The organism is Anaerobacterium chartisolvens, from assembly GCF_003337415.1.
Taxonomy (GTDB): Bacteria; Bacillota; Clostridia; order Acetivibrionales; family DSM-27016; genus Anaerobacterium; species Anaerobacterium chartisolvens.
Genome location: NZ_QPJT01000018.1, coordinates 1 through 57,671, shown reverse-complemented (window position 1 = coordinate 57,671; position 57,671 = coordinate 1). Strand labels below are relative to the sequence as shown.

At 42.4% G+C, this 57,671-nt stretch carries 51 protein-coding genes and 1 other annotated feature (1 of these 52 running past the window's edge); of the genes, 11 read left to right on the top strand and 40 right to left on the bottom strand.

The genetic code is table 11. The features are described from left to right. From DFR58_RS14930 to DFR58_RS14910, 5 genes are all read right to left on the bottom strand, one after another. Positions 1 to 250 carry the 5' end (the start) of a flagellar hook-basal body protein gene (locus DFR58_RS14930; RefSeq protein WP_114298651.1) on the bottom strand. The gene continues 530 nt to the left of window position 1, outside the view, so 250 of the gene's 780 nt are visible here — the first part of the coding sequence; it begins with the start codon at positions 248 to 250; the stop codon falls past the left edge of the window. 149 nt (positions 251 to 399) lie between these two features. Beyond that, positions 400 to 1,434: a rod shape-determining protein gene (gene mreB, locus DFR58_RS14925; protein ID WP_114298650.1), complete on the bottom strand. Its 1,035-nt coding sequence runs from the start codon at positions 1,432 to 1,434 to the stop codon at positions 400 to 402. A gap of 279 nt (positions 1,435 to 1,713) precedes the next feature. Further along, positions 1,714 to 2,325: a hypothetical protein gene (locus DFR58_RS14920; RefSeq protein ID WP_114298649.1), complete on the bottom strand. Its 612-nt coding sequence runs from the start codon at positions 2,323 to 2,325 to the stop codon at positions 1,714 to 1,716. 224 nt (positions 2,326 to 2,549) lie between these two features. Next, positions 2,550 to 2,735, bottom strand: a complete 186-nt coding sequence (locus DFR58_RS14915; protein WP_114298648.1) for a hypothetical protein — start codon at positions 2,733 to 2,735, stop codon at positions 2,550 to 2,552. Between the two features lie 159 nt (positions 2,736 to 2,894). Beyond that, on the bottom strand, positions 2,895 to 9,467 hold the full coding sequence (locus tag DFR58_RS14910; protein ID WP_147273188.1) for an Ig-like domain-containing protein: 6,573 nt from the start codon (positions 9,465 to 9,467) through the stop codon (positions 2,895 to 2,897). Positions 9,468 to 9,708: 241 nt separating this feature from the next. Here DFR58_RS14910 and DFR58_RS14905 point away from each other — a divergent pair, with 241 nt between their 5' ends. Then, a complete protein-coding gene (locus DFR58_RS14905; protein ID WP_114298646.1) occupies positions 9,709 to 10,863 on the top strand; it encodes a YibE/F family protein in 1,155 nt (384 codons plus the stop codon). Here DFR58_RS14905 and DFR58_RS14900 read toward each other — a convergent pair. The 8 genes from DFR58_RS14900 to DFR58_RS14865 form a co-directional block, all read right to left on the bottom strand. Further along, complete coding sequence (locus DFR58_RS14900) at positions 10,840 to 11,166, bottom strand: hypothetical protein (RefSeq protein ID WP_114298645.1); 327 nt, start codon at positions 11,164 to 11,166, stop codon at positions 10,840 to 10,842. The two genes, DFR58_RS14905 and DFR58_RS14900, sit on opposite strands and share 24 nt — an antisense overlap. Positions 11,167 to 11,293: 127 nt before the next feature. Continuing rightward, positions 11,294 to 13,702: a stage II sporulation protein E gene (gene spoIIE / locus DFR58_RS14895; protein WP_242987659.1), complete on the bottom strand. Its 2,409-nt coding sequence runs from the start codon at positions 13,700 to 13,702 to the stop codon at positions 11,294 to 11,296. Positions 13,703 to 14,015: 313 nt separating this feature from the next. Continuing rightward, complete coding sequence (locus DFR58_RS14890; RefSeq protein WP_114298643.1) at positions 14,016 to 15,053, bottom strand: SIS domain-containing protein; 1,038 nt, start codon at positions 15,051 to 15,053, stop codon at positions 14,016 to 14,018. Between the two features lie 90 nt (positions 15,054 to 15,143). Continuing rightward, positions 15,144 to 15,875 (bottom strand): GntR family transcriptional regulator, encoded by a 732-nt coding sequence (locus tag DFR58_RS14885; RefSeq protein ID WP_114298642.1) that lies wholly within the window; start codon positions 15,873 to 15,875, stop codon positions 15,144 to 15,146. Positions 15,876 to 15,879: 4 nt separating this feature from the next. Further along, positions 15,880 to 17,109 (bottom strand): mechanosensitive ion channel family protein, encoded by a 1,230-nt coding sequence (locus tag DFR58_RS14880; RefSeq protein WP_114298641.1) that lies wholly within the window; start codon positions 17,107 to 17,109, stop codon positions 15,880 to 15,882. A 131-nt stretch (positions 17,110 to 17,240) separates the two neighbouring features. Beyond that, a complete protein-coding gene (locus DFR58_RS14875; protein ID WP_114298640.1) occupies positions 17,241 to 18,299 on the bottom strand; it encodes a class II aldolase/adducin family protein in 1,059 nt (352 codons plus the stop codon). A gap of 20 nt (positions 18,300 to 18,319) precedes the next feature. Further along, positions 18,320 to 19,600, bottom strand: a complete 1,281-nt coding sequence (locus tag DFR58_RS14870; protein ID WP_114298639.1) for an L-rhamnose isomerase — start codon at positions 19,598 to 19,600, stop codon at positions 18,320 to 18,322. Between the two features lie 18 nt (positions 19,601 to 19,618). Further along, on the bottom strand, positions 19,619 to 21,097 hold the full coding sequence (locus tag DFR58_RS14865; RefSeq protein WP_207659245.1) for a rhamnulokinase: 1,479 nt from the start codon (positions 21,095 to 21,097) through the stop codon (positions 19,619 to 19,621). 335 nt (positions 21,098 to 21,432) lie between these two features. Here DFR58_RS14865 and DFR58_RS14855 point away from each other — a divergent pair, with 335 nt between their 5' ends. Next, complete coding sequence (locus tag DFR58_RS14855) at positions 21,433 to 22,323, top strand: AraC family transcriptional regulator (protein WP_242987658.1); 891 nt, start codon at positions 21,433 to 21,435, stop codon at positions 22,321 to 22,323. Positions 22,324 to 22,420: 97 nt separating this feature from the next. Continuing rightward, a complete protein-coding gene (locus tag DFR58_RS14850) occupies positions 22,421 to 22,726 on the top strand; it encodes a hypothetical protein (protein ID WP_114298637.1) in 306 nt (101 codons plus the stop codon). Positions 22,727 to 22,814: 88 nt separating this feature from the next. Here DFR58_RS14850 and araD read toward each other — a convergent pair whose 3' ends face one another. From araD to DFR58_RS14830, 4 genes are read right to left on the bottom strand one after another with little or no spacing between them, the layout of a single operon-like run. Then, positions 22,815 to 23,510 (bottom strand): L-ribulose-5-phosphate 4-epimerase, encoded by a 696-nt coding sequence (gene araD, locus DFR58_RS14845; protein ID WP_114298636.1) that lies wholly within the window; start codon positions 23,508 to 23,510, stop codon positions 22,815 to 22,817. 25 nt (positions 23,511 to 23,535) lie between these two features. Continuing rightward, a complete protein-coding gene (gene araB / locus DFR58_RS14840; protein ID WP_114298635.1) occupies positions 23,536 to 25,215 on the bottom strand; it encodes a ribulokinase in 1,680 nt (559 codons plus the stop codon). Positions 25,216 to 25,218: 3 nt separating this feature from the next. Continuing rightward, entirely contained in the window at positions 25,219 to 26,322 is a 1,104-nt protein-coding gene (locus DFR58_RS14835; protein WP_114298634.1) for a GntR family transcriptional regulator, read from the bottom strand. 37 nt (positions 26,323 to 26,359) lie between these two features. After that, positions 26,360 to 27,841, bottom strand: coding sequence for an L-fucose/L-arabinose isomerase family protein (locus tag DFR58_RS14830; RefSeq protein WP_114298633.1), 1,482 nt, complete (start codon positions 27,839 to 27,841; stop codon positions 26,360 to 26,362). Positions 27,842 to 28,145: 304 nt separating this feature from the next. On the opposite strand from DFR58_RS14830, the gene DFR58_RS14825 reads away from it, so the two are divergent. After that, positions 28,146 to 28,910 carry a hypothetical protein gene (locus DFR58_RS14825; protein WP_114298632.1) on the top strand — a complete coding sequence of 255 codons (765 nt, stop codon included), beginning with the start codon at positions 28,146 to 28,148 and terminating at the stop codon, positions 28,908 to 28,910. Positions 28,911 to 29,081: 171 nt separating this feature from the next. On the opposite strand, the gene DFR58_RS14820 is transcribed toward DFR58_RS14825, so the two are convergent. The 4 genes from DFR58_RS14820 to DFR58_RS22410 form a co-directional block, all read right to left on the bottom strand. Next, positions 29,082 to 30,263, bottom strand: coding sequence for a hypothetical protein (locus DFR58_RS14820; RefSeq protein WP_114298631.1), 1,182 nt, complete (start codon positions 30,261 to 30,263; stop codon positions 29,082 to 29,084). 132 nt (positions 30,264 to 30,395) lie between these two features. Then, positions 30,396 to 30,668 carry a hypothetical protein gene (locus tag DFR58_RS14815; protein ID WP_114298630.1) on the bottom strand — a complete coding sequence of 91 codons (273 nt, stop codon included), beginning with the start codon at positions 30,666 to 30,668 and terminating at the stop codon, positions 30,396 to 30,398. 412 nt (positions 30,669 to 31,080) lie between these two features. Then, positions 31,081 to 31,227 (bottom strand): peptidoglycan-binding domain-containing protein, encoded by a 147-nt coding sequence (locus DFR58_RS14810; protein WP_242987656.1) that lies wholly within the window; start codon positions 31,225 to 31,227, stop codon positions 31,081 to 31,083. Beyond that, positions 31,227 to 31,337 carry a L,D-transpeptidase gene (locus DFR58_RS22410; protein WP_242987661.1) on the bottom strand — a complete coding sequence of 37 codons (111 nt, stop codon included), beginning with the start codon at positions 31,335 to 31,337 and terminating at the stop codon, positions 31,227 to 31,229. Before DFR58_RS22410 ends, DFR58_RS14810 begins: the two co-directional genes overlap by 1 nt. A 117-nt stretch (positions 31,338 to 31,454) precedes the next feature. On the opposite strand from DFR58_RS22410, the gene DFR58_RS14805 reads away from it, so the two are divergent. Then, positions 31,455 to 31,700: a hypothetical protein gene (locus DFR58_RS14805; RefSeq protein WP_114298629.1), complete on the top strand. Its 246-nt coding sequence runs from the start codon at positions 31,455 to 31,457 to the stop codon at positions 31,698 to 31,700. Between the two features lie 92 nt (positions 31,701 to 31,792). Here the strand turns inward: DFR58_RS14805 and DFR58_RS14800 are convergent, their stop codons facing one another. Both DFR58_RS14800 and DFR58_RS14795 read right to left on the bottom strand, forming a co-directional pair. Then, positions 31,793 to 32,488 (bottom strand): L,D-transpeptidase family protein, encoded by a 696-nt coding sequence (locus DFR58_RS14800; protein ID WP_242987655.1) that lies wholly within the window; start codon positions 32,486 to 32,488, stop codon positions 31,793 to 31,795. Between the two features lie 108 nt (positions 32,489 to 32,596). Beyond that, on the bottom strand, positions 32,597 to 34,060 hold the full coding sequence (locus tag DFR58_RS14795; RefSeq protein WP_114298628.1) for an ATP-binding protein: 1,464 nt from the start codon (positions 34,058 to 34,060) through the stop codon (positions 32,597 to 32,599). A gap of 649 nt (positions 34,061 to 34,709) precedes the next feature. Here DFR58_RS14795 and DFR58_RS14790 point away from each other — a divergent pair. Next, positions 34,710 to 35,090: a hypothetical protein gene (locus tag DFR58_RS14790; protein ID WP_207659244.1), complete on the top strand. Its 381-nt coding sequence runs from the start codon at positions 34,710 to 34,712 to the stop codon at positions 35,088 to 35,090. A 13-nt stretch (positions 35,091 to 35,103) separates the two neighbouring features. Here DFR58_RS14790 and DFR58_RS14785 read toward each other — a convergent pair whose 3' ends face one another. From DFR58_RS14785 to glnA, 14 genes are all read right to left on the bottom strand, one after another. Continuing rightward, positions 35,104 to 35,358, bottom strand: a complete 255-nt coding sequence (locus tag DFR58_RS14785; protein ID WP_114298626.1) for a hypothetical protein — start codon at positions 35,356 to 35,358, stop codon at positions 35,104 to 35,106. A 338-nt stretch (positions 35,359 to 35,696) separates the two neighbouring features. Continuing rightward, complete coding sequence (gene cimA / locus DFR58_RS14780; RefSeq protein WP_114298625.1) at positions 35,697 to 37,271, bottom strand: citramalate synthase; 1,575 nt, start codon at positions 37,269 to 37,271, stop codon at positions 35,697 to 35,699. A 27-nt stretch (positions 37,272 to 37,298) separates the two neighbouring features. Then, on the bottom strand, positions 37,299 to 38,858 hold the full coding sequence (locus DFR58_RS14775; protein ID WP_114298624.1) for a 2-isopropylmalate synthase: 1,560 nt from the start codon (positions 38,856 to 38,858) through the stop codon (positions 37,299 to 37,301). Positions 38,859 to 39,008: 150 nt separating this feature from the next. Then, positions 39,009 to 40,004 carry a ketol-acid reductoisomerase gene (gene ilvC, locus DFR58_RS14770; protein ID WP_114298623.1) on the bottom strand — a complete coding sequence of 332 codons (996 nt, stop codon included), beginning with the start codon at positions 40,002 to 40,004 and terminating at the stop codon, positions 39,009 to 39,011. Positions 40,005 to 40,020: 16 nt separating this feature from the next. Further along, complete coding sequence (gene ilvN, locus DFR58_RS14765) at positions 40,021 to 40,524, bottom strand: acetolactate synthase small subunit (protein ID WP_114298622.1); 504 nt, start codon at positions 40,522 to 40,524, stop codon at positions 40,021 to 40,023. A 64-nt stretch (positions 40,525 to 40,588) separates the two neighbouring features. Next, positions 40,589 to 42,217 carry a biosynthetic-type acetolactate synthase large subunit gene (gene ilvB / locus DFR58_RS14760; protein WP_114298621.1) on the bottom strand — a complete coding sequence of 543 codons (1,629 nt, stop codon included), beginning with the start codon at positions 42,215 to 42,217 and terminating at the stop codon, positions 40,589 to 40,591. Between the two features lie 48 nt (positions 42,218 to 42,265). Next, positions 42,266 to 42,569: a binding site (T-box leader), on the bottom strand. 150 nt (positions 42,570 to 42,719) lie between these two features. Continuing rightward, the gene (locus DFR58_RS14755) at positions 42,720 to 43,013 is read right to left on the bottom strand and encodes a hypothetical protein (protein WP_114298695.1); all 294 of its coding nucleotides are present in this window, start codon (positions 43,011 to 43,013) and stop codon (positions 42,720 to 42,722) included. Positions 43,014 to 43,348: 335 nt separating this feature from the next. Continuing rightward, a complete protein-coding gene (locus DFR58_RS14750; RefSeq protein ID WP_114298620.1) occupies positions 43,349 to 44,521 on the bottom strand; it encodes a S1C family serine protease in 1,173 nt (390 codons plus the stop codon). A gap of 243 nt (positions 44,522 to 44,764) precedes the next feature. Continuing rightward, entirely contained in the window at positions 44,765 to 46,453 is a 1,689-nt protein-coding gene (locus DFR58_RS14745; RefSeq protein ID WP_114298619.1) for a methyl-accepting chemotaxis protein, read from the bottom strand. A gap of 217 nt (positions 46,454 to 46,670) precedes the next feature. Beyond that, complete coding sequence (locus DFR58_RS14740; RefSeq protein WP_114298618.1) at positions 46,671 to 46,871, bottom strand: DUF951 domain-containing protein; 201 nt, start codon at positions 46,869 to 46,871, stop codon at positions 46,671 to 46,673. 62 nt (positions 46,872 to 46,933) lie between these two features. Continuing rightward, complete coding sequence (locus DFR58_RS14735) at positions 46,934 to 47,749, bottom strand: mechanosensitive ion channel family protein (protein WP_114298617.1); 816 nt, start codon at positions 47,747 to 47,749, stop codon at positions 46,934 to 46,936. Between the two features lie 43 nt (positions 47,750 to 47,792). Continuing rightward, on the bottom strand, positions 47,793 to 48,524 hold the full coding sequence (locus DFR58_RS14730; protein ID WP_114298616.1) for a gamma-glutamyl-gamma-aminobutyrate hydrolase family protein: 732 nt from the start codon (positions 48,522 to 48,524) through the stop codon (positions 47,793 to 47,795). Positions 48,525 to 48,666: 142 nt separating this feature from the next. After that, positions 48,667 to 49,242: an ANTAR domain-containing response regulator gene (locus DFR58_RS14725; protein WP_114298615.1), complete on the bottom strand. Its 576-nt coding sequence runs from the start codon at positions 49,240 to 49,242 to the stop codon at positions 48,667 to 48,669. A gap of 229 nt (positions 49,243 to 49,471) precedes the next feature. After that, on the bottom strand, positions 49,472 to 50,806 hold the full coding sequence (gene glnA / locus DFR58_RS14720; RefSeq protein ID WP_114298614.1) for a type I glutamate--ammonia ligase: 1,335 nt from the start codon (positions 50,804 to 50,806) through the stop codon (positions 49,472 to 49,474). A gap of 341 nt (positions 50,807 to 51,147) precedes the next feature. Between glnA and DFR58_RS21905 the strand changes: the two genes are divergently transcribed. Beyond that, a complete protein-coding gene (locus DFR58_RS21905) occupies positions 51,148 to 51,306 on the top strand; it encodes a hypothetical protein (protein WP_170138171.1) in 159 nt (52 codons plus the stop codon). A gap of 49 nt (positions 51,307 to 51,355) precedes the next feature. On the opposite strand, the gene rd is transcribed toward DFR58_RS21905, so the two are convergent. From rd to yyaC, 3 genes are all read right to left on the bottom strand, one after another. Further along, positions 51,356 to 51,514 (bottom strand): rubredoxin, encoded by a 159-nt coding sequence (gene rd / locus DFR58_RS14715; RefSeq protein WP_114298613.1) that lies wholly within the window; start codon positions 51,512 to 51,514, stop codon positions 51,356 to 51,358. 111 nt (positions 51,515 to 51,625) lie between these two features. Continuing rightward, the gene (locus tag DFR58_RS14710) at positions 51,626 to 52,156 is read right to left on the bottom strand and encodes a hypothetical protein (RefSeq protein ID WP_114298612.1); all 531 of its coding nucleotides are present in this window, start codon (positions 52,154 to 52,156) and stop codon (positions 51,626 to 51,628) included. 104 nt (positions 52,157 to 52,260) lie between these two features. Then, positions 52,261 to 52,866: a spore protease YyaC gene (gene yyaC, locus DFR58_RS14705; RefSeq protein ID WP_114298611.1), complete on the bottom strand. Its 606-nt coding sequence runs from the start codon at positions 52,864 to 52,866 to the stop codon at positions 52,261 to 52,263. A gap of 180 nt (positions 52,867 to 53,046) precedes the next feature. On the opposite strand from yyaC, the gene DFR58_RS14700 reads away from it, so the two are divergent. The 4 genes from DFR58_RS14700 to DFR58_RS14685 all read left to right on the top strand — a co-directional run bounded on the left by DFR58_RS14700 (position 53,047) and on the right by DFR58_RS14685 (position 57,553). Then, positions 53,047 to 54,150: a PP2C family protein-serine/threonine phosphatase gene (locus DFR58_RS14700; RefSeq protein WP_170138170.1), complete on the top strand. Its 1,104-nt coding sequence runs from the start codon at positions 53,047 to 53,049 to the stop codon at positions 54,148 to 54,150. A gap of 101 nt (positions 54,151 to 54,251) precedes the next feature. Next, positions 54,252 to 54,701, top strand: coding sequence for a CBO0543 family protein (locus tag DFR58_RS14695; RefSeq protein WP_114298609.1), 450 nt, complete (start codon positions 54,252 to 54,254; stop codon positions 54,699 to 54,701). A 267-nt stretch (positions 54,702 to 54,968) separates the two neighbouring features. Then, complete coding sequence (locus tag DFR58_RS14690; protein WP_242987653.1) at positions 54,969 to 56,372, top strand: MATE family efflux transporter; 1,404 nt, start codon at positions 54,969 to 54,971, stop codon at positions 56,370 to 56,372. A 122-nt stretch (positions 56,373 to 56,494) separates the two neighbouring features. Beyond that, on the top strand, positions 56,495 to 57,553 hold the full coding sequence (locus DFR58_RS14685; protein ID WP_170138169.1) for a BsuPI-related putative proteinase inhibitor: 1,059 nt from the start codon (positions 56,495 to 56,497) through the stop codon (positions 57,551 to 57,553). Positions 57,554 to 57,671 lie beyond the last annotated feature (118 nt).

Sequence of the window (57,671 nt, the reverse complement as noted above, 5' to 3'; positions counted from 1 at the left end):
CCTGCGTGTAATAGGTGAATATTTCTCCCACATCACTGCCAGGCTGCATTTTGCCAAGCCTTCCCGAAGGATTGGTCTTGCTCGCCACATCGTTTATTCTCGTCATGAGGATATCAGGAAAGCTTTCTAAAACCGCCGAGTCCTTTTTAAAGGCAGTTGTGTTTACATTGGCAAGGTTGTTGGATATTACATCCATGCGCCTGCTTTCCTCAAGCATTCCATAGGCTGAAGTGTATAATCCTCTTATCATATGCAATCTCCTATAATTTCAGGCCGCCCTAAAGCATAAACCCTTTGATAATCTTATTAAATATGATCAAAGTATATATCGGAAAGGCTAAGAAATTACTTAATATAAAAAAAAGCGTGTAAGCTTTACATTACACGCATTTTTATAATTTAAAATTCCCTTTTAATTCTGCTATCCATTGAGGCACTCTGCTCTATAGCCTCTATTGTATCCAGAGCCTTTCCGGTACCTAACGCAACACATGAAATAGCATCATCCGCAATTATAACGTTTATCCCCGTCTTTTCCTGCAGCAGCTTATCCAGTCCATATAAAAGGCTGCCTCCGCCTGTCATTACAATCCCTCTGTCGCTTATATCGGCAGCAAGCTCGGGAGGCGTCCTCTCCAGCACTGAATGGACAGCCTCCACAATGCTTGAAATAGGCTCCTCAAGTGCTTCCATTATTTCAGTTGACGTAACGGTTATTGTCTTGGGCAGGCCTGATATGAGGTTCCTGCCGCGTATGTCCATTGATACCTCCTGAACCCTTGGATAAACCGTTCCCACATTAATTTTAAGATCCTCCGCCGTTCTTTCTCCTATCATTATATTATGCTTTTTACGCATATACCTTACAATGCTCTCATCAAATTTGTCACCGGCGATCTTAATGGAGGTGCTTACCACCGTCCCGCCAAGAGATATAACAGCTATATCGGTAGTTCCTCCTCCGATATCCACAACCATGCTTCCGCAGGCCTTTGCTATATCTATTCCCGCACCTATGGCAGCCGCTATAGGTTCCTCAATCAAATATGTCTTTCTTGCCCCCGCCTGAACGGCTGCGTCAATAACCGCCCTTTTTTCAACCTCTGTAACTCCGCTTGGTACACAAACCATAATTCTGGGCTTAAAAATCTTAAAGAACCTTGTTCCGCATACCTTATTTATAAAATACTTAAGCATTCTCTCTGTAATGTCATAGTCCGATATAACACCCTCTCTCAAGGGCCTTATGGCAACAATGTTGCCGGGAGTCCTGCCAAGCATACGTCTCGCCTCTTCTCCCACTGCAAGAAGCTTGTTTGTGTTTTTATCTATGGCTACAACTGAAGGTTCCCTCAGTACTATGCCCTTGCCCTTTATATAGACAAGAACCGTTGCCGTACCGAGATCAATCCCGATATCTTGTCCAAAGCCCACAGAATACATCCCCTTTTTTAAAAATTTTTACCAAAAGACCTTTTTGAAAAGTCTTTGAAGCATATAGCCCATTGAGAGTAAAACAATCCTTATAAAATCAGAGCTATCCGTACAATATACCGCCTAACCTGTGAACGTTAAAATATGATTTTAATTTTAAGGGAGTGCGGTGTCAAAATTTACTGCTTACTTATTCATAACTATATTATCATATTATTTTAATAATGCAAGAATAAAAAGGTTAAAAAGCGGGGTAAAATTATCAGCGGTTCCCGGACTCTACTTGAAAAGCAACATAAACCACCGCTCTATCATATAGTTTAAAATAAGCCCAAGTATCATGCTCCATAAAAATACTATTAAAAATACTACTTTTTTAAGCGGCTGTATAAAGCTGTATATCTCATTTACTCCCCTCGCTATCGCGGCACTGGCCCATATGGCCGGAAGAAATACAACAAAGTATGCCAGTGCCGCCAGGGTAAAGCTGCTTCCGAATTCATAGCTTCTGAATGTAATATAAAGCAGTATATTTAAAGGCAGCACCAGAAAATTTGCACATATATATACCTTCATAAGCTTTACCAGCTGCTGGCTGTAATCCCCTATCCCCTTCTCCATCTTGAAATGCTTGAAAAGGTCAAACATCGGGACTGAAAAAAACACTACGTCAATAAAGCCCATCAGTATTACAAGCACAAGCGCAAGCGTAATATTAAAGTATGTTACCATAGAGGATTTGCCCACAAATAAGCTATTATAGCCTATAAATATGTTAAAGCCCATATCAATAAGTCCAACAAGAATTATTCCTATAAAAAGAGAAACCCTTTTCGCCGTAAGTTTTTTGTATAAAGCCCGAGGAAGCAAAATTATATCTCTTAAATCCATTCATCTTCTCCTTTAATTTTATAATGCAAAATTCTTTTACAATATATAATATAATTTTGCTGGGATAAAATCAAGGATATGGTTCTTAAAAAAAGGGTGCATAAATTATATCTGACATAGCATTTCGGAAAATCGCCATAGGGATTACAATTGAAGCACCTTTTTCACATAACAGCATATTATGGCGTTTTATTCCAAATCCAGATTTTTAATAAGCTCCCTATCTATCTTCCCCTCACTTCGAGGGGAAGGAAAAGAAGGTCCATGTAGGACTTGTAGGATGTCTTCTCATTTCTTTCGCTAGCTGCTTTACATGCGCCTGCGTTGTTCTTCTCATTTTCTTCTCCAGTGCCCTTCTTTTTCTTCCCCTCAATGTGAGGGGAAGATAGAAGGGGAGTTAAAATTTGCATTTTCGTCACTTAAATTAAATACACCCGTTCTTAAAATCATTACGGATAATTTAATTACAAGTAATTTAATTACAAGTAATTAAGCTTCAATATAAAAAAGGGGATGGACCTTGAAAGCGCATTTGCGCTCCATGCCATCCCCTGCTTGTGATTTTTAATCTATTTTTTTAATATTCTGTACATAACCATAGCCGCCTCTGCTTTTGTAGCATTTGCCAAAGGATTTATTTTTTGCCCGCTGCCCCCGATTATCCCCTCTTTTACCATAGCCGAAGCAGCCTCTATAGCATAGCTTGCGATCCTTGACCTGTCACTGAACCTGTCAAGCTGTGCTTCAGAAAGCCCGGGGTTAAGCTTTTTGGAAAGCACCAGTGCCCTGTAGCAGAAAACCATCATGTCCTGCCTTGTAACCCTTTTATCAGGGCTGAAGCGGTTTTCTCCACCGCCCTTAGCCAGCCCTATTTTTTTGGCTATTCCCAGTTCCTTATAATACCGGTGTGACGGGTCTACATCGCTAAAGCTTTCGGTAAAGCTTGTAGTAAGACCTAATGCTTTCACCAGCATTTGTATCAGCTCCGCTCTTGTAATTTCCTTATCCGGGTCAAATTCCAGCTCGGATTTTCCGTCAATTATGCCTTTGGATGCTATAACCTCAATAGAAGCTTTAGCGTGCGGATATTTTTGTATATCGTCAAAGGTCTTATATATATATGCCACAGCATATCTGCTGAAATGCGTTGTAGTGAAGCTTATGGTCTTTGTTTTGGAATCATATCTGCCGTTTGGTACGGAATGTGGCATACCCTCCCCGTCGATGTATATGATTACAATATGGTCGGGGTTTTTCAATTCCTCCTCTGTGGGCGTATACGGAATTGTTATTAAAACCGGGGCATCTTCATTCTGCCACTTCACCGTCTTCCCGTTTACTGATATACCCAGCTCAATTACAGGCGCATTCCCTACTTTTTCCCTCAATTCGCTGCTAAGCTCATCCTTATTAACCAATCCGACCTTTAAAGCCACCTTGTCAGTCTCTCCGGTACCCGCTGCAGAAAGCATATTGCCCGGAATTGATACCTCAGCCACATCCGTTGAAATGGAAAGCCTTTGGGTTGACTTCGACTCAATCAAGGCTTTTGTAGGCAGCTCCTGTATATATGATGTGCTCCCCTCTGCACCGCTCACTTGAAGCTTTACTGTTTTTATCCCCTCTTCATCTTCTCTTGCAATCTCCAGTGCCTTGGCAAGAGTGTCTGAATCAAGTTGTGCTCTAGCCTCGCCTGTAGATTTATCAAGCTTAGACTTAAGCTCTATGCTTACTTCCCCGCCTTCTCCAAGCTTAGGCTCAATGGAAGCCTTAGTGGTGGTGGTTGTGCCTGTCTTGCCTGAATTACCTGTGGGCGAAGGCGTAGCATCGGATACTTTCTCCCATTTGGCATATAATATGATATCCGATGTAATAATAAGCTTTCCTGCACCCGCCGTATAATCTATTCCAGTTCCATCTGATTTGGTATTCCAGCCCTTAAAGCTGTAGCCTGTTTTTGCAAGGCTTCCGCTGTTGGATAACACATTGACTGTATCACGGGGCAAATATCCCGTATTATCCTGCGGAACGCTTCCGCTCGTGCCTCCGTTGGAATCATAAAGCACTTTGTATGTTTTCTTTACCTTTATGATTTCAGAGGTGTCTCTCACCCTCAGCCTGCTTCCTTCGGTATCCACCGATGCAAGGCCTATTGCCGAAACAGTGTCTCCCACCTTTATTGAAGGCTCCCACTTACCGGGCTGGTTAATTCTCCCTGTACTGTCCCCTATATATCCGTCTATAAAAATTCTGGCTTCTCCCGTTCCGTCGTCTATAAAAATAGTGTTTTCAGTTATCCCTGTCACCGTTCCGCAAACCTTGGCCAGCCAGCCGCCATTTTTGGGAAGCATACTGTCGCCGGTAGGAAATTCCTTAGCAGCAACGGGCTTTTGCGCGGCATCCGTCACCTCTATTTGCTGCATGACAAGCTCTATGTCTCCCTGATATTGCCCCACATATCCCAGTACCTTTACCTTTTGCCCTACTCTTATGTTCATATCGGACACAGGGAAGATGTTTATACCTCCTGTGGCATCCTGAATATATATCGTGTCAAAGAAGGCATTGCCCTGCTGAGTTCCTGCCGTTACAATACCCTCCGCACAGAAGGTTTCGCCTGCTTGAGCAGCGCGTATTTGCTTTATGGGAGTCACCGGGACTGCCTTTTTTATAGAATCTATAATGTTCATTGTAATATTGTAGTTGCTGTTCTGGAGCTGTCCGTAGTTGTCAAGAGAGGCTTTAATTTCAAAGTTGGAGAAGAACACTGTCCCTCCGATAAAGAGCTTTCCTCCTCCCGGAAGGGTTTCCTCTGCAAGCGCTACTACATTCCCCTTTCCTATTCCCCCATCCGGGCTTGGAATGGCAGCATTTGCCGCCGCCACATAGCTTCCTCCCAATCCGTCATTGTCGGAATCAAACCCGTATGTGGTTGAGTGTCCCTTTACAAGCCACTTTGCGTTATTGCCCATAGTAAATGAGCATCCGCTGTAAAAGCTGTAATCCTGCTCCGGCACCACACCGTTCAGGTATGGAGAGCTCATGTTATAAGTATTCATAGGAACGCGGAAAGGAGTGCCTCCCGCAACCCCGGGAGGATTTACGTTAGGATTGTTTTGATAATCCACCACCTCGTCATCATTAATCCTTGATCCGGCACCAATTGCCTGAAGAACAAGGTTTTGCTGGTATGCCGTATGATTTTGAGCGGCGGCGCCATTATCCTGATAATCTGCCAGACCCGCTACTACTATATTCCCTCCCCTGTCGGCAAACCTTTTTATAACATTAATTTCGTCCTGAGTATATGGCTTGGCAGTATAGCTTACTCCATTTGAGGTGCCTGATTTCTTTGCCGGAGGAGTAAGCAGAAGCAATTGCACATCCGAAAGCACCTCGTCTGTAAGAGGCTGCTTTTGTACTATTACCTGTACACCCCTGCCAGTTGAAAGCTCTGTTATATTCCCCATATTGTTGGCATAGTTTCCCGCGACATAGTCATTATAATGAGAGCCGTCGATAATAATTTTGGTTATTACCGAAGGATCTGAAACATTCAGCTTCAGCACATCGGTATATACTCTTTGCGTTCCGTTAATTGAAGCGGTAAGCTTTACATTAATGCTTACATCTCCTACCTGTACCGGATTATACCCAAAGGAATATAATGCCGTGGACGACGGTGCCACCGGGTTGATGGCAGGCGCGGTGTTTATAGCATTGCCGTCTATGGAATATTCAAGTGAAGCTACCTGCATGGGAGAAGCTTCATTATTATATATGGTTGATGTTATTGTAACCTCTTCTCCCTTTACGGACAGCCCGGTTCCCGCTGATGTCGATATGCCGGCCTTGTCCGTTTCGCCAACCCATACGGGAGCGGTTACGGCAATATCCTTATCGGTCTGATCAACCCTTACATAGTAGTATGAATATTTGGGCTCAAGCTCAAAGCTCCACTCGGCATTGTTCCCGCTAAAGGTTTTTGACGCCGCCACAGTCCCCCCGTTGGAAATTATAGATATCTTTCCTATGGAATCGCCCGCGTCAGGGTCTGTCACCTTAATTTCAAAGCTTAAGGAATCATCGGTATCCCCAAGTATGGAGCCCATTACATTTCCGTTAAGCTCATATTCTATCTGAAGGTTCCTGTCCTCTGTCGCATAAACTCTTCTCTCCCTTATTGCGTCATATATTCCGTCCCTTGTAAGCTCCGTTGCAAGTGCAACCGTTCTGGCCTCATTTGCTGTAACCCATTTTTGTTTATGGTTGTCCTGATTGTTGGACGGAGCGACATGCCACCCCTTGTCAAGCGCTCTGGTATAGTATTCATAGCTGGGGAAATACCCGCTTCCCCTTATGGGGCCTTCGCCGTTTCCAACCTCAATAAGCTGCACCACGGCATCAGCCTCTTTACTGTAGTACCCAAAATCAAAAAAGTCTCCAAAGGTCTTTCCGGGATGATTCAACTGGTTTATAGAGTCCGGGGACTCTTTAATCTTGTTATAGTATGCGTTAAGGTCCATCGCCGAATTGCTTCTGGAAACAAACCATGGAGTGTTGAAGGTATTTATATGTCCGGTGCCATTGCTCCATGTCATCTCAAAGCCTGCAATTGCGGTAAAGCTTCCGTCATTATTATACGAGTCGGCAATAGAGTTTAAATCCTTCCATTCCTGACTGGTAGACTCACTTATGCTTGTAATGCTCTCATTGGCTGTATTTTTTTCGTTGTCAAACCAGTTTGAGTGATCGGTGACTGCAAAGAAGTCAGCGTGGCCCTCATCCCTTGCCCATGAGTAAGCATCATCGGGGCTGCCCTGACCGTCGGAGAAATTGGTATGGCTGTGAAGCTGCCCATAATATAAGCTGTATACCTCCTCTTGGCCTGTGGTAAAGCTCCATACAATTTCAGAGCCGGTTCCGTTTCCGGAAAAGTCCTCCACCGCTCCGGCAGGAATGCTTACCGTATATTCCGTGCTATAGCCGAATACGGCATGTGTCAGCGTCAGAACAGAGTCCTCAATTTTGCAGTCCACCCCTGAAACGGGATTGCCAAGCGAATCCTTTATGCTTATGCCGCTTGAGGCACTGCCCTGCCGTATATCCTCACCAAACATCACTGAAACGGAAGCGTTTTTGGAAACTCCCGTCGCGTCTTCCGCAGGTGTCTTGCTTAACGCGACAGGCCCGTCAAGGTCCGCTGAAGCCCGTGTACTGAAGCTCCATACTGTGGGAGCAGAAGTTGCATTCCCTTGTGAATCCTCTACCGCTCCTGCCGGAATGGTTACTGTATATGTTCTCCCATAAGCAAAATCGGCGTGGTCTATATAGAGCATATTTCCGCTGGTTGAGCTGCTTATTCCCCCAACGCTGTAGCTTTGGTCGTCAATAACGGTTATGGAAGCTATTGCTGCCCCGGCAACAATTTCCTCGTCAAATTCAACGCTTAAGGGAGCATTGATTAATACATTTGTTTTTCCGTTGGAAGGCTCCGTTTGCTGTGCAACGGGTGCCTTGTCATCAGGGGCATCCGATATGTCGGAGGGGTATCTCGGGGTAAGCTGGTATCCCGATGTGTATGGGCTGCTTGAGTCATATTGAGCTACAATTCCCGTAATTACAAGCTCCTGCCCCGGTATGAGGCTTGAGGCAGCTATGCCCGTTGCAGTCTCTATTCTGAGGGTTATCGAATTACTGCCGTCAACATCCGTTATCGCTCCATTGCCGTTGGATGCAACCGCCGAAGACACCTTTACCCTTACTCTTACAAGCTTGCCCTCATATGGCTCTGCTGTGACAAAGCTTCTCAGCTCAGACAGGGAGGAAAGCTCAACCGGAGCAGGCAGGGCATTGCCGCTTGAAATCACCTGTACAGCACCCCCTGCCACACTGGGATCAAGCTCCGTTAATCCGTTATATTGTATTACCTTGCCCGTTACCCTTACAATATCTCCCTCAGCCACGCCTGAAATGCTTTGCGTGCTGTGGTAAACGCATATCCCTCCGCTTTCATCCTGAACGAACATTTTTTTCCCGCTTCCAAGTCCTCCGGGAGCAGAGGTAACAACCCCCTCTATGGTATACAGCTCCTGCGTCTTTGTCGGAAGTCCGTTTGAGTCCACCGTGTCAATCTCATTAATGGGAGTGATTACCTCATCCAAAGCTGTTGTAAAGCTCCAGATTATATCGTAATCGGTAGCATTTTCCGAGGAGTCCTGAACCGCCCCCGCCGGTATTGTAACAGTATAGGTTTTATCTTTTTCGAGCTGTTCGTGAGCTATGGTCAGAGCTGCGCCCGATATAACGTTTGAAACGCCCGCCACAGGAGTACTGTCTTCGTCCTTTATTGAAATTGAGGATATTTCACTCCCTGCCACAATATTTTCATCAAACAAAACAGATATTACCGCATTCCATGCCACACCGGCGGCCCCGTCGGCAGGGGATTTGGACAGCACCGCAGGCGGGGCGGTATCTTCAGGCCCCCCCGGCGAATCCCCGCTTGAGGATATAACGATATCGTCTATTCTGCATGTCCCATTGCTTCCGCTCATGTCTCCTGTTCCCGCAGCGGAAACATTTGAATCCAAAAGCCACCTTATATATACTATGCTCTGATCCTCCACAGCCTCCGGCAGTACAATGCTGTTGCTCTCAAAGGAGCCGTTTCCAGATACCACGGCACCTCCGCTTATATCATTCCATTCTGTGCCGTCAGCACTATATTGAAGCTTAAAGTCTCTCGGCCCCGTGCCCGACGATCTCAGCTTTGATTCAAGTGTCAGATCGAAATATCCGCTTGTTGAAAAGCTTATTTTAAGATATTTTGTACCGGCTCCCTCACTCCATGCATTTGAGGACAGAGCTGTATCAGGCGTACCCGCTGCCCCCGCCGTATAAGAGTAAGTGCCTGAGTATGAGTCTTCTCTTGAAATAACCTGTGATGCATTGGAGGATACGCCTGCGTCCGCTATCTGATTCCCATCATTAAAATCCCACCCAACCACTATTGTATCCGCCGCACTTACTTGCCACGGGCCCTGCATCTGTCCCGGAACCAGGCCGAATGCCATCACAACCGCCAGCAGTATTGACAGATATTTTATTAAGACTTTGCTTCCAGTAAACTTATTTCCCAACACCTTCAACCTCCGTTTCTGTTATTTTATTTAATTTTTATCAGGTTCAAGTAAATTTTTGCTGAGTATATTTTACCAAAAGCAGGGATAAGCTTTCTTAACCGCAAGTAAACCCCTTGAAAAAATTTGGTTAATAACGTAATGAAAGGTTTAATTTTATGTTAATTTTTCAATGCAAATATTTGATTTATTCCCTTAAGGTTTATAATATAGTTATCATTTCAGAACGGAGTACATCCATATGCTTAAAAAACACAGCTCAACCATACTGATTGCTGCGGTAATAATTTTAATTCCGATAATCATATTTATTTCGAGAGGGCTTTTGGAAAAACCTAAGGATAATGTTCTCTTTGAAAGGGCAAGGGTCATTAAGGTTAAAAATGAAGAGCTTACACAGGACACTCTTGTTCCGGGCGTTGTGGTTGGAACTCAGGAGCTTGAAATAGAGGTGCTGACAGGCAGATTTAAGGATGAAACCTTTATTTTAAAGAACCCTATGAGCAGGCTTTACAATGTATATGCAAAAAAAGGCTCGCAAATTGTAGTTCAAATATTTATAAAGGATAATAAGGCAGAGCATGTCAACGTTTATAATTATTTTCGAGAGCCTGTTCTATACGGGCTGGTAGGTCTGTTTTTCGCAGTGCTTATCATTTTTGGAGGCCTTAAGGGATTCAAATCGGTAATATCTCTTATATTTACAGGAGTAATGGTTATATTTTTCATGATCCCACTCATCTTCCGCGGAGCCGATCCCATACCGGTATCAATTGTTACTGTATCGGCAGTAATTATCGCCACCCTTTTTTTAGTTGGGGGGTTTAACAAAAAAACACTGTCCGCCTCCATAGGAACGGTGTTAGGTGTTATATGCTCGGGAATTATCTCAATAATTGCCGGAAGCCTCGCACATATTTCAGGGCTTACAATGGAGGAGGCCGAATCGTTAATTTCCATAGCTGAAAAGAGTAACCTGCAAATTAACGGCCTTATGTTTTCGTCAATCCTCATTGCCTCACTTGGGGCAATAATGGATGTGGGAATGTCAATCGCATCGGCGGTATTTGAAATTCATGACTCCAACCCGCGTATGGATAGAAGCCGGCTTTTTAAATCAGGCATGAACATAGGAAGGGATGTTATGGGAACGATGTCCAACACTCTTATTCTGGCATTTGCAGGAGGGGCCTTTAGCACTATTCTTCTTATCATGGCCTATGCAATGCCCTACAGGCAAATAATGAACCTGGATGTGATAAGCACCGAGCTTATACAGGGCATGTCGGGAAGCATAGGCATAATACTTACAGTTCCTATTACTTCCTTCATATCATCTGCATTAGTAAAAAGCAGAGGGACAAAGCTTCCCTTAAAAAGCCCAAATAGCCTTTGAGAGCAAAAACAGCAGCAGCACTGCACTGGCAGCCAGAGCCACATTAATCATAAGACTTACGGGAGCCTTCTTTTGCTGCAAAGGCTTTTTTCTTATCTTTAAATTCTTATTCGATGCCGCCTCCCCCCCCTTATTCTCCTCCACATACCTGCTGATAATCATATTGGCCTCACTTAGAATAAAGTCCTTATTCCTGTTCCTTCTGGCTGCGGGCCTGTCCTTCAATATCAATATAGCCTCTTCGATGATATTTGAGTGAATATCCTTTATTACCACAATCCTTTTTGAATCATCACTTAGCATAAGCTCCTCCGAACCTATAATTAGCACACCCTGCGCCCTGCACCGGGCATATATGGTTTCAGAGCAAATATACCCGGTGCAGGCAGGATAATGCTTTCATAGGTAGTTTGTGATAAAATATGAGAATTTATACATTGCCCGCCTTCCACAGCTTTGCAACCACCACCATCATATCATCCACAGGCTTTTCCTCACAATTTATATAGGCTCTGTCAAGTATTGCGTCTGCAATTTCCTGCGGGTTTATACTTTTTATTCCGAAGATCACATCCTCCAGCTCTTTATCACCTCCCTCATTTATATTGAATGAATCAAAGATTCCGTCACTGAGCATTATTATAAAGTCACCGTTATCTATACGCTTATGTACAAGCTCGATCTCTACATCCCCCAATATTCCCGCAGGGAGTGACACCGATTTAACAGTGTCCACCCTCTCATGCTTTTTTATATACGTGGGTGCCGCGCCGATCTTTATAAACTCCACCTCTCCCTCATATAAGTCTATCACCGACATATCAATGGTAGTAAAGGAATCCTCTCCTGATTTAAGAACAAGTATTGAATTAATGAGCTTTACAGTAGTCTCCTTATCAAAGCCCGATTCCATGAACTGCTCAAGAAGGCTTATAGTGGCCCGGCTCTGGGTGGCGGCCCTTTGCCCCGAGCCCATGCCGTCGCTTATGGCGGCAATATATTTCCCCTTTCCCGTGTTCATAAAGGTATAGCTGTCTCCCGAAATCATCCCCCCATATTTTGCAAGCTTTGCAACACCTGTTGTAACCTTAAAAACCTCCTCCTCCGCCAGCTTCAAGGTACAGAGGTTGTTCTTCAGCTTCTGGCAGCAGTCCTTATCCTCCTTTACCATTTTTCTTCCCACAGAATGTGAAACAATTCTTTCAATGGTTTTTATACACTGTCTTTTGCCTCCGCAGCCCTTATGAAAAACACTTATTTCATATTTCCCCCATTTATTCTCAAAAACGATTACGTCACTCGCTTTAACCCCTTCCTTTTTTAATTCATTCAAAAGCATATCCTCCAGCTCAGCCTTAAAATGCACCTCCATATCTATTTCAGACGCAAGATTGGATATCACATTTGACAGTCCCTCAAATTGCTGGGATACAAGCGCCCGACTTTCCCCCACCCTCCCCTTCCACACCATATTAACCTTAAACACCTCATATGCATTATTTATAGCCTTCACAAAGTCCACAACCCTCTCACACCTGTCAAGAAAATGGTCCGGAATATCACTTTCATCAATCCGACCTTTCATATCCAGCTTCTCAACTATTTTAAACATAACCTGATACGTATCATAAAAATTCCTGTCCCAGCAGTGCAGACACAAACTGCAATCCTTGCATATTTTATCCGCCACTCTGTCAAGCATGGACGATATATCCTGTTTTTCAGCCGTGACCTTTGTATCGGCTATTTCTCCAAAGGTTTTTGAAAGCTCCTTAAAGGTTCTGGAAAACTTATTCAGCTTTTCCACAGTTAGCTCCTTTATTCGGCTCCCGTAGCTTTGCTTGTCTGCCTCTTTTTCGGCATCGGCGCCTACTATTTTGGATGCCAGATCCATTACTTTTTTAGGCAGTACCATAAACAGCACAAGCGCAATCACAATCTCCTTAAGATATATAAGCACATCTATAGACCCATTCAGATAGAGCGTCAATACGCTGTTTCCCAGTACAAAGCCAAGCCCGGAGCCCATTTTGCCTATGGATCTGAATATCCCTGCCAGCAATCCGCAGAAGGCATACGAGCCTATTACAAGGGGAGGGGCATTGGCAGACATGCTTGCAATAAGCCCTATTACAACTCCCACAGCCGCCCCTAGGCCGGGGCCGCATCTGTAGCTGAACACAAGTATAAGAAATATTGAAATAATATTTTTAATTTCAAAGCCTGCGATACTGATATTGGAAAGCCCTGAAACAGCCATTGCGGTTATTATTGCCATGCTTATCAGCTCTTCATTTGAATAGGCGGTCTTTACCTTTCCTTCTGCGATTGCAGGGACGGCATTTCTGAATATAAACATTAAGGAAAATACAATAAAGCCATGCATAAGAGCCTTTAATAAGTCAAACAGGAGAAAGCCCTGTAAATATACCAGAACCATTTCGGGAATCATAACGCTGATAAAGGCTATAACAGAATACTTAAAATTCATGTTGGCCTTGCTTCCCTTTACTACCATATTGATTGCATTAAATATAAGCATGGCTGATAAGCACACATATATCTGTCCCCTTGCGCCGCCCGAAAGCATTCCCAATACAATAAAAACGGCAGTCATAAGGCGATTGATATTAAGCCCTATGGTGGATGCATATGCGGCAATTCCAAACGGCATCAATCCGTTCAGCATAGAAGCCCTGCCCAGCAAAAAGGCGGCAGAAATTAATATGATATTGTTTTTGGTGAGGTTTAGCTGCAAGAATTTCTTTACTTTTGTTTTTCCAAAATTAAATCCTAAGCTGGCAAGTTTTTGGTATGGCAATATCTCCGTCCTCATCATTCGTACCCTCCTATAATTAAGTGTTACTGCACGACTGATTATAAATAATATGGACGGAATTATTTGTCATTTTAAGGTAATTATGTTAATTTTTATTATGACACTTATCTCCAAAACCTTCCTGTGGTTTACATTTGAGTGCTTAGAACAGAACATGGTATTGTCTGCCTTAAGCTTTAAAAGCCTTATTTTTATAAACAAATATGTAAATTTTAGTCAATGAAAAAATTTATGGAGTGTAAGGAAGCACAAGGGACAGTTCTGCTGCCTCATCGTAATGAGGCAGCAGAACTGTCCCTGTACTTCATCCCCCTTATCTTGTGATTGTGACCTTGTTGAGCCCTCTTGGGCTGTCGGGGTTTAAGCCCTTGGTTAAAGCAAGCCGGCATGCAAACATCTGCGCCACCGCTACATTGTAAAAGGGTGTTATAAGATCATTGTCCGACTTCGGTATGCGGAAAAAGCTGCTCCCCATCCGTCCCAGCTCAGGCTTGTTTGATATAACGATAAGCTCCGCTTCCCTCTCCACAAGCCTTTTCATCATTTCCTCAACATCCTTTAAGGAAGGCCCGTCGGGTGCAAATACAAGCACAGGCATGTCCTTTTCTATCATGGCAAAGGGCCCATGGTAAAAGTCCGAGGTGGCATATGCCTTTGCCCTTACATACGTGGTTTCCTGAATTTTTAATGCCGATTCCATGGCAATGGAATAATTGACGCCTCGCGCAAGCACAAAGCACTCCTTCATAAAGCGGTATCTTTCTACCCTCTCCATGACGCTTTTTTCCTCTTTAAAGGTCTCCGTCATATTTTCGGGAACGCGGGACAGCTCATCTAAAAGCTCCTCATTTCCCGACCATTTTGCCACAAGCTGTGCAATAAGATACATCTGGGCGGTAAAGGTCTTAGTTGCCGCTACACTCTTCTCAATACCGCAATCACAGAACAGATGGTACTTTGCTTCAACAGCCATCGGCGAGTCGGGAAAATTGGTTACGCTCACCGTCAAAGCTCCCTGCCTGTTTGCCGATGTGATAACCTCAATAGCATCCGCAGCCTTGCCGGATTGGGAGATTCCTATAACAAGGCTGTTTTTTAAGCAAACCTCCTTGCCATACATTGTAAAAACAGAGGGTGCGGCTAAAGAGACAGGCACTCCTGTAAGAATTTCAATGATATATTTTGCGTATACCGCCGCATGATCCGATGTTCCTCTTGCCGCAATAACAACAGAGCTTATTCCGTTCCTTTTTATCTCTTCTGTTATACCGTCAATGGCATTTTTATTTTTACCCATGCATTTCCCAAGAACTTGGGGCTGCTCCATTATTTCATTCCACATTTTAGTCATACTCTCACCTCATTTAAAATTTGGTATATAGGTATAGTTGTATATACCACTTAATTTAATAATAGTTTATTTTGTACTCAAAATCAAGTGCTAAATTTCCTTAGACATATATATTCTTACATTGTAATTATACTGGTCTCCGCAGTAGACCGCCCTTTCATAAAAGAGCCTGCTGCCCTCCTCCGTGTAGTTTATTCCTGTAACTCTCAGCACAGGTGAGGTTAAAGCTATGGAAAGAAGCTCCTTTTCCTCCGCGGAGGGCTTCGACGCTTCTATATTATTGTCTATAAAACTTATCGCATAAGAGTACTCTTCCTTTATAAGCTTATACAGGGAGGTGTTCAAGTCGAATTTATCCAGACGCGGGAAATATATCTCCGGCATAAACACCTCCTCTATTGCCACAGGACGCTCATTTGCAAGCCTGAGCCTCTTTATTGCGTATATCCCGTCGTCTCTCCTAAGGCCGAGTATGTCCTTTATATCATATAGCTCTGTATGCTTTTGAAAGCTCAATATTCTGGCGGAAGGCACAAGCCCCTTTTTTCTCACTGTCTCCGAAAAGCTCATGATATTTCTCTGTTGAATCTTGCCCTTAGAAACAAACGTCCCCTTGCCCTTTTCCCTGTACAGCACGCCCTCGGCCACAAGCTGGCTTAATGCCTGTCTCACTGTCATTCTGCTTATTCCGAGGCTTTCCCCCAGATCTCTTTCGGAGGGTATCAGCTCTCCCGCTCTATACTCCTCATCCTGTATTTTTTTAAGCAATATGTTTTTAAGCTGGTAGTAAACGGGAATCGGGCTTTTTTTGTTTATATGCATACCTTCACCTCACCTGTCTTAAGTCATGTCCGGACGGGGCCTGAAAAATCCGCAGATCAAATTCGGGTATAACAGCAAGTATATGATCGAAGATATCGGCCTGTATTGCCTCATAGCTCACCCACGCAGTATCCCGCGCAAAAACATATATTTCAATGGGCAGTCCGTTTTCGGTGGGGCTGAGCTGCCTTACCAGCCGGATCATACCGCGGTGGATCTTAGGATGATTGTTCAGATAGTTCTCTATATACGCTCTGAAGGTCCCTATATTAGTCAAATGCCTTCCGTTTACAACATTTGAGAAATCTATATTATGCTTTTTGTTGTATTGCTCTATTTCACCTGTTTTATTTTGAATATATTCCCTTATATACGTTATTTTCTCGTACCTCTCCAGCATTTCTTCGGTACAGAACTTGATGCTTGCCATATCAATATATATTGCCCGTTTTATTCTCCTGCCACCCGACTCCTCCATGCCTCTCCAATTTTTAAACGACTCCGATATAAGCGCATGGGTGGGTATGGTTGTAATGGTCTTATCCCAGTTCTGTACCTTTACCGTGTGCAGAGAAATTTCTATCACGTCCCCGTCCGCACCATACTTGGGCATTTCAATCCAGTCTCCTAAGCGCACCATATCATTTGCAGAAAGCTGGATGCCTGCCACAAGCCCCAAAATTGAACTCTGGAAAATCAGCAGAAGTACCGCCGTCGCAGCCCCGATACCGCTTATAAGAATTAATGGAGATCTATCTATCAGCACCCCTATAATAACAATAATTCCAATTACATATGAAATGATTTTAACTACCTGAAGATATCCCTTTATAGGCCTTACTCTGGACACCTCAAAGCTGCTGTAAATGTCGTCTATAATATCAAGCAGCTTGTCAAGTGAAAAAACAATTATAAAAACAATATAGCAAAACGCTATGCGCTGAATCCACACCTGATAGGAGGGAAATACCGGGGCAAAGGCATGAATAACAAACGCAGGAACGGCACGAATAATCCGTTCAAACAGCTTACTCTTAATTAAGATATCATCCCATTTTGCTTTGCTTCTGATAATAAAAGCTTCGAGAACCTTAAGCAAAACCTTCTTTGCAATGAAATAGGCCAGCATACTGACAAGAATGATTGCTGCTGCCGCTATCGCATTGGACAGGTATAAGGACATTTCTTCATTCAGCCCATAATAAATCAAATACTTTTCTATAGCTCCGATCATATTCATACTCCCTTAATTACCATTGATTTTTCCCAATAAAAAAGCTCCTCCCCTGCTTTATTAATTCTATAGCATGGCAGAAGCATATGCAACTAACTTTATCTACATTTATCTACTCAATCCTGATCTCGTCATTTTGACAGGCTTTTTACAAGGCTTTTCCTGTAAGCCTCGCTCTCCCAGTTTTTTATAAAGTCAATCTCCTTGGGCGACATTGTCTTAAGAGGAAGCCCACTGTTCTTTATCCCCTCTAAAACATACAGATACGCCAGAAGTGTCTCCTCTATAGTCTCGGCCTCCTCGGAGGAATCTGTGGTGTATACTGCCTCTCCCGTGGATGTGCTTATATTCAGCTTCTTGCCGGCGCCATCCACCGAAATGCTTCCGTTAAGGTAAACAAGCTGGTCGGGATAAAGCACTGTTTTATCAAAGAAATCCGCATCTATCTTGCTGCTCTTAAAGTATTGCGACAGGTAATCCGTCCTGCTTGTAAAGCCACCTTCCCTTGCCTCAAGCCTTACCTTCGGATAGTCCGTCTTTATCTCCAGATATTTCTTTACAGAGTCGTTGACCTCCCGGTGAAGCTCCACAGTCTCTTTCGCATCGTCGCCGCTTACCACAAGCCCGTGATTCTCCATGAATATTACCTGCGGAAATCTGCCGCTTTCCGAAACAGCCCTTTTTATTTCCTCGTTAATCCTCAAGGTAAGGCAGAAGCCGGGATTTATATACGGAATCCATATAACGCCGTACTCTTTTCCCTTAAATATCTTGTCAACGGTCTCTTTTCCCGTCTCGGTACAGCATAATATATTTGCATATACCGAATGGGTGTGTATAACGAATTTTTTAAGTATTGAATGAAAGCCCGCTTCAACCGAAGGTCGCAGTGTCTTTATTCCTTCGGTCTCCACAATGTTGCTTTTTACAAATTCCACGCTCTCCTTTTCAAAATCCGTATCGGAGCTAAGATCAACATTTTCATAATAATTCTTTATATTCTTGTAGTTGACAACAACATATCCCTCTTTTGGCGTTATCTGCTTTAACTTAAATCCCGAGGCCTTAACAGCCATAAGCTTCCCGTCAAGCTTGGCCGAGGTGTTCCCCCCTCCGCCCTGCGTATAATCCACAGGTATTCCTGCGGCCTTTGATATATACTCTAATTCTCCCAGATCTTTTTCAAACATATATTTATACCCTCCACAAATTACTTTCTGTTTGACAATACTGATTTCTCATACTGGCTTACACTGTTAAGCCATCCTGCCCCTGCCGGAACTCCTTCGTTGTGACAATACTTATCCCAAACAGCACCGAACGGAAGGGATTTGAGTTCCTCCAGCAAAGCAAGCCTGCCTCCTAAGTCTCCCTTTTCCTCAGCCTCAACAAGCATTTCCGTAGGCTCTAAAAGTGACAGTATTATAGCCTTGAGTGCAGCTCTTGTCCCTGTAACCCACGCAGTTATCCTGTTTATGCTTGCATCAAAGAAGTCCAGTCCGAAATGTATTCGCCCATAGGCATCGCATCTTTTAACCTCTTGCGCGATAGCCATAAGCTCATCATTCAAAATAACTACATGGTCGCTGTCCCAGCGCACACCCCTGCTTACATGAAGCAAAACCTCTTCGGAAAACGTCAGCACGGAGGATATCTTGTCCGAAATAACCTCTGTGGGATGGAAATGTCCGGCATCCAGACAAAGCATTACGTTATTTTTCATGGCATAGCCCATATAAAACTCATGTGAGCCCACAACATAGCTCTCTGAGCCAATTCCAAACAGCTTGCATTCTACCGTATCAATAAGATGCTTTTTGTCATACTTCTCTTTAAGCACCTCATCCAGAGAATCCTTTAAAATTCTCCTGTAGCCCGCCCGATCTGCGGTAATATCCTTAGAGCCATCGGGTATCCATATATTGTTGACACACGGCGTCCCCAGCTCCTTTCCTATTGCGGCGGCGATCTCACGGCTTTTCTTCCCGTGGCTTATCCAGAATTCACGTATTTCCTTGCTTTTGCTTGATAAGGTGTAACCCGACTCAGCCAGCTTGTGAGAGAAAAAGGATGGATTAAAGTCCAGCCCCAGCCCGTTTTTCTTTGCCCAAGCAATCCACCTTTTAAAGTGCTCAACCGAAAGCTGATCCCTCTCAACCACCTTTCCGTCTGTCTCAGCATAAATGGAATGGAGATTTACACGGTGCTTCCCCGGTATAAGGCTGAGGGCCTTATCTAAATCCTGTCTCAGCTCTTCCCCGTTTCTGGCCCTTCCGGGGTAATTTCCCGTGGCCATAATGCCTCCCCCGCTAATCCCGTCGGCTCCGGCTTCAAAGCCGCTTACATCATCGCCCTGCCAGCAGTGCAGTGAAATGGGAATACCCTTCATTTTTTTAAAAACCTCCTCAGTATCAACCCCAAACGCGGAATATACTTCCTTTGCACGCTCATAGCCTGCGTTTATTCTTTTTTCATTGTAAATATCCTTCATATTAAGCCTCCCGTATTTCTAGTATTGTTTATCTATTATTGAAATAAATCTTCCGTATGCCTCATCCCATTGCCGGACATCAGCAGGAGCATATGCCCTGCACGGGAAGGAATTCCTCACAACCTCCCTTCCTTCGGCAAGGCTTCCAACCTCTCCAAGAGCTACAAGCTGCGCAACAAGGTTTCCCACGGCTGTCGCTTCAGTAGGTCCCGTAATAACAGGCCTGTCTATCGCATTGGCTGTAAACTGAGAAAGCATTACATTCTTGCAGCCCCCTCCCACTATGTGCAAAACAGGCAAAGTATACCCCAGTATATTTTCAAGCCCATAAAGAGCCATTTTATATTTAAGTGCAAGGCTTTCCATTATACACCTTACAATCTCCGCCCTTGTTTCGGGAACCCTCTGCCCGGTTTTGCTGCAATATTCCCTTATCTTGCCGGGCATCCCTCCGGGGTTGTAAAACATATCGTCGTCAGGGTCAATAAACGAAAGAAAAGCGGTCGATTTTGATGCCTCCTGCTCAAGCTGGTCAAAGCTTGTGCTTTCTCCCTCCTTATCCCATGCACGCTTGCATTCCTGATAAATCCACAGCCCCATAATATTCTTCAGAAGCCTTATGCTGTTATTAAAGCCTCCCTCATTGGTATAATTAAGCCTGTAGGTGTCATCATTTATTACAGGTGCGGCTGCCTCCACTCCCAAAAGGGACCATGTTCCGCTGCTTATATATGCGTACCTGTCCTGCGAAGCAGGAACTGAGACCACGGCACTTCCGGTATCATGCTCGGCTACTGCCATTACAGGCACCCGTCCCATGCCCAGCTCCGTAGAAACCATTGTGCTGAGCTTTCCGAGCTGCGCTCCGGGCTTTATAATATTTGCAAGAATTCCCTGAGGTATTCCAAGCTTTTTAAGCATATCCCCCGCCCATTGACCTTTCCTTGAATCAAGCATCTGTGCCGTACTGGCTATGGTATATTCACTTGCCTTTTCGCCTGTAAGGAAATAATTCAGCAAATCGGGTATAAAAAGCATGGTTGAAGCCTTTTCAAGCAGCGGTGAACCTCTGAGGCTCATGGAAAGGAGCTGGTACAGCGTATTGAATTTTTGAAACGCTATCCCCGTCTCTTCGTAAATGCTCCTTTTAGAAACCAGCTTTGCCGCTTCCCCGATCATTCCCTCCGTTCTTATATCCCTGTAGTGAAAAGGGTTTCCAAGAAGGTTACCTTCAGAATCCAGCAGCCCGAAATCCACGCCCCAGGTGTCTATGCCTATCGAGCCAATGTCCTTGTGCCCGTTAACTGTGCATTTATGAATTCCCTGCTTAAGCTCATGATAGAGCCTCAGTATATCCCAGTATAAATGTCCGTTTACCGTTACAGGCTCATTAGCAAACCTGTGAACCTCTTCAATCTCAAGCCTTGAACCGTCAAACTTCCCCAGAATCCCTCTCCCGCTGCTTGCACCGTAGTCAAAGGCCAACAATTTCAGCATTAACGTCCCTCCCTGTTTTTCTATATATGTAGTGATAAAGATTTTACATGGAGGATATAACTTGATGGAAGAAATTTTTTTGACCCGTAAGGAATACATCTAAGAAAAGTGCCTGATGACAGACCCGTGAGACATTTCCCCGCAAGGCGTCTTTTCGTTGCTATTAAAAATTTCTGTAAGCAATTATATCCTCTATGTTTGTAAAATCTTTATCGCGTCCTATATAAATATACTTAAAATAATAGTATACCAATACCTTTATAAAATCATTGGAGTATGTTATTCTGTCTTTAGGGTTTGTTATCATCTTTATAGAATTAGGAGCGTCATAAAAATTGAGCAAAAACAATTATCCTGTGCTTAAAGGCAGCAGACTTTTCAGGCCTAATGAAAAAGTATACATAAACAAGTCCGAGGAGCTTCAGGAATATTGCAACGTCATGCACCGGCATGATTTTATAGAAATCACATACGTTATTTCAGGTCAAGGCATACACATAGTGGGCCAGTCGGAATATGAAATATCCAGAGGCGATCTTTTTATAATAAATTACGACGTTCCTCACAGCTTCTTTCCAAAGCCCGGCTCCAGCCAGACGCCTATGTCCTTTAATTGCGTTTTTATGCCGGAGTTTCTGGATGCATCGCTTTTCAGCAGCATACATTTTCAGGATATAACCTCCTCCTTCCTGTTTAAATCCCTGTTCCCCGAGGAGCAGATGCCCACACCCGACTTAAGGCTTTCCGGAACTGAATTTAAGGAAATAGGAGATCTGTTCGGGAAAATGCATACCGAGTATAAGCTTATGAAGAAGGGCTATACAGACATTATAAGGGCATACCTTATAGAGCTGATTGTAAAAATATTCAGGTATATGGAGCCGACCTCAAAAAAAAATTCATCTTCTCAAAGCACAGCTCTTGTTCAAAGGGCTATAGAGCATCTCCGGCTGAACTACAGCTCCGACATTAAGCTTGAGGATCTGGCAATGAAATCGTTCATAAGTAAAAACTATTTGAGCAGGCTGTTTAAGGAGGTTACGGGCACCAATTTCAGCGACTATATACAGAAGCTCAGGGTTGACGAGGCGTGCCGTATGCTCAGGCAAACGGATATGAAGGTAACAGACATTGCACGTGAGGCAGGCTTTAATGATATGAAGTTTTTTTATGAGGTGTTCAAAAAAATCACCGGAGAGACCCCCGGCGACTACAGAAAAATGTAAAATCTTTATTGCTAAAGATATAGATTAGCTTGCAAAAATTTATAGTATTTTATATTAAAATTTGGTAAAATAAAATAAGCGAAGGAGGATGATTATTGTGGAAGATAAAATGTTTGAGCTGCTGACAAAAATGTACAGTGATATGACCTCAAAATTTGAGGCGGTAGATAAGCGGCTGGACAGCATGGATAAAAAGCTGGACAGCAAGGCAGACAAGAATGACATAATCATGTTGGAGAACAAGGTGCATGACGACTCCAAGGCTTTATTCGATGGCTACACACAGACCTTTGAAAAGCTTGTGCAGCTTGAGAAGAAGGTAGACGATCTCTCCTCCAAGGTGGAAAAGCAGGATGTTGAAATCACTGTAATAAAAGGCGGCAGAAGGGCTATAGCAGAATAGGGCGTTATATATAAACGCGTTATATATAAAAGTATGAAAGCAAGGGCAGGGTGCAAATTATGCGCCCTGCCCTTTTAAGCTCTTTTCTCTATGTTGCACTCTGCCCGTAGTATGCATTCTTCCCGTGCTTTCGGAGGAAATGCCTGTCCAGCAGCGTGCTGTCAACAGCATTTATCCCCGGTGTAAGCGAGCATGTATAGTAGGCCATCATAGCCACCTCTTCCAGTACAACTGCATTATGAACCGACTCGCCCGCATCCTTTCCCCAGCAGAAGGGACCATGGTTGTTTACAAGCACTCCGGGAATGAAAGCAGGGTCTATACCCTTAAAGGTTTCAACTATTACATCTCCCGTTTGCTTTTCATATTCGGAATTTATTTCCTTCTCGGTAAGTCTTCTGGTGCAGGGTATCTCCCCATAGAAATAATCGGCATGGGTAGTCCCGAGCGCAGGAATCCCCTTCCCTGCCTGCGACCATATTGTCGCCCATCTTGAATGGGTATGAACCACTCCCCCTGCGTTCTCAAAATTCCTGTATATAACCAAATGGGTAGGGGTATCGGAGGACGGATTAAGCTTGCCCTCCACCTTGCGGCCCTCTAAGTCAAGCACTACCATATGCTCCGGCTTAAGCTCGTCATATGGAACGCCGCTTGGCTTTATTACAATAAAGCCCTTCTTGCGGTCAATACCGCTTACATTTCCCCAAGTATACGTTACAAGGCCCTTGCGGGGTAATTCCAGATTAGCCTCCAGTACGGCCTCCTTTAAATCCTTCAACATATCAAATTGCTCCTAAATATAAATATTATTCTTCCCTCTTAGCCTCTGCTTTTATCTTTTTGAGCCTCTTCATTGCGTCATTGCCGCCGCGTCCGAAATAATCATGGAGCAGCTTGTATTCAGCATACAGCTTGTCATATGCAGCAACATTTTTGGGTATAGGCCGGAAGAAATTTTCCTTTACCTTTCCCATTTCCTTTGCCGCAGCCTCTATACTGTCATATCCTCCTCTTTCCTTGCCCGCCGCAACTGCCGCAAACATGGCTGCGCCAAGCGCGGGGGTCTGTGCGGAAGCACCTATCCTCAGTTCCATGTTTGTAACATCCGCATATATCTGCATCATAAATTCATCCTTTGAAGCTATTCCTCCGCATGCATACAGCTCGGTGACAGGCACGCCGCTCTCTATAAAGGTCTCGATTATAATTCTCTTTCCGTATGCCGTGGCCTCAATAAGCGCCCTGTATATCTCCTCCGGCTTTGTCTGCAGTGTACACCCTAAAAGCATTCCCGTCAAGTCAACATCTACCAGCACCGACCTGTTTCCGTTCCACCAGTCCAGAGCAACAAGTCCGCTCTCTCCTGCCTTAAGGGCTGAAGCCTTTTCCCTTAAAAGCTTGTGTATGCCTATTCCTCTTTCCTCTGCCTCTTTTGTATAAGATGCAGGAACACAGTTCTTGACGAACCAGTCAAAGTGATCGCCAACACAGGACTGTCCCGCCTCATACGCAAAATATCCCGGCATGGCTCCATCCTCAACAACTCCGCACATTCCCGGAACTATCTTCTCCTCTGTTCCAAGCAATATGTCACAGCTAGACGTACCTATAATCATAAGCATTTTTCCCGGCTCAGTTATACCCACCGCTGGCAGGGAGACATGGGCATCCACATTTCCCACGCATACCGCGGTTCCCGGCTTTAATCCCGTAAGAGCCGCTGCCTTTTCGGTGATCTCCCCCGCCTTTGCCCCTAAAGGATACAGCTCCTTTGAAAGCTTCTCCTCTACATAGTTTTCAAGCCTTGGATCAAGGGCCTTGAAAAAATCCTTTGACGGATAGCCGTCCTGCTTGTGCCATATCCCCTTGTATCCCGCAGTGCAGACTTGTCTTTTTTCCACGCCTGTAAGCTGCCATGTGATCCAGTCGGCGCCCTCTATCCACCTATCCATTGCATCATATATTTCAGGAGCCTCATTAACCACCTGCCATACCTTGGCTACCTGCCATTCCGATGATTGCTTGCCTCCATACCTGTCAACAAACCTTTCCCCTCTTTGCACCGCAATTTCATTGAGTTTGTTGGCCTCGTCCTGAGCGGCATGGTGCTTCCAAAGCTTGGGATAGCTGTGAGGATTGGATTTGTACTGTTCCTTAAAGCACAGCGGGACACCGTCGCTGTCGGCAGGCAGCACAGTGCAGGCAGTAAAATCTACTCCCACTCCTATAACATCATCCGGACTCACTCCGCTCTTGTTAAGCACATCAGGAATAGTGACGCTTAAAACCTCAAGCCAATCATTGGGATGCTGCAACGCCCAGTCAGGCTCAAGCTTTTTAGAGCTGCCGGGAATATATTCATCCATAACGGCATGAGTATACTCTTTCACTGAAGACGCAACCTCATTTCCCGTTCCTACTTCAACAAGCACCGCACGCCCTGACAGGGACCCGAAATCTATCCCTAGCGTATACTTTTGATCCATTAATCAATCACCCTTTCGACAATTAATTCTTTTTGTACTTCCTCTTATGATAAGCTCAGGCTGTATTTTTACATCATAATAATTCTGGGTTCTGTTAATCATGCTTATAATAGCTTCGGCAGCTTGCTCTCCAAGCCTTTCCTTAGGGTGCGCAACGGTAGTCAGCTTCACCTCCGACGCAACCGCAAGCTGCGAATCATCGAAGCTGACAATAGAAATATCATCCGGAACATTCATTCCAAGCTCTCTTATTATGTCAAGCACCTCTGCGGCAATTTGCTCATTATAACAGACAATGGCAGTGATCTCGGATAAAATAGCCTCCAGCTGCTCTTCTCTTCCCGCCCTTAATTTTAAATCCGCCTCTAACGTATCAAACCACAAAACCCTTGAATCCTGAAGCTTGAGTCCTGCCTCTGCATGGGCCTTCTGAAAGCCCGAGAACCTGTGATGCCCCTGTATGTCATCAATTTTAAACACACCGCCAATCCTGCTGTGCCCTAAGCCTGTAAGATGCTTTGTGGCCAGATATCCCGCCTGAACGTCGTCCTCCACTATATATGAATAGTCAAGTCCATTATAGGCTCCATGTATGAAAAGCACGGGAATTCCACTGTCACTTAGCTCCTTGTACAAATCAAGGTTTGGGTTGGGCAGCACACTCTTTGTCGGCTCAACAATCAGTCCTGATATATTCTGGCTTCTCAGGTTCTCAAGACAGGTACGCTCCTTCTCATGCCGGTTGTACGTGCAACCCAGCATTATATTATAGCCGTTTTGTGACAGAATACCGTCAATGCCCCTTATAATGGCCGGAAAAATATAGTCATTCAAATAAGTTGTAATTACACCAACAGTATTTGTCCTCACAGTGCTCTCATCAGGCCTGCGGTCTACAAAGGTTCCTTTTCCCTGTACCCTGTAAAGCCAGCCTTCGCTCACCAGCTCGCCTATTGCCTGCCTTACGGTATGCCTGCTTATTTCAAACTTCTCAGCCAGCTGGTTCTCGGAATACATTTTTTCGCCGGTCTTTAATTCTCTGGTCTTGATTATTTCGGTAATATACTCCTTGAGCTTCTGATACTTGGGCTTTTCAATATCCTTCATCTAATATTTCCACCTGTTTCCCGACAAAATTGTAATGCTATTTAAACGGATTTTCATCCTCATAAAGCATGGAAGCAGGCCGGTTAAACGCTACATCGCCAATTCCCAGCATTTTGAGTGCGGCGAACAGCACTCTGCCTGAATGCATAAATGCCACCCCGCCATGATGGGGATACCTTTTCCCTATCAAAACATGCCTGTAGAACCTTCCCATTTCCTTAATTGCGAAAATTCCTATTCCTCCAAAGGAATTCGGGTCTACGTCAATTATCTCACCCTCAGCCACATAGCTTCTTAGAACGCTGTCAGCAGTGCTTTGAAGTCTGAAGAAGGTAATATCTCCCGGCCTTATGGCTCCTTCCAAGGTACCCCTTGTGATATCGGGTTCCTTGCCGGGCTCAAGAAGGCTGTGCATTATCCTCTGATAGCTCATAGCAGAATTTTTCATGCAGCACGAAGGGGTATTTCCGCAGTGAAAGCCCATAAACAGATCATTTTGCTTATAGCCCTCAAATTTATCCCTGTTTTCATCATACATGTCTTTAGGAACGGTATTGTTTATATCAAGAAGTGTAGCGGGCATTTCTGTTGCACAGGTAATTATATATTCGCTCAAGGCTCCGTATATATCAGTCTCACAGGCCACAGGTATTCCTCTTGATGCAAGCCTTGAATTGACATAGCAGGGAACAAAGCCAAACTGCGTCTGAAACGCTGGCCAGCATTTATTTGCAAAAACAGCGTATTTATACGCCCCTAAGTTATTCTCCATCCAGTCCAAAAGAGTAATCTCATACTGTGCCAGCTTAGGCAGGATGCCGGGATATACATTGCCCCCCCCAAGCTCCTGCTTCATTTCCTCAATAATTGCCGGAATGCGGGGATCATTTGCATGAGCATTATATGACTCAAACAAATCCAGCTCGGAATTCTCCATAATACCCACTCCCAGATCGTACAAAGGCTTTATAGGGGCATTACATGCCAGAAAGTCATACGGTCTTGGCCCGAAGCTGAAAATTTTGAGCCCCGAAAGCCCTATTAATATCCTTGCTATATTTTTAAAGTCACCTATCATATCGGCAATCTCATCAGCGGTTCCCACAGGGTACTCCGGTATATACGGACTCAGCTTTCTCAATGCCAGATTATAGGAAGCATTCAACATACCGCAGTAAGCGTCTCCACGCCCTCCGATTAAGTTGCTGCCTGTTTCCTCCGCTGCGGCGGCAAACATTACAGGTCCTCCAAACTCTTTAGCCAACAGAGTTTCAGGGCCTTCAGGCCCGAAATTGCCGAGATATACCACCAGGGCATTTATCTCTTCATTTTTAAGAGCCTCAAGTGCTTTTAATACGTCCCTTTCATTTTCTACTGTAACTTTAATCTCACTAATCTCAAGGTTCTTGTCCGTACAGACTTTGACAACCGCCGCCCTTCTTTTTTCGCTTAGTTCGATGGGAAAGCAATCCCTGCTGACCGCCACAATACCTAACTTTACCTTCGGAATATTGAACATACAAAAGGCCTCCTTAAAAATATTAATAATATTTATACATGCATTTTTATTATACTATTCTTAACTTGTACGCACAAGTGCCATTTATCTCTATAATGCTATTTATGTCTATAGTTGTTATAATTATTTCCTCATTATTTCCCATTTCATGTCATAACTTCAATGCTTCTGACTATTTTTTTATATATTATTCCATTTTTTAGCTACATGTGTTATTATATATTATAGGCAGTCTGATTTACTTACTTTTTTTACTGCATCCCTCTAAATATATAAAAATCAAATCTACAGGAGGTATTTGTTAATGAAAAAGTTTTTAAGTGTCCTTTTAGTTTTTGTAGTTCTTCTTTCGGGATCAACCTGTTTTGCGTCAGACACAGTGAATTTTTTACCGTATGATGAGGGGATACCTGCGGAAAAAGACTTAGGTATCGTAGCCCCTGAGCCCTATTATAAGGAGCCGCCTACCACCCTGTTCAGCTTTGCGTCGGACAGCTTCAACAACGGCCCCACATTTAAGGGGATGAGCGGCACAAGTACTTTTGTAAGCAATGCCGAGGTTGAGCTTATGGTTGATTTGAACAATGACAGCTATGGAGGAACTGTAAAATTTTTATCACAATTGAATTTGAAGGCAGAGGCATACGACCACCAGGTATTCCAAATTGGGCCCCAATATCTTCATGTATGGAAGGTATACTGTGAAATGACATTTACACATGTTAACCCCTCTTTAAACACACCGCTTCTTTCAATAGGCTTTAAGGAAGGTGTGCTTACGAGCTGGTCTCCCAATTTTTACAGCGTAGGAGAGACTATGACGCTTCAGAACTCACAAAGCGCGGATCCCAGCATATATATGACTCCGGTGGAGCTTAAGGCAATAGGCTTAACCCCTTCAAACGTTAACACCTCAAAGGATGTTGCATTTACCTTCACTAACGTCCGTACGCTTGCGGATAACGGAAATCCGGGAGGGCTTGTTAATATTGATAACAGGGGCTGCTTTAAGGATGACTGGAAATCCGAGGGAAGCTTCTCTGCTTCAGGCTGCAATGAAAAATTCTAAAGCGTAAAATAGGCTGCCATTTAAAAGGGGATGCAACAATAGAATAAAACCGGCCGGCAAACAGCCCGTAAAAGGCTATTTGTCCGGCCTTTAATTTTGCATTTAATTGTATTTTTACTCCAAGTCTCAGGACCCCTCCTGCTTCACAAGTGAGTTCACCATAAAGAAAAGCTATTCCATATGCAACACCTTTTCTTTATCAATTTCTTCTTTATCCGCACCATTAATAAAATCCAGTAAGTTTAAATAATATTTTTCCTCTTCTTTTCCATCCTTAGACATATATGAAACAAGTATATTATACTTATCATCTGAGAGAATGAAGCGGAGCTTATTATACGTATTGTCCAAACCCAAATCAAGATATATGATACTGTTATTTTTCACATCAAGCAAAATTGGCTTATTGTTGCTCTCCCTTTGGTAAAACAGATAATAGTCCTGATCCTTGTTAGTGCTGTCAGTGGCAATATCAAGCTTATATTCGCTGTCAATTATTCTGTTTACCTTGTCCCCGTTTATTTCACAAATTGCAGCCCGGTTAGAAAAATTTTTAATAAAAAAATAATTTCCCATGATCCTGAAATCATCTATCTGCTCCTGCCCTATAATGTCCTTGACACTGTTTATGTCCACGGCTTTATTTATTTTTCCATCCTTGCCATATTCACATATTTTGTAGTTACGCGTACCCCCGTTATGCTCAGATACTACGGCGTATATTTTGCCGCCATAGCATGAAATATGCCTGATTCCGTTTCCGCTTTCCGATGAACGGCGGTATTGCTGTTCTGCGAGTCTCTTAAAGGTATTATCCAGAGTGTCGAATTCTTCAATATAAGTAATGCCTATGTCTCCTTTTACATCTCCCTTAAGAAAATAAATACTGTCCGACATGGCTTCGGCATATACAAACGCCTGATAGAGCTTATCAGAACGTATTTCCTTAAGTGTGTTTTTTTTCAATCCAACCCGGTAGAGCTTGCTTAAGGCTTGCCCTTCGATACTTTTAACAATACTAAAAAATAGATTATCGCCGATCACCGTGCTGTTATAATTGCTTAGCTCTGCATCAAGCTTACCTAGATCTGCAAGAGAATCATTTAAAATGTTGTATTTATAATAATTCCTGATTGTATTAGTTTCGTATGAAAAAAATATTATGTTATCAGCGGAAAGTGCTACAATGTCATCATAGCTGTTTTTAGACAAAGGAACTTTATAATATACTATATCTCCTTTTGTGACTTTTTTTGAGATGCCGTTTCCCAGACTCCTTTCATTTGATGAGCAAGCACATAAAAGAATTATAGATATGGAAATTACAAATAAGACTTTGGTAACTTCTTTCATTGTTTCACCCCTATTAGTTAAGAATTTATCCGTAGGTAATTATATTTATTTATCAATATTTAATCCGAGTACCTACGGATAAACTCTAAATCTAAAACACAACAAAACTAAAAACATAATGAAAATAACACATTAGTAAATATAACCGATGCCTCTTGTACTCATTGCGTTATATATAGCATTTGCCGTTCTAGTATAAAACATATTTGCATCTTCAATAACCCATGTGATATATGAATCAGCTATTCTAAAGTATTCTAAATCTGCTCTTTTTCCCGAGATACACACTGCATGTGATGCAATATTATATCCCCAACCTTCAGTCGTTAAAAACTTGACAGCAACAATTGGAGGTGCATCAAATGTACCAATTCCTTTTTCAAAATTATATTGCATTGTGTCCAATGATTATTGTTTCTTTTCTGGCAATAATAGAAGTCCATATACTGAAAGAGCAATACTTATTCCTCATATTCTATAATCCCCATTTCTACATATATTTGTTATTTTTATGCATGATATTAGCATATATAATTCGTTTTGTCAAAATATTTTACAAAAAAACCATATTATCCAATAAGGTCAGGGTAATCAAGACACTCTTCAATAATAAAGCAAAGTCTATGGATTATTGTATAAGGAGTATTGCCTATGGTTGTTGCTGTATTTTCCGGATCTCTTTATCTTTAGCAGTACAAAATAATAATACTTATATCAGTTGTTAAACCTATTGTGTTTAAATTCAAGAGAATCTCTGTATATTGCTTTGCAAAAAAATAGATTTTTTCTACTCAAACTCCCTAAACCCCATCTTAAGTCAATCCTCCCTTGTTATTGTATTCTTGACTTCAAGATGCTTATCTCTTTGAAATCTATGCACGGCATGTTTTAAGTCGTCGTTATAAATCCCTGACACCTTCGCCTTAAAATATCCAAGATCCTTCAGTCTAAGTTGCACCGCCATTACATCTGCGCCCCTATATCATACAACTCCCTTATATCACTTTTATACATGCGGATACAGCCATGGCTTGCAGCCGAACCTACAGATCCCTCCTGCTTTGTCCCATGTATTACGTATTTTCCTCACCGTGCGTAGGGGTTTGGAATATGGGATAACTACCTGCCGAAAAATTCTCGTTGTTTGAGAAGTTTTAAAAGGGTATAATGTTCTTAAGGAAGGTGATTTTGATGAGATGGGAAGAAGTAAGAAAGATATACCCTGATAAGTATGTATTGCTGCAAGTCCTTGAGAGTCATGTTGAGGGTGATAAAAAATATATTGATGATGTTGCAATTATTCGGGCGATAGATGATTCCAAGGAAGCAACCATGGAGCTTGTTAATGCCAAATCTGGTACTATTGTGTATCATACAGCAAAAGATAAGATTGAGGTTTTAATTCGCAAAAGAGTTGGATTTAGAGGGGTCATGTAGAACTATGGATATAAACGTTTATTTTGACGGTCAACTGATTTATGCGTCACTCGAATTAACATATAAGGGAAAATCAAAGAAATAGATTTTTTCTACTCAAACTCCCTAAACCCCATCTTAAGCCAATCCTCCCTTGTTATTGTATTTTTAACCTCAAGACGCTTATCTTTTTGAAATCTATGCACGGCATGTTTTAGGTCGTCGTTATAAATCCCTGACACCTTCGCCTTAAAATATCCAAGATCCTTCAGCCTGAGCTGCACCGCCATTACATCTGCACCCCTATCTCCGGGATTAATGTCGTCAAATCCCCTGCCGAAGGGCCCAAAGGTTCCATTTACTATAATCACAGGTGTTCCAAGAGCCACCGTATCATACAGCTCCCTTATATCACTTTTATACATACGGATACAGCCATGGCTTGCAGCCGAACCTACAGATCCCTCCTGCTTTGTACCATGTATTCCATATTTCCCCCAGGGTACGTCAAGCCCCATCCATCTTCCTCCGAAGCCCTCGCCCCAATCCCCCTTTTCTACAATACTCCAGCAGCCGAGAGGAGAAGGAAGCCCCGACATTCCCGAGGATATGGGATAGCTCTTTATGCATTTTCCATCCTGCAGCAGGTACAACGTCTTATCCTCAATTTCTATAAAAATCAGATAATCAAGCCCGTCTGATGCTCCGCTTACATTGTCCGCAGTTCCTTTAAACCCAAGCCACCCATGTACAATAGCCAATATTATTACAGCCGCTCCCGAAATACAGACAATTGTCCGTCTCGTCAAATCAAACAGCACCCCCACATATAAATATATGCAGGGGTGCTCTGCTATAGACGAACAGGATTTTACTCAACCCTTATTAACCGCACTCCCTTGTTTATCATACCCATATTACCCCCTATACCCCTTCTCTTCAGCATGTCCCAAGAGATATAGAAAAGCATAAGCAGGAATTCTATAGATAGGTACCTTAGTTTTATATGGCAATATGCCATATGAGTCAGAGGTCTTTGTTACCACAATAGCCGCAAGAACCTTATCCTTTTCGCTATTTGCCAATTCAACAATGGCATCGTCCTGCTTTATTACCGGGTTCTCCCGGTATTTAACCTCAGAAAGAATCCTTCCTGTCGGATAATCCACTACAACATCAATTTCCTTGGGTACCTGCCCGGACTTACGATAATAGCCTACACTTGCATGAGAGGGATAGTAAAACGAAGCCAGATGCTTATATACAGCCGTCTCAGCAACGAGCCCCATCTCATCAGGATTGGATACCAAATCATTAATATCCAGCATAAGGACAGCATTTCTAATTGCTGCATCAGATATATAAATCTTAGGAGCTGCTTTCAGTATCATCTTACCAGCCAATCCGACCGGCATACTCCTGTAAATAAGGTTAGCCCTTTCAAGGAATTCAATGTAACTATCGATAGTGGCCCTTGGAGTCCCATCGAGCTCCTTGCTTATAGTGGAAGTATTGATAATGTTTGAAGAATTAAAACATAAATACAAAAATACTTTTTCCAATATCGAGGAATTCCTTATGTTGAAAAGGCTTGGTATATCCCTTTTGAGCACCTTATCAACGACATCTTCACGCAATATTCTCTGGGAACCAAAGTCATCATCAGAAAGAACAAGCTCTGGAAAGCCACCAACCGCAAGGTATCTTGTAAAATGCTTTTGCAAAGGCTCCAGCAGGTGCATGATTTCTCTCTGTATACTTTCGCCCATTGAAGCAAGGGATGTAGGCTTCACATCAATGTTAAGCTTCGGCACATCCTTAATACATGCTAATTTACAGTATTCATAGAAGGATAAAGTAGGTACACGGATAATGTTCCACCGCCCAACCCCACTATCTCCGGCACCTTTCTCAATAACCGGACTGGCAGACCCAGTAGCCGTAATGTATATGTGCGGCTTACTATCATAAAATACCTTAAGATATAACTCCCAATCATCTGCATACTGGATCTCGTCAAAAAACAGCCAGCATTTCTCTTCCGGATAAACGTTGGTGGTATAAATTTCCACAAGCTCCTCAACAGAGTAAAACTTCAATATTGGGTGGTCAAAGGATACATATAAAATACTTTTCGGCGGCACACCCTTATCAAGCAAGCTTTGTATCATCTGATACATAATGGTTGTCTTTCCTACACGTCTGGCTCCGGAAAGAAGAACAAACCTGCGTACAGAAGTATGCTCCAGCCAGCGCATGGATTCAAAGTATGCAAAACGCTTAGTGGGCTTTACCATGTCTAGGGGCATTGTTCCAACACGCCACCAGGGATTATATGAATATAGCAGCTTAATAACATTTTCTACAGATGTAATTGCCATTCGCACACCTCATTTCTCTAATATTATATTCCTATTTATCATTTTTATCAATATTTATGCTAAATATACTTTGCATATTATAAAAATAAAATGTAAAACAAGATTATAAACAGATGAATTCTTTTATTCTTGAGTTTGAATATTGGGATATGAAGAATATACTTTTCTGATGCGATTGAAAGCCGGATATATGAAATGTGTAAAGGTATTTTGCTTATCGACATTGACCACGGCCAATATTATTACAGCCGCTCCCGAAATACAGACAATTGTCCGTCTCGTCAAATCAAACAGCACCCCCACATATAAATATATGCAGGAGTGCTATGCTATAGACGAACAGGATTGTTTATACTAAATTTAAAGCTTGACCAAGCTCAATTATTAAATAATTTAATCTATGTTGACTTATCCCATAAAATTATATATTGTTTAAGAAAGGCCATCACCTTAAACAATATATTAACTTCATAATTTTTGTTTAGTGGGACTTTTAAAGCAATTATAAAAAAAGGTATGTGTTATGCTAAAAAGCATTAATTGTTTTTTGGGAATTATTTATATGATCTTATCAGTGACATGTTTTATTATTGACATGTACTTTTTCAAAGGCATAATTGATAACGTTGTATCCGTTGTCTTCTTTACCATGTCTATTGTACTTATAGCCTCTAATAAAAATAAAATTACAAACAAATTCTTCGCAATAGTCAATTTCCTGATTATTACTGCTTTAATTGTGTTTTTTATAAGTTTAATGCCTCAATATACTTATAGTGAGGCTAGGATTAAAATTTATGATGACTATAAAGCTCAGGGAAAGCAGATTGAATTTTTGGATAATGTGCAATACTTCACAATGAGATCAAATAAGCCACTGTCATTTATGATACACTCAGGATATATTATTCCAATAAATATTTACAATGAAGTGAATTATATGTTTTTCAATCCCATAAGCGGTGAATATTTTAACGGTAATGATTTTTTTGAAAAGCTGGACAAATCAAATGCCAAAAATAAGGGTTGAGTGAAATTTTATTTTACTCAGCCCTTATTTCCAGCTTATCAAATTTTATGGCCTCAACAAAATGCTCCTCCCTAAAGAAGGTTCTCTTATAGTTTACAAACTCAGAGGTATTGTTTTTAAGCCACATCGGCACCTGAACATCCAGCTCCTTGCATACACCTATAAGACAGCGCTCAAGAGCATCGTTATACGGAATTGCCTCATTGTTTTCTGCAACGGCTTCCTTAAGTATCTTTTTCCCTTTTATAATCCTTCCATATAATCTCAAAGGCCCTTTCTCCTTTCCTAAGGTGCGGAACACCACGGGGGGTGTTCCCTACGAATGGTGAACGCCAATCCGTAGGGAACGCCAGACTGTGTGAAAACTATTTTGAGTGAAATTTCAAGCTATAATTCTTTCAAAAATGTAGCGGAGGAATCTTGGGGACGGATTCGTCCGCTTCCGCAGCGTAGCGAAGGACCGAAGGGAAAGCGGAGGAACCGTACCCCATGATGCCGCAGCGGTGGCGGGCTGCAATTTCTTTGGCAATTTTGAAGTTTTCACACGCTCTGACGCCCCCTGTGGCGTTCCGCTCCCCAAACGCTCTGATCTTATACTGGCTTACACTACATGTTTCCACCCTTAATTAGCTTGTGCTCTATGGAGTCGACAAGCGCCTTCCAGCTCGCGTCTATAATGTCGGTGGAAACACCTATTGTTGTCCATACTTCCTTTCCGTCGGTAGACTCCACCAATACCCTTACCTTTGCGGCAGTTGCGGAATTGGAATCTAAAACCCTTACCTTGTAATCTGTCAGCTTCATTTCCCCAATCTGAGGGTAAAACCTCTCCAAAGCCTTTCGCACCGCTCTATCAAGAGCATTTACCGGGCCGTCTCCCTCGGCGGCGGTTATTTCATCCTGTCCGTCAACATTTACTTTTATCATTGCAGAGGAATTAACGCCTTCAATTGAAGGCTCGTTTACTATAACCTTAAACTCCCTCAGCTCAAAAAATGGAGTATATTTCCCGAGAACCTTCCTTATCACAAGCTCAAATGAGCTCTCCGCGCCTTCATACTGGTAACCCTCATGCTCCAGCTCCTTAAGCCTTTCAAGTATCAGCCTGGTTTCGGGAGAATCCTTTGTAATATTAGGATCCACCTGCTGTATGGTGCTTAATACAGCACTTCTTCCAGCTACCTCCGACATGAGGAAGATTCTTTTATTTCCCACAAGCTCAGGGTCAATATGCTCATATGTTCTGGGGTTTTTGCTTATGGCGTCGGAATGCATCCCCGCCTTGTGGGCAAATGCATTCTTCCCTATATAGGGAGCCCTCTCGTCAACCATAACATTGGCAATCTCACTTATATATCTTGCAATAGATGTGATCATGTCAACATTTCCCTCAGGTACGCAGTCATATCCCATTTTTATCTGAAGGTTGGGTATCAGGGTGCAAAGATTTGCATTTCCGCACCTCTCTCCCCATCCGTTTATTGTGCCCTGAACCTGACAGGCTCCCGCCTGAACAGCCATAATTGAATTGGCCACAGCCATTCCGCTGTCATTGTGGGAATGTATTCCTATAGGTATATCGAATTTCTCCACAACCCTTGACGTTATTTCAAAAATCTCATTCGGAAGCGTTCCTCCTGTGGTTTCGCAAAGGCATATGCTGTCTGCCCCGGCATTATACGCCGCCTCGACGGTTTTCATGGCATACACTGGGTCAGATTTGTAGCCCTCAAAAAAAAGCTCTGCGTCATAAACCACCTCTTTATTTTTCCCCTTAAAAAAGCAGATGGTATCATATATCATCTTAAGGTTTTCATCAAGGGTCGTCTTGAGCACGTCCTTAACATGGAAGTCCCAGCTCTTACCAAATATGGCTATAGCCTCAGTACCAGCCTTGAGAAGAGAATTTACATTTGCGTCCTCTTCTACAGCTATACCAACTCTCCTTGTGCTTCCAAAAGCAATCACCTTGGAATTTTTAAACTCTATTTTTTTTATTCTTTCAAAAAACTCCAGATCCTTAGGATTAGACCCCGGATTCCCCGCCTCTATATAATTTACACCAAGAGCGTCAAGTTTCTCCACAATTTTCAGCTTATCCTCCACCGTAAAGGAGATGCCCTGAGCCTGCGCCCCGTCTCTGAGAGTGGAATCATACACATATATCTTTTTCAATAGCATCACCCCTTTTTTTTGCAGACCTTTCGGCTAAAGGACTTCAGATACGCCTGATGCCGGCCTTTTCAATTCCTCTTCTCCAAGCTCGCTTACAGCCCTGTTTATTGCATTTATATACGCCTTTACACTGGCCTCTATAACATCAGTGCTTACACCCTTGCCGACAAAAATTTGTCCCTCTCTGGATACTCTTACCGTTACCTCTCCAAGAGCATCCTTTCCTTCCGTAACGGCTTTGAGTCCGTAATCCTCCAGCTCAAGGCTTATGCCTGCGCAACGCTCAATAGCATTAAACGCAGCGTCAACAGGCCCGTCGCCTGTCGCCGCCTCACTTACTTTATTTCCCTCTTTTATGAGACTTACCATTGCAGTGGAAACAACCTTATTTCCGCTGTTTATCTGAAAGCTGTCAAGCTCAAAAACCTCGGGTATTTTAGAAGCCTTTTCCTCAATCAGAGCCTCAATGTCTCTGTCCAATACCACCTTTTTCTTATCGGCAAGGCTCTTAAACTTTTCAAAGGCCTTTTGTATTTCCTCGGTGGACAGGCTGCAATATCCCATTTCCTTAAGCCTTTCCTCAAAGGCATGTCTGCCTGAAAGCTTGCCTAAAACCATTCTGTTCTGTGCAAGTCCTATGGACTCGGGAGTCATAATTTCATAGGTGGTTTTTTCAGCCAATACCCCATGCTGATGTATTCCCGACTCATGAGCAAACGCATTTACTCCCACAATGGCCTTATTGGGCTGCACCGCAACGCCCGTAAGGCTGCTTACCAGCTTGCTGGTTCTGTAAATCTGGGTTGTATCTATTTTATGTGTTATATTATAAAAGTCTTTTCTGGTATTCACTCCCATTATAATTTCCTCCATGGAAGCATTCCCAGCTCTTTCTCCCAGACCGTTAACCGTACACTCCAACTGTACCGCTCCGTTCTCCATTGCGGCAAGGGTATTCGCCACCGCCAGACCCAAGTCATTATGGCAGTGAACACTTATATCAACCTTATCAATATTGCTTACGTTATTCCTTATGCCTCTGATTAATGCCCCAAATTCGGCAGGAGTAGAATATCCGACAGTATCGGGTATGTTAACAACAGTAGCGCCGGCTTTTATTACCTCTTCAATAATTTTATATAAAAAATCAGGTCTGGTCCTGCTGGCGTCCTCCGCCGAAAATTCGACATCCTCACAGTATTTTTTGGAGTATGCCACCATTGCCGCCGCCCTTTCCAGCACCTCCTGCTCCGACATTTTAAGCTTATATTTTAAATGTATATCCGAGGTAGCAATAAAGGTGTGAATTCTGGGTCTTTCAGCCTTGCACACAGCCTCCCATGCCCTGTCTATATCCTTTTCGACCGCTCTGCAAAGGCTGGCTATTGCAGCACCCTTGATATTTTCCGAAACAGCCTTAACAGCTTCAAAGTCACCGGGTGAAGCAATGGCAAAGCCCGCCTCAATAACGTCAACACCCATCCTGACCAACTGTCCCGCAATCTCAAGCTTTTCCTGAATATTCAGATTCACACCGGGGGTCTGCTCCCCGTCTCTTAAAGTAGTATCAAAAATTTTTAATCTTCTCGACATTCTTAAGTCCTCCCAGGCACAAGGGTCCGTCATCTATATCTGCATCCCTTTATACGTTCAATCTCATATTTATAAATATCTCAAAATTATTATTGGAACAAGGATTAGGCAGGAAAAGTCAAGCCTAACCCCGCGCCAAATTTCTCTATGTTATTTTTTCAGCCAGCTCATCATTTTTCTGAGCTCAGCCCCGACCTTTTCAACCTGATGCTCGGCTTCAACCCTTCTCATTGCAAGGAAGTTCGCCCTTCCTCCAGATCTGTTCTCAGTAATCCAGTTGGTTGCAAATTTACCTCTCTGGATTTCCTCAAGCACCTTCTTCATCTCTTTTCTTGTCTCATCAGTTATGATCCTTTTGCCGGTTACATAGTCGCCGTATTCGGCTGTATCACTGATTGAATACCTCATATATGCATATCCGCCCTGATTTATGAGGTCAACTATAAGCTTCATCTCATGCACACACTCAAAGTATGCTATTTCAGGCTGATATCCTGCGTTTACAAGTGTCTCAAAGCCTGCCTTCATCAGCTCGGTAACTCCTCCGCAAAGCACAGCCTGCTCACCAAACAAATCTGTTTCAGTTTCCTCCCTGAAGGTGGTCTCAAGTATTCCCGCCCTTCCGGCTCCAACTCCGGCGGCATATGCAAGAGCATAGTCCTTTGCCTTGCCTGAAGCATCCTGATGTACCGCAATCAGTGCAGGAACTCCCTTTCCTTCGTTGTACTGCGTTCTTACCGTATGGCCAGGCCCTTTTGGTGCCACCATTATAACGTCAACAAAGCTTGGAGGTACTATCTGATTGAAGTTTATGTTAAAGCCATGTGCAAACATAAGTACATTGCCCTCTTTTAAGCTGGGCTCTATGCTTTGCTTGTATATATCCGCCTGCACCTCATCCGGAACAAGAATCATAATTATGTCCGCCGCTTCAGCCGCCTCAGCCGTGCTGAGAACCTTGAGCCCGTCTGCCTCAGCCTGCTGTCTTCTCTTAGAGGTTTCCTTCAGGCCGACAACCACATTTATACCGCTATCGTTCAGGTTCTGTGCATGAGCATGTCCCTGACTTCCATATCCTATAACCGCCACGGTTTTTCCCCTTAACAGTCCCAAGCTACAATCACTGTCATAATACATTTTTGCCACTGCATATCACTCCTCATCATTTTTCATTTACATTTATATACTTATTGCCTCTTTCGATGGCAATTGTACCCGTCCTGACAATCTCCTTAATGCCGAACTGCTTGAGCATATCCTCCAAGGCGGCTACCTTGTCGCTCCCTCCTGAAATTTCAATAGTCAAGGTATTTTTTGACACATCAACTATATTTGCTCTGAATATCCCTACTATCTGTATAATTTCCGCTCTTGTAGCCGCATTGGCGCTTACCTTAATCAGTGCCAGCTCTCTGCTGACAGAGTCAAGCTTGTCAAGCTGCTTTATCTTGATTACGTCTATAAGCTTATTAAGCTGCTTGCTGACCTGCTCAACCACATATTCGTCCCCGTCAACAACAATGGTTATTCTGGATATATCGGGATTTTCAGTTACACCCACCGCAAGGCTGTCAATGTTAAATCCCCTTCTGCTGAACAAGCCTGCCACTCGAGATAGCACTCCCGCATGATTTTCAACCAAAACCGATAAAGTATGCTTGGGCATTAGTCCCCCTCCAATTCCGTAATTATAATTAGCATTAAATATTTTTGATAACCTTTAAGTTACGTTATAAAGTAGACTCCTCCGGATCAACGATACATTCAAGCAAATACGCTCCGTCGTCCTTAAGGAGCCTTTTTAAAGCCTCTTCCACCTCATAATTCGATGTAATGCGCTCACCCTTAAACCCATATGCCTCAACCAGCTTAACAAAATCCGGGTTTTCTTCAAGAAGCACCTGTGAATACCGCCCGCAATACTTAAGCTTCTGAAGCTCTCTAACCATCCCAAGCCTTGAGTTGTTAAATATGATTATTTTGACCCCAAGCTTGTTTTGCTTTATTGTTCCAAGCTCCTGAATAGACATTTGGAAGCTTCCGTCTCCTCCTATTACTATAACCTTAGCATCAGGCCTTCCTATTTTTGCTCCTACTCCCGCCGGAAGTCCATAGCCCATAGTGCCAAGACCCCCTGAGGTTATAAGACCCCTGGGCTTCTTCACCTGAAAATAATTTGCGGTCCAAATCTGATTCTGACCAACCTCTGTGGTAACAACATCATCCTCCCCGACCAGCTCCGACAGAAGCGACAGCACATACTGAGGTTTTACATGGCTGTAATCGCCGCAGCTCCTGTTCCTCAAAGGATGTGCATTTTTTATCTCTTTTATGTCCTGCACCCATTTGCTTGTGTCTCCGGGCTCTGCAATTTGCAGCAGCTCCTCCAGTATAAGTTTTACATCACCCACAACAGGAATTGTAACATCTATATTTTTGCCTATCTCCGCAGGATCTATATCAATATGCACAATTTGAGCCTTTTCCGCCACCTTATCCGCTGTCGCCATAGCCCTGTCCCCTACCCTTGCACCCATAATTATAACAAGGTCGGCGTTATGTATGGCATAGTTTGCGGCAAAAACCCCATGAGATCCAAGCATACCCATATTCAGCTCATGCCCTGAGGGAATTACTCCTATTCCCATCAAGGTGGTGGTAACAGGTATCCGGCAGCTTTCAACAAGCTTCTTAAGCTCCTCGGAGGCATCCGCGTATATAACCCCTCCGCCTGCACATATTACAGGAGCTTTTGCTTTTTTTACGGCATCTGCTATTTTTTTAATCTGCATCATATGCCCTTTATACGTTGGCTTATATCCCTTTATGTCCACTGTTTCGGGATACTTAAAATCAATTTCTCTTAACTGCACATCAATAGGAACGTCAATCAGCACAGGCCCCGGCCTTCCAGTTGAAGCTATATGGAAAGCCTCCTTTATAACCCTCGGCAATTCTCCTGTGTCCTTAACAAGATAGCTGTGCTTGCAAAAAGGGGCAGCCGCTCCCGTAATATCTACCTCCTGAAACACATCTCTTCCTATCAGCTCCGAAGACACCTGCCCCGTTATCGCAACCATAGGTATGGAATCCATATATGCAGTTGCTATTCCCGTTATAAGGTTTGTAGCTCCCGGCCCAGATGTGGCTATACAAACACCCATCTTTCCCGTGACTCTGGCGTACCCGCTTGCGGCATGGGCCGCTCCCTGCTCATGCCTCGTAAGAATATGCCTTATGCCTGAATCAAGAAGAGCATCATAAAAGGGGCATATGGCAGCGCCGGGATATCCGAATACCACCTCAACACCTTCCATTTCGAGTGACTTTACCATAACTTTTGAACCAGTTAATATCATACCTACCATCCTTTATAATAAAAAAACCTCATTCCTGCAGCAAACTGACGCAGGGACGAGGAGCTTCACATTCCACGTGGTACCACCCTATTTAAGCATACCGTCACCGATATACCCTCAATAAGTATAATAAAGAGCCTATATGCCCTAGGACAAGCATCTTTATTAATTACTTGAAACTGTAACGTAGTTCAACGTCATTGTCTACTTAGAATAAAGGCACTAAGCCCTTTTTAGCGCTTCGACAATGAAGCTCAGGATCGAGTTATTCATACACTTATTGTACCGGTTTGCACCACCCACCGGCTCTCTTATACAATTATGTGCATCTTTGTTCCTTCATAGCCTTTAACTATAGTTATCAAACCTACAGCCCATTATCCATGATACATTAGCCAAAGTATAATTGTATAATATTTTACCAGTGCCGCGAACTCATGTCAACACGTTTTTTATTCTTAAGCATACGTTTTTTACGCTTTCTGATGATTCCGATATGTAATTACAAAAAAACCTTGTTATTGGTCTTACCCTCTATTTTGCCTATTCCGTACCCGTAGCAGAAGGACTGGTGCATACTGGCAACTATCAGAGCCATGAGATACTCCCTTTCTGCTCTGTCCAAACCGTGATCCATAGTTCTCATAAAATTTTTAGTCTTTTCGTCCGCTATCAGCTTAATGGCCTCCCTTGTTCCCGCAAGATCACTCTCCAGCTTTTGCTGCCCCTGCTTTAAGTACTCTCTTATAGCTTTTTCAAAGGCACTTTGTTTTTCATTTTTTTGTATCTCTTCCATACACCCCTCCATAAGCACAATTATTACTTTTATATATTTAGCAATAAAGATTTTACATGGAGGATATAATTTGATGAAAGAAATTTTTTTGACCCGTAAGGAATACATCTAAGAAAAGCGCCTGATGACATACCCGTGAGACATTTCCCCGCAAGGCGTCTTTTCGTTGCTATTAAAAATTTCTGTGAGCAATTATATCCTCTATGTTTGTAAAATCTTTATTGCATCCTATATAAAAGCTTTTCCATAATTTCCGAAATATATAACATTACCCGCAATAACTCCCGCTTAAAATCAGCGGGTGAATCTCATTGCGGGTAATGAAGTCCGGGAGCCTATCTGGTCACTCTCTGCTCTCCGTCCTTTTGGGCCAGCTTTATAGGGGTGGTTACAAATTCTTGAGTTCCCTCCATCATATGGGTTACATTTATAGAATCCCCCGGCCTTTTGGAATACAAATATGTCCTCAGCTGTATCATGGTATTTATTTCATTTCCGTCTACCTCGGATATTATGCACCCTACTCTTATTCCGCCTGCGTATGCCGGCCCCGACTTATCCACATTAGCTACATAAATGCCGTTGTCTAAGCTGATTGCATTATTTAAGTACGGTATTACCTCCTTATCGTATGCAAATATGCCCAGATAAGGTTCATCGAATTTCCCTTCCTCGGTAAGCCGCTTTATTATTGGCACCGCCACATTTATTGGCACTGCAAAGCCTATTCCTTCGGCACTTGTCACTTTAACGGTGTTAATGCCTATAACATTTCCCCTTGCGTTTAAAAGAGGCCCACCGCTGTTTCCGGGATTAATGCTGGCATCTGTCTGTATAAGATCCTCCATATAATTGCTGCCCTGCTCGGTATCAATCCTTATTGTTCTGTTTAAGGCACTTATTATTCCCGATGTAACTGTTCTTTGAAACTGAAGTCCCAAGGGGTTTCCTATTGCTATGGCCGGTTCCCCCACTTGAAGAGAATTGGCATCCCCCGTCGGAATAGTATCAAGGTTGCTTGCATTCACCTTTACGACAGCGAGATCCAGAACAGAATCGGACCATACAGTCATTCCCTCTAAATTGCTTCCGTCAAAAAGAGAAACCACTATTCTCTTGTTTTTGCCTCCCGCAACATGATGATTTGTAAGAATATAGCCGTCCGGGCTTACAATCACTCCTGAGCCTACACCCCAGCTTTCAGATGTCTCACTGTCAAAAAGAGACCGGCTATCCACCTTGAGCACCGAAATTCCTACTACACCCGGGGTGGCGGTTCTTGCCACATCTGCTGCCGAGTGTATGGGAGATATATTTGTTTCCGCCGCTATCTGCTGAGGCTGAGGCTCATCCGTACGTCTCTCTGCAGACGGCACCTGTGTATTAGGCTGTTCGCCCGAAATATAGCCCGAAACCATAAAAAGCAGAAGAGCTCCTACTCCCAGAGAAGTGGCAAGAGCCGTAAGAAATGTTTTAAAAAAGCTGTGCTTCCCTTTTTCTTCGAACATTTTATCATCCTTTTCAATTTAGTTTAGCCTGCAATATATGTTGTATATTATTTCAATTAATAATAAAAACAATACAGCCGCAAAAACAAAAAAGGGACTGTCCATGCTTAATTAAACACTTAACAGGGATATAAAATGCCACTTTCGGTAATTAATCTTTATACGGCAGGCTTATTTTATCCCTGTCAAATATAATTGATTTAAAACCCCGAGAGTGGCACTATATTTTATTGGCAATTCCGACTATACCAAAAATTTCTCGGCACTGCTCTGCAAAGAGGATGCCAATCTTGCCAGGTCTTCTGCCGAAAGTGCTATCTGGTTGGATATGGAGGCTTGCTCCTCAGTGGATGCCGCCACTTCCTCCGTGCCCGCCGCAGTCTCCTCCGCCACGCTTGCAATACCGGTAATGTTATCCCCGGCCTCTTTTGCATTTTGGCTTAAGCTTTCCGAGGCACCGGCAACAAATTTAACCTTCTCTGCTATTAAATTAACTGCCTTTAATATATCCTTAAAGGATTTCACCGTATCCAGCAAGGCTCTGCCCTGTTCTTCAGACATTTCCTCCGACTTCCGTATTTGGGAAACTGCCATCTCTACACCTGACTGCACCTGCTTTATAATATCATCTATCTTTTTTACGGATAAGGCGGATTGCTCGGCAAGCTGTCTTATCTCATCGGCAACCACGGCAAAGCCCTTTCCTGCCTCACCCGCTCTTGCAGCCTCTATCGCAGCATTCAAAGCCAGCAAATTAGTCTGCCCTGCAATACCCCTTATTACCTCTAATATTTCGCCTATTTCATGTGATCTGCGGGAAAGCTCATCCATAGCGGAGGCAACATTTGCGGATACCTCCGCATTCTCATGCATTTTTGTTTCCTGCAGGCTTACTGATTTTTCACCCTCGTTAACGGCATACAGCGCTTTATCGGTCACCTGCTCCGCGTCCTCCATGTCCTGTACAATTTTATCCAATCCGTAAACAATTTCCTGTATACCGGAGCTCCCCCTTTCAATTGACAATGCCTGCTCAGTAGCACCCTTTGCAATTTCCCCCACAGCCGTAGCCACCTGCTCCGACACCTTGCTGACTTCCTCCGATGAGGCCAGCATTTGCTGGGAGGATGACGCAACCGCCAGACTCATTTCCTTAATTTTGCTTATCAGCCCACTGATGTCGTCCGCCATCAAATTAAGGTTGTCCCCTATAACTCCTATCTCATCCCGAACCTTTAAGCTGACTCTCCGCTTGAGATTCCCCTTGGCGATATCTTTAAGAGCGAAAAGTATGTAATTTACATTTTTAACTATCCTGTTTGAAAAAATTATAAGAATTATTGCTCCTATTATCTCTGCTATCAAAGTAAACATCCCGATAGTAAAATTTATATCGCTTATTCTTTCATTTATATCGCTCTTTTTTACGGCTACGCTCCAAACCCCTATTACTTCACCGCTACTATTCTTTAAAGGGACATATTTGCACTGGTGAAGCTCTCCTATAACGTCGGCCTCTCCCACAAAATCCTGCCCCTCTCGCAAAACAGTCTGGACTACCTCCGGTGACAGCTTTGAGCCTAATGCCCGGCTTCCGTCCTCTGCAATCACATTAGTCGAAACCCTTATATCTCCCATGAATATTGAAGAAGCGGCATAAGCCTTATCCTTCATTTCATCCACAATAAAGGTATCCCCGCTTACAAGATTTTCACCCTTATAAAGCTTGCCGTCCTTAATTTCCCAATCCCCCTTATACGTCTGATCTATAAGGGACATCCCCAGCAATAAGTTCCCATCAAGCCTTTCCATAATATCGATATTCGCCATCTTAGAAACCTGCATATTTACCTCAAAAAAAAGTATGCCTCCGAATGCAAGCATCACCGAAAGAAAAAGCAGAAGCAGCTTTGCACGTAGTTTTAATTTCATAACAATATTCCTCCATAAGCTTTATTTTAGAATAAAAAGGCTGGATTAAGATTTTTGTCTAATTTGCTCGAATTTTGTCATATGCTTTTAAATAAATTATACATTTTAGATAAATTTTCAGCAATAGGAAAACATTAAATATCTCATATGTAATATTTTACATGCAAATAATACAAATTTAACAGCCCTTCTATTTTGTTTCAGACCCGCCAATTGCTTATCTCAAGGGATCGTTTGACTTTATTATCTTTTTAACACTCTTTTCAAGCTTTGGTCTGGGGAGCATCAATTGATGCTGGCAGCCCATGCATTTTATCCTGAAATCTGCACCCGTCCTCATTATTTCCCATTGCTTGCTTCCACATGGATGCTCTTTTTTTAATTCTACCACATCTCCTATGAAAAACCTTTCAGCCATTAGAACTACCCCCACCCGTAAATTTTTTCATTTTATTTTTACTTAATACTATTCTGTTCCTGTCAAAAAAATTTAATATCCGCCCTGTCAAACTCCTCCTTTACCAGTACCCGGATCCTTCTCTCAACCCCCCATTGTTCATTAGCCAATGTTTTAGCCATTACCCTTAACGTCATTCCTCCTCTGTCGAGAGTTGTTATTCCTATAACCTTGGCTAAATCTGTAATTACCTCATAAAACTCTTCATTCACAGCCTTGCACACTTTATTGGCCGCCTCTACGGTTTTTTCCATATCGGCATTATATGAAACGGGAATATCGACAATAACCGCTTTATTCCCCCGTGTGTGATTTGTAACCCTGCTTATTTCCCCGTTGGGAATTATATACAAATCTCCATTGAAATTTCTCAGCCGTGTTACTCTAAGCCCCAAATCCTCCACAGTACCCGTCATTTCCCCAATGGTTACAAGGTCATCCACAGAATACTGATCCTCCAGAACAATAAAAAACCCCGAAATAACATCCTTTATAAGGCTCTGAGCCCCCAGTCCCACCGCTATACCGCCCACGCCTGCCGCTGCCAGAATAGACTTAAGTCCCAGAACATCTGATAAAATAATGATGCCTGCTATTAAATATATAGTATACTTAAATACACTGATAGACAAAGATAAAATGGTGTTTATTTTTTTGCTGTGTATTCCGTATTTAAAAAGGCTCTGCTTGTGTAATAGCTTTGTGATAATAATACTCCCCAATTTAATAATTATAAAAGAAACTACAACTATTCCCGCTATTTTCATAACAGCCTGTATAGGGACAGGCAGGCTTGACATAGTGTTATTGAGCTTATCTAATATATCCTTTAATATCATTTTCGCCCTCCGCCAATATAAATTTTTTAAGCATGTCGGCTTTTTATTTTACCTGCACCCTTCCACACGCCCTGACAAGCTCCCTGAAAAGGTTTAGAAACATCCCTTCCTTCTGCCACATTAATTCAGGGTGCCATTGTACTCCAACTATAAAGCCTTTACCAGAACCCTCAATAGATTCTATTATGCCGTCTGACGCAGCGGAGGTTGCCTCAAGTCCCGGAGCCACATCCTTAACCGCCTGATGATGAAAGCTGTTAACTCTGGCTGTTGTCCCTTCCATGCACTTGCATACAATTGAGCCCTTCTCAATAAAAACTTCATGGGTTGCATACCACTTAGGAGCCTCCTGGGAATGCTTGAGCAAAGGCTTATCTTTTATCTGACAGTATATGTCCTGATACAGAGTGCCTCCCATAGCCGCATTTATAAGCTGAATTCCCCTGCATATTCCAAGCACCGGCTTACCCAGCAGTACAGCCATCCTTGCCATATAAACCTCAGAAAAGTCCCTGTAGGGAGAAATTTCTCCATTAAACGGATAATTGTCTTCCTTGTAGTAAAGTGCGTCTATATCCGTTCCTCCTGAAAAAAGAATTCCGTCGCAGTTCTCCACAAGCCTATCCAAAATGTCGTTCTCCTGAACGGGAGGAATTACTAGGGGCACCCCCCCTGCATTATTTATTGCCTCAAAATATCCCTCTTTCAAGTAAAGCATATTTTTGCCGCAGTCATACCCTGCGGTTATTCCTATTAAAGGCTTGAGCTTTGTCATGTATTATTTTACCCCCGACAAAACAAAAAGTAACACTACAATAATAATATTATAATGTCACTTCACAATATGCTGCTTATCTCTCTTCTCTAATACTATAGCATCTATTTTACCCTCCGTACATAGTCCTGCAATACTATAGCTATAGGTCATAGGCAAGTATAATAGCCTTTGCTATCTCCTTCATGGCAATTCCCTTATCCATGCTCTGTCTCTGAATTCTCTTGAAGGCCTCCTCCTCGGACAAACCCATATTTCTCATTAAAAGCCCCTTTGCCTTTTCCACCTCTTTCCTTGTGTCAAGGCTTGCCTTCAGCTCCTCTATTTCCCTCTCCAGTTCTCTTATTTTCCTCTTGTTTTTAAGCATTAATTCTATAGTATTAATTAAACTCGGCTTGTTTATCGGCTTTGTCATATATATAAAGCTGGTTTCAGGTCTGGCCTCACTTACCAGACTCTCCTGTGCGGCTGTAATTAAAAGAATGACGTCACATATTTTATCGTCTATTATAACCTTTGACACATCATAGCCGTTCATGGAGGCAAGATTATAGTCCAGTATGACCATGTCCGGCTTTAAGGCCCTTACTTTTCTCAAACAGTCATGCCCGTCCTTTGCTTGCTCAATAACGGAATACCCGTTCTCAACCAAAGTGTTCTTTAACTTATTAATTGATGTGTCGTTGTTCATGGCTAACAAAATTCTCGACGGTTCCATGTCAACACCCCAATGCCATTATATTTATAATACCTGTCATATTTCTTTCCCCTCAATGCAGGCTAACCGATGCCCTGCAACAGAATTTGCATACAGTAATCAGGGCACTTAAAGCTACATATACCCAAAAAGACAGCCGAACCACAGGGTCCGGCCGCCTCATTGCTGCACTCTTTCCAAAAGTCAATTTTTGATGGCTTAAAAGTTTTTTAAACACAATACCCCTATATCAGTATTTGGTAAGATACTGTTCAATTTCCCACTTGCTAACTTTGGCTTTATACTCATCCCATTCTTCTCTCTTAGCCTCAATATACTTCTCAAAAATATGAGCTCCCAGCACATCCTTTACAAAGCTGCTCTTCTCAAGCTCTTCTATCGCTTCATCAAGATTTTTAGGAAGCGCATTTATGCCCTCTTCCTCCCTCTGCTCAGGAGTCATATTGAATATGTTTTTGTCGGTAGAAGCGGGGGGCTGTATTTTGTTCTGTATTCCATCTAAGCCCGCCATTAAAATAGCAGAAAGCGCCAAGTAAGGATTACATGCAGGATCGGGACACCTCAGCTCAAGCCTTGTCGAAGCTCCTCTGGCTGCCGGAACTCTTATAAGAGGGCTCCTGTTTCTTGCCGACCAGGCTATATATACAGGTGCCTCATAGCCGGGCACCAATCTTTTATATGAGTTCACTATAGGATTGGTTATCGCCGCTATGGATCTCATATTCTTCATTATCCCGCCTATAAACCAATAAGCATCCTGGCTCAGTTGAAGCGGGTCTTTCTCATCATAAAACATATTATTACCGTCTTTGAACAGCGAGGTATTTATATGCATCCCCGAACCGTTTATTCCGAAAATAGGCTTTGGCATAAAGGTTGCATGCAGCCCATGCCTCTGAGCTATAGTTTTTACAACCAGCTTAAAGGTCAGTATGGCATCCGCCGTACTCAGCGCATCCCCATATTTGAAATCAATTTCATGCTGTCCCGGAGCTACCTCATGATGAGATGCCTCTATTTCAAAGCCCATCTCCTCAAGAGCCATGCACATATCTCTTCTGGCATTTTCTCCGAGATCCACGGGACCTAGGTCAAAGTAGCCTCCGTTATCATGAGTAACGGTAGTAGGGTTACCCTCATTATCTGTAAGGAACAGGAAAAACTCACATTCCGGACCTACGTTAAACGTGTCATAACCCATTTCAGTAGCTCTCTGCAATGCCCTTTTTAAAGTATGCCTGGGATCTCCTAAAAAGGGTGTGCCGTCAGGGTTGTATACATCGCAAATCAGCCTTGCAACCTTTCCTGTCTGAGGCCTCCAGGGAAATATTGCAAAGGTATTGGTATCAGGCCTTAAATACATATCGGATTCTTCAATTCTTACAAACCCTTCTATGGATGACCCGTCAAACATGCATTTGTTATCAAGAGCTTTTTCCAATTGCTCTACGGTAATAGCAACATTTTTAAGAATTCCGAATATATCCGTAAACTGAAGTCTGATAAACTTTACATCCTGCTCCTTTACTATCCTTAAAATATCTTCCTTTGAGTATATTGGCATATTAAACACTCCTTTATTAAAATTTGCAATCTATTGTCATTTCAGTCTGCACAAATTGTATTAAAAAGCACTCTCTTTAAGTTAGCATTAATAATTCTTATCTTAAAGGCATCCTTGTCCTATACATCATAAAGTATATATTAACTTGTAAATATACGTCAATATTATAACACAATAAATTTTGCAGGCTTAATATAAATTATATGTAGCAAGCATTTATTTAAAACACCTATCACATTTTATTTTAAAGTTCCGATATATATTATAGATACAAAATTCGACTTTATCATGAACTTTTTTACATAAAACCTTTTGTTTATTGAAAATTTGGAGGTATCCTGATGTTAAGCATAGGAACAGCAGTAATGTTTTCCAGCAGGAAGGCGACAGTTCTTCTTTGCAGGGAGGAAGATGCCTTAATATTTATAGATCAGCACAATATAAAGTGGGTCGACATAGTTCTCTTAGAGCCCATTTTAAACAGCTCCTTAAAGGCATAGCGGCAAAAGGCGGCTGCATACCTTGATTTAAAGTACACAGCCGGCCCCTTTAAGCTTTTTCAAACATTTCCTTGCCAACTCCGCAGACAGGACATACCCAATCCTCCGGTATATCCTCGAAAGAAGTGCCGGGATTAATACCGCTGTCCGGATCTCCCAACTCGGGATCATAAACATATCCACATGCCGTACAAACATATTTGTCCATTAAAATTCAACCCCTTTTCCCGCTATTTTTTGAGCTTGCTCAACAAGTATATTACCCACTTGCTATAAGTATATAACAATTATATATAATATTCCAAGATTTTTTCCCCTATTAAAATTCATCTTTTTTTCTGCCGTTCTTCATTATTATGGACAGCCCCAGTATTACCAGAACCGCTCCTATAGCTATGTCTCTTATATTAAACCCTTTAAGCCATCCGAAAAGACGGAGATCAAAAAATATAACCGAAAGCAGCGTAAGAATTCCCACAGGTATAAGAAGCCCCTTATTTCTTGTTCCGAACAGGTAGAGCTCAAAAAGTCCTATCGCAACGGCCAGTATAAATCCCGGCCACATTATACTCCAAACATTAAACAGAACGGAAATCTGGCAGGTAACTCCCGTAAAGAACAATATCCCTCCCGGAACAAGTATCCCTGCATCGGCGTTCTTTCCTGAAAAGTATATAGAATGAAATGCAAATCCCGGGAGCATTAAAAACATTGCAGGCCAGAACCTTGAAATCAAAAACCCTAAATCAGATAAACCAAACTCAATTTTAATAAATCCTGTATTGTTAAATAGAAAGAGAGCACCCAGAATTATAAAGATAACACCTATAACTATATTATTTCTTCTCATAAGAAATCCTCCCAAATTTATTTTCTATAAATATTATAAGCGTTTAATAGTAAAAAGTCTGATTAATAATAAATTCAGGAGAAATTTTTTATTGTCTTTCCGTTTTACGCATCTGCCCGGCATAATATGGATGTAACAGACGGGTCGTTTTTCATTTTCCAGAGTACATATCTTATTCCTGTTGAAATTAAATCGGCCATCTTCATTACTATGCTGAGCCGGGTGTTCTGCAGCACTAAAAAGTCCATGAAGCCTCCAAAATTCACAATTCCTGTTATATGAATATGTCCTACGGGAGCAAGATCCTTATTAACACCCGATCCCGGCTTAATAGGCCCTTGTCCTACGGTTACATATCCCACATGATCCATTCTTCCCAGACACGCGTCAATGGCTACTATAAAAGGCCTTTCATGCTTTTGCTCTATTCCGCTCATAACCTGATCTATGTTTTTTGCATGAACAGGATTTTCAAGAGTACCGCATATATATACATTTTCATGGCACAGGCTGCTTATTTTATATCCTATAAGCGGCCCCAGACTGTCGCCCGTGGATCTGTCGGTACCTATGCATACAAACACTATGGAGCTATAATCCTTTTTTATATTCTCATGGATAAGGGAATGCAATACATCTGTAAAATTTTTAAATGCCGCGTTGCTGTCGACATTTATATAATTCTGTGCTTCAACTGTTTTCAGAAACATAATGGCTCTCCTTGTTCCCTTTTTCTTAGAGCTTATTATTCCCTTGAAAAGATAAATTTATTACCTTTGCCGCATAAGATTGCATTATACTTAATATTGATATAAATTTTTTATTTTGATATTATTGATATATAAAGTGAAAGATAGCTTTCTATGATATATAGGGAAAAGGATGCTGACATGGAAGAGAACAATGAAAACAGCTCATTTATAGAGGATATAATCAACGGAATGTTTGATTGGGTAAGAGTTATAGACAGGCAAGACAATATAGTATATATAAATAACTCCATGGCAAAGGCTTTTCCTCCCTCAATAAAAGGCAAAAAATGCTATGCCGCGTTGGGCCGCACCGAGCCTTGCAATAACTGCATATCGCGCCAGACTGTCTTTGAAGGGAATCCTCATGAGAAAGAAGAAATCATCAATGGCAAAACCTTTTCTGTTATGTCCTCTCCCGTTAAAAACCGGAAGGGACAAATTGTTTATGTTGTAGAGGTGCTAAGAGATATAACCCAAATGAAGCAGCTTCAGCGCGAAATAATAGAGCAAAATCACAAGCTGCAGTCTAATCTTAGCATGGCTAAAAGGCTCCAGTGCAGCCTTCTTCCTAAGGGTCTGCCTGAAAACAAAATCGATTTTTCATTTATATATAAGCCGTGTGAGGATCTGGGCGGGGACTTTCTGGATATCTTCAGCATAGACGAGGACAGAATAGGAATATATATTGCCGACGTATCGGGCCACGGAGTGCCCGCATCTATGCTTACCGTATTCTTAAGATCCGCGATAAATAAAAAGCTGCTCTCTCCGGCCCAGGCGCTTGAGCAGTTATATATGGAATTTAACAACAGCCGGTTTGACCATGATTTATATATTACGGTATTCTATGCCGTCATTGACTTAAAGCAGCAAAAATTAATTTTTTCAAATGCCGGGCATAATGTTTGTCCCGTGCTGTTTAATACCGGCAGGTTTGAAATCTTAAGATCTTCAGGCATCCCTATAAGCAATTGGCTTAAAAATCCGGGGTATTGCGATAATACCATAAATCTCATACCGGGAGACAGAATATTTTTTTATACCGATGGTATTGTCGAGCTGAGAAATTCAAGCAACGAACAATATGGAGAGAAAAGACTTCTTGACATTCTGTTAGGAGACAATACGGGAATTAGCGATTCTCTTAACAGGATAGTGGAAAGCGCGTGTGAGTTTGCAGATATCGGGAATACCCTCCAAATACCTGACGACATTACAATGGCCCTGCTGGAAATAAAGTAGGCGCCTTCATAATTTTATTGAATATTAATTTTAGTACTGCTAAAAATATTGGGGTACACTGCTAAAAATGCAATATTCAATGAAAGGTAAGCTTTATAAATATGGAGATATTGATACAGTATGTAATAATAGCAGCGTCCTTAATTGCATTATTTTTTGACCGGAAGGGTATAACAAAATACATCCCCGCCGCTATGTTTGCAAGCCTTTATGCTAATGTGTGGTGCTATATCGCAGAGCATTTTAATCTATGGAGCTATCAATATAAGCTGTTTCCAGGTGTCCGGGACATTTCGGTTACAGCAAATATGATTGTGGTTCCCGTTGCGGTTATAATATGGCTGAAGCACATGCCCAAAACCTTAAAAGGTAAATTCATGTGGGCCTTCGTATGGACAACAGGTTTGACACTTATTGAGTTTATAATAGAAAAATATACCGGGGTGCTTACCTATCATAACGGGTATGCATGGTATCATTCTTATATATTGTGGTTTCTAAGCTGGTTTATATGGTCGGGATATTATTTGTGGCAGTCGAAAAGGTGCTGACGCATTGTCGCATGGATTTTCTAATTATTATTTAAGTACATGGATTTGTCCTTTTTTATTTTGCAGCATACCCTGACGTCAGGGTATGCTGTGGCTATTTTCCCCCGTTGTCTAAGCATTTGGCGTGTAAAATACTTAGAAAACAAAAGATAATACCCCGAACTATGAGAGCAGGCACTTGAAACCTCTTATTTCAAGTCAGATAGGGCTGTTATTGTTTTTTTATTTATGCTAAAATAGTCCTTGTATAGAAAAGGATGCGATCATGTGGGGAAAACAAATTTATCATCAAAACTAATACGCGATGCACACGTATTTTTAGACAAAAACTTTTCCGGAGAATCCATTGATTATCGCCAAATCATTGTAATTTTTTTGCCTATACTTTTAGATCAAGCCTTTGTAATCTGTCTTAATATGGTGAATGTTGCAATGATAAGCTCCTCGGGCGTAGCGGCAATCAGCGCCGTCAATATAGTCGACTCATTGAATATTTTCCTTATGAATGTATTCATAGCCGTATCGGTTGGTGGTACAATAGTTGTAGCTCAGTATAAAGGAACCGGCAACGGTACCATGGTGTCAAAGGCTGCTGCCAGCTCCGTATCCTCGGTTTTTCTTCTCGCTCTTGGCATATCCTTAATTGTTATAGCTTTTCACCGGCCCCTTCTTTATATTCTGTTTCAGGGAGCAGAGGCTGACGTTCTTAGTAATGCCCGGATTTATTTAATAGGAAGCTGCACCTCTTACTGTGGTTTTGCCCTCAGAGAAGCTGTGTGCGGGGCTTTAAGGGGTGTAGGCGAAACTAAGCTTTCATTAGCTCTTTCATTAATTATGAATGTTTCATATGTCGTTTTAAATATTATACTGATAAATGTTTTGCATATGGGTATTGCAGGAATGGTAATATCCATGAATATATCAAGATATCTGGGTGGAGCCTTTGCACTTGTGCTTATAATAAAAATGAATACCCCACTGTATTTTAAAATAAAGGATACGCTTCACTTTGATCCGTCAATGCTTAAAAGGATATTTTTTATAGGTATTCCGTTTGCAGCCGAGCAGATGTTTTTCAACGGAGGGAAAATTTTAACGCAGATTTTTATCGTCAGCCTGGGAACCTATTCCATAGCAACCAATGCAATTTGTGTCTCAATTACAGGCATATCTCAAATTCCGGCTACCGCTCTTTCACTTACTCTTGTTACAGTTGTGGGGCAATGCATGGGTCAACGCAACATTAAGGATTCAAAGAAATTTATACGCTCCTTTACGTGGCTGTCTTCCTTTTCTTTTTTAATTACAGGCATTCTTATTATGTCAACTTTCAATGTTCTCGTATCTCTGTTTCATCCTCCCTCTGAAATAGTGCCGGATATTTTTAAAATCATGCTGATTACATTAATCGCTCAGATTCCGTTATGGGCCATCAGTTTTACTTATCCCTCTGCACTCAGAGCCGCGGGAGATTCAAAATTCACTTCCATTGTGTCATTGCTGTCCATGTGGCTGTTTCGCATTGTCTTAGGCTACCTGCTGGGCATTGTATTAAATTTTGGAATTCTCGGCTTCTGGCTTGCTATGAATTGCGAGTGGGGAATAAGAGGGATTGTTTTCTTTTTGCGCATTCGAGGCAAAAAATGGTATAAGCATCACCTAATCGACTAGAGTCGGAACTTATTTATAATTTATAAGTCTAATAAAATGTATCAGGCATGTTTGAAATATACACCCGCCAGTAAAGCCGGCTTACGGGAATTATTTTTATTAGGGTTTTTGGAGGTATGATTATGAAAAAAAGGATCACAATATTCATTATCGCACTAACTGTTATTTTAAGCAATTTATCTGTATTCGCAGCCAGTGATTTGATTATTGGCAAAAATGCTTCCGCATTCACCGATATATCAGGGCACTGGGCTCAATCGGCAATTGAAACTTATGCAGACCCCGATATTTTTGCAGACGGAGAAGGAAGCTTTCTACCAGGTAAGGCAATAACAAGGCTTGAATTTGCTATAATTCTCCATACTGCTCTGGATATTAAAATTAAATATTTGAAGGAGCCGGATATAAAGGAGTTTTTCGATGATGTAAGCAATGAAGACATTGGCTCATCCCAACTGTATGATCTTGCCGCGGCAGGCATTATAGACCGCAAGAACAGCTTCGGCCCCAATGAGGTGCTTCCGAGAGACGAAATGGTGCATTATATTATTAACGCGCTTAAGGATATGACCGGAGGGAATTATGCTATAATCCTGATGATGCCGGAGCCCTTTGACGACGACAGCAAAATATCCCCGGAATATAAAAATGATATAACAGAGGCAATGCTTCTAAAGCTGATCTACGGACGGGGCAGGAATATGTTCTACCCGGACTCTCCCGCCACACGTGCTGAGGGTGCAATTGTAGTGCAGAGACTGGCAAATACCGCCGCAAGCTTTAAAGAGGACGTAGATGTAGTTCCCTCAGTTGAAGTATCCGATTCGGGGCTTACAATGAAGCTGTCAATTGCCAATCATTCAGGCAAGCCTGTTACTATAAATCACAGCTCGGGGCAAAAATATGATTTTACTCTTATGGATTCGGACAGAAACATAATTTACAGGTGGTCCGCAGATAAGAGCTTTATTGCAGCACTCACAACCACTGTAATTGAGGACGGGGATACACTGGAATTCAGCAGCGTACTTGAAGGAGCAGATTACTCAGTAATTAAGAACAGCATAAAATATATGGCAGCTTATATTACAGGGCAATCACACGACTTTGAAATTAATATGGAGGGCTATGAGCTTGGTATAAGACAGCCTCAGAGGCTGAATATCAATCCGTGTAAATGACAATAATCTCCATATAAAACAAACGGAGGTTATGAAAATGAGACAGTCAAAAAACATTCTCACAGAAAAGGAAATGGAACTTGTAAGCCTGCTGATGCAGGACTGCCAAAGCACGGGT

What these genes read in the sequence shown, in the direction of transcription:
- DFR58_RS14825 (WP_114298632.1), top strand. Translation starts at nt 28,146, where the DNA reads ATGAAAAAGTTTTTAAGTGTCCTTTTAGTTTTTGTAGTTCTTCTTTCG.
- DFR58_RS14700 (WP_170138170.1), top strand. Translation starts at nt 53,047, where the DNA reads ATGGAAGAGAACAATGAAAACAGCTCATTTATAGAGGATATAATCAAC.
- araD (WP_114298636.1), bottom strand. Translation starts at nt 23,510, where the DNA reads ATGTTGAAGGATTTAAAGGAGGCCGTACTGGAGGCTAATCTGGAATTA.
- DFR58_RS14685 (WP_170138169.1), top strand. Translation starts at nt 56,495, where the DNA reads ATGAAAAAAAGGATCACAATATTCATTATCGCACTAACTGTTATTTTA.
- spoIIE (WP_242987659.1), bottom strand. Translation starts at nt 13,702, where the DNA reads ATGATGAGGACGGAGATATTGCCATACCAAAAACTTGCCAGCTTAGGA.
- DFR58_RS14745 (WP_114298619.1), bottom strand. Translation starts at nt 46,453, where the DNA reads ATGAAATTAAAACTACGTGCAAAGCTGCTTCTGCTTTTTCTTTCGGTG.
- DFR58_RS14920 (WP_114298649.1), bottom strand. Translation starts at nt 2,325, where the DNA reads ATGGATTTAAGAGATATAATTTTGCTTCCTCGGGCTTTATACAAAAAA.
- DFR58_RS14740 (WP_114298618.1), bottom strand. Translation starts at nt 46,871, where the DNA reads ATGGCTGAAAGGTTTTTCATAGGAGATGTGGTAGAATTAAAAAAAGAG.
- DFR58_RS14885 (WP_114298642.1), bottom strand. Translation starts at nt 15,875, where the DNA reads ATGCATATAAACAAAAAAAGCCCGATTCCCGTTTACTACCAGCTTAAA.
- DFR58_RS21905 (WP_170138171.1), top strand. Translation starts at nt 51,148, where the DNA reads ATGTTAAGCATAGGAACAGCAGTAATGTTTTCCAGCAGGAAGGCGACA.
- ilvN (WP_114298622.1), bottom strand. Translation starts at nt 40,524, where the DNA reads ATGCCCAAGCATACTTTATCGGTTTTGGTTGAAAATCATGCGGGAGTG.
- yyaC (WP_114298611.1), bottom strand. Translation starts at nt 52,866, where the DNA reads ATGTTTCTGAAAACAGTTGAAGCACAGAATTATATAAATGTCGACAGC.
- DFR58_RS14905 (WP_114298646.1), top strand. Translation starts at nt 9,709, where the DNA reads ATGCTTAAAAAACACAGCTCAACCATACTGATTGCTGCGGTAATAATT.
- DFR58_RS14810 (WP_242987656.1), bottom strand. Translation starts at nt 31,227, where the DNA reads ATGGCGGTGCAACTTAGACTGAAGGATCTTGGATATTTTAAGGCGAAG.
- DFR58_RS14820 (WP_114298631.1), bottom strand. Translation starts at nt 30,263, where the DNA reads ATGAAAGAAGTTACCAAAGTCTTATTTGTAATTTCCATATCTATAATT.
- araB (WP_114298635.1), bottom strand. Translation starts at nt 25,215, where the DNA reads ATGGATCAAAAGTATACGCTAGGGATAGATTTCGGGTCCCTGTCAGGG.
- DFR58_RS14735 (WP_114298617.1), bottom strand. Translation starts at nt 47,749, where the DNA reads ATGATATTAAAGGATATATTAGATAAGCTCAATAACACTATGTCAAGC.
- DFR58_RS14870 (WP_114298639.1), bottom strand. Translation starts at nt 19,600, where the DNA reads ATGAAGGATATTTACAATGAAAAAAGAATAAACGCAGGCTATGAGCGT.
- DFR58_RS14875 (WP_114298640.1), bottom strand. Translation starts at nt 18,299, where the DNA reads ATGTTTGAAAAAGATCTGGGAGAATTAGAGTATATATCAAAGGCCGCA.
- DFR58_RS14695 (WP_114298609.1), top strand. Translation starts at nt 54,252, where the DNA reads ATGGAGATATTGATACAGTATGTAATAATAGCAGCGTCCTTAATTGCA.
- DFR58_RS14865 (WP_207659245.1), bottom strand. Translation starts at nt 21,097, where the DNA reads ATGCTGAAATTGTTGGCCTTTGACTACGGTGCAAGCAGCGGGAGAGGG.
- rd (WP_114298613.1), bottom strand. Translation starts at nt 51,514, where the DNA reads ATGGACAAATATGTTTGTACGGCATGTGGATATGTTTATGATCCCGAG.
- DFR58_RS14915 (WP_114298648.1), bottom strand. Translation starts at nt 2,735, where the DNA reads ATGCAAATTTTAACTCCCCTTCTATCTTCCCCTCACATTGAGGGGAAG.
- DFR58_RS14880 (WP_114298641.1), bottom strand. Translation starts at nt 17,109, where the DNA reads ATGATCGGAGCTATAGAAAAGTATTTGATTTATTATGGGCTGAATGAA.
- cimA (WP_114298625.1), bottom strand. Translation starts at nt 37,271, where the DNA reads ATGCTATTGAAAAAGATATATGTGTATGATTCCACTCTCAGAGACGGG.
- DFR58_RS14725 (WP_114298615.1), bottom strand. Translation starts at nt 49,242, where the DNA reads ATGGAACCGTCGAGAATTTTGTTAGCCATGAACAACGACACATCAATT.
- DFR58_RS14790 (WP_207659244.1), top strand. Translation starts at nt 34,710, where the DNA reads ATGTCTATTGTACTTATAGCCTCTAATAAAAATAAAATTACAAACAAA.
- DFR58_RS14795 (WP_114298628.1), bottom strand. Translation starts at nt 34,060, where the DNA reads ATGGCAATTACATCTGTAGAAAATGTTATTAAGCTGCTATATTCATAT.
- ilvB (WP_114298621.1), bottom strand. Translation starts at nt 42,217, where the DNA reads ATGATATTAACTGGTTCAAAAGTTATGGTAAAGTCACTCGAAATGGAA.
- DFR58_RS14830 (WP_114298633.1), bottom strand. Translation starts at nt 27,841, where the DNA reads ATGTTCAATATTCCGAAGGTAAAGTTAGGTATTGTGGCGGTCAGCAGG.
- DFR58_RS14890 (WP_114298643.1), bottom strand. Translation starts at nt 15,053, where the DNA reads ATGACTAAAATGTGGAATGAAATAATGGAGCAGCCCCAAGTTCTTGGG.
- DFR58_RS14710 (WP_114298612.1), bottom strand. Translation starts at nt 52,156, where the DNA reads ATGAGAAGAAATAATATAGTTATAGGTGTTATCTTTATAATTCTGGGT.
- glnA (WP_114298614.1), bottom strand. Translation starts at nt 50,806, where the DNA reads ATGCCAATATACTCAAAGGAAGATATTTTAAGGATAGTAAAGGAGCAG.
- DFR58_RS14835 (WP_114298634.1), bottom strand. Translation starts at nt 26,322, where the DNA reads ATGAAGGATATTGAAAAGCCCAAGTATCAGAAGCTCAAGGAGTATATT.
- DFR58_RS14750 (WP_114298620.1), bottom strand. Translation starts at nt 44,521, where the DNA reads ATGTTCGAAGAAAAAGGGAAGCACAGCTTTTTTAAAACATTTCTTACG.
- DFR58_RS14900 (WP_114298645.1), bottom strand. Translation starts at nt 11,166, where the DNA reads ATGCTAAGTGATGATTCAAAAAGGATTGTGGTAATAAAGGATATTCAC.
- DFR58_RS14730 (WP_114298616.1), bottom strand. Translation starts at nt 48,524, where the DNA reads ATGACAAAGCTCAAGCCTTTAATAGGAATAACCGCAGGGTATGACTGC.
- DFR58_RS14775 (WP_114298624.1), bottom strand. Translation starts at nt 38,858, where the DNA reads ATGTCGAGAAGATTAAAAATTTTTGATACTACTTTAAGAGACGGGGAG.
- DFR58_RS14805 (WP_114298629.1), top strand. Translation starts at nt 31,455, where the DNA reads ATGAGATGGGAAGAAGTAAGAAAGATATACCCTGATAAGTATGTATTG.
- DFR58_RS14755 (WP_114298695.1), bottom strand. Translation starts at nt 43,013, where the DNA reads ATGGAAGAGATACAAAAAAATGAAAAACAAAGTGCCTTTGAAAAAGCT.